This is a genomic window from Amycolatopsis sp. NPDC049253 (assembly GCF_040678995.1).
Classification (GTDB): domain Bacteria; phylum Actinomycetota; class Actinomycetes; order Mycobacteriales; family Pseudonocardiaceae; genus Amycolatopsis.
On record NZ_JBFAQX010000015.1, the window covers coordinates 1 to 57,671 of the forward strand.

The 57,671-nt window shown below is 71.8% G+C and carries 48 protein-coding genes and 1 pseudogene (1 of these 49 running past the window's edge); 28 read left to right on the forward strand and 21 right to left on the reverse strand.

Annotated features, from left to right (window positions below):
• The 3 genes from AB0K15_RS28985 to AB0K15_RS28995 form a co-directional block, all read right to left on the reverse strand.
• The coding region (locus AB0K15_RS28985) for a transposase (protein WP_364057153.1) at positions 1–317 on the reverse strand (317 nt) is incomplete at its 3' end.
• Positions 318–358: 41 nt separating this feature from the next.
• On the reverse strand, positions 359–1,756 hold the full coding sequence (locus AB0K15_RS28990; RefSeq protein WP_364057156.1) for a HAMP domain-containing sensor histidine kinase: 1,398 nt from the start codon (positions 1,754–1,756) through the stop codon (positions 359–361).
• Positions 1,757–1,759: 3 nt separating this feature from the next.
• Positions 1,760–2,428 (reverse strand): response regulator transcription factor, encoded by a 669-nt coding sequence (locus AB0K15_RS28995; protein WP_364057159.1) that lies wholly within the window; start codon positions 2,426–2,428, stop codon positions 1,760–1,762.
• 345 nt (positions 2,429–2,773) lie between these two features.
• On the opposite strand from AB0K15_RS28995, the gene AB0K15_RS29000 reads away from it, so the two are divergent.
• From AB0K15_RS29000 to AB0K15_RS29020, 5 genes are all read left to right on the forward strand, one after another.
• The gene (locus AB0K15_RS29000; protein ID WP_364057632.1) at positions 2,774–3,502 is read left to right on the forward strand and encodes an amino acid ABC transporter ATP-binding protein; all 729 of its coding nucleotides are present in this window, start codon (positions 2,774–2,776) and stop codon (positions 3,500–3,502) included.
• An 80-nt stretch (positions 3,503–3,582) separates the two neighbouring features.
• Positions 3,583–4,497, forward strand: coding sequence for a glutamate ABC transporter substrate-binding protein (locus AB0K15_RS29005; RefSeq protein ID WP_364057162.1), 915 nt, complete (start codon positions 3,583–3,585; stop codon positions 4,495–4,497).
• An 85-nt stretch (positions 4,498–4,582) separates the two neighbouring features.
• On the forward strand, positions 4,583–5,230 hold the full coding sequence (locus tag AB0K15_RS29010) for an amino acid ABC transporter permease (protein ID WP_364057165.1): 648 nt from the start codon (positions 4,583–4,585) through the stop codon (positions 5,228–5,230).
• The gene (locus tag AB0K15_RS29015) at positions 5,227–6,114 is read left to right on the forward strand and encodes an amino acid ABC transporter permease (protein ID WP_364057168.1); all 888 of its coding nucleotides are present in this window, start codon (positions 5,227–5,229) and stop codon (positions 6,112–6,114) included. Before AB0K15_RS29010 ends, AB0K15_RS29015 begins: the two co-directional genes overlap by 4 nt.
• Positions 6,115–6,244: 130 nt before the next feature.
• Entirely contained in the window at positions 6,245–6,916 is a 672-nt protein-coding gene (locus AB0K15_RS29020; RefSeq protein WP_364057171.1) for a class I SAM-dependent methyltransferase, read from the forward strand.
• 15 nt (positions 6,917–6,931) lie between these two features.
• Here the strand turns inward: AB0K15_RS29020 and AB0K15_RS29025 are convergent, their stop codons facing one another.
• The 6 genes from AB0K15_RS29025 to AB0K15_RS29050 form a co-directional block, all read right to left on the reverse strand.
• Positions 6,932–8,311, reverse strand: a complete 1,380-nt coding sequence (locus AB0K15_RS29025) for a DUF4037 domain-containing protein (RefSeq protein WP_364057174.1) — start codon at positions 8,309–8,311, stop codon at positions 6,932–6,934.
• 234 nt (positions 8,312–8,545) lie between these two features.
• The gene (locus tag AB0K15_RS29030; protein ID WP_364057177.1) at positions 8,546–8,893 is read right to left on the reverse strand and encodes a hypothetical protein; all 348 of its coding nucleotides are present in this window, start codon (positions 8,891–8,893) and stop codon (positions 8,546–8,548) included.
• A gap of 270 nt (positions 8,894–9,163) precedes the next feature.
• Entirely contained in the window at positions 9,164–9,910 is a 747-nt protein-coding gene (locus tag AB0K15_RS29035; RefSeq protein ID WP_364057180.1) for a succinate dehydrogenase/fumarate reductase iron-sulfur subunit, read from the reverse strand.
• A complete protein-coding gene (locus AB0K15_RS29040; RefSeq protein WP_364057183.1) occupies positions 9,907–11,826 on the reverse strand; it encodes a fumarate reductase/succinate dehydrogenase flavoprotein subunit in 1,920 nt (639 codons plus the stop codon). The genes AB0K15_RS29035 and AB0K15_RS29040 overlap by 4 nt, the downstream gene beginning before the upstream one ends.
• Before the next feature lie 64 nt (positions 11,827–11,890).
• A complete protein-coding gene (locus AB0K15_RS29045; RefSeq protein ID WP_364057186.1) occupies positions 11,891–12,721 on the reverse strand; it encodes a hypothetical protein in 831 nt (276 codons plus the stop codon).
• Entirely contained in the window at positions 12,718–13,005 is a 288-nt protein-coding gene (locus AB0K15_RS29050; protein ID WP_364057189.1) for a hypothetical protein, read from the reverse strand. Before AB0K15_RS29050 ends, AB0K15_RS29045 begins: the two co-directional genes overlap by 4 nt.
• Before the next feature lie 298 nt (positions 13,006–13,303).
• On the opposite strand from AB0K15_RS29050, the gene AB0K15_RS29055 reads away from it, so the two are divergent.
• The 3 genes from AB0K15_RS29055 to eda all read left to right on the forward strand — a co-directional run bounded on the left by AB0K15_RS29055 (position 13,304) and on the right by eda (position 17,270).
• Positions 13,304–14,530, forward strand: a complete 1,227-nt coding sequence (locus tag AB0K15_RS29055) for a cytochrome P450 (protein ID WP_364057192.1) — start codon at positions 13,304–13,306, stop codon at positions 14,528–14,530.
• 191 nt (positions 14,531–14,721) lie between these two features.
• Positions 14,722–16,647, forward strand: a complete 1,926-nt coding sequence (gene edd / locus AB0K15_RS29060; protein ID WP_364057195.1) for a phosphogluconate dehydratase — start codon at positions 14,722–14,724, stop codon at positions 16,645–16,647.
• The gene (gene eda / locus AB0K15_RS29065; protein WP_364057198.1) at positions 16,644–17,270 is read left to right on the forward strand and encodes a bifunctional 4-hydroxy-2-oxoglutarate aldolase/2-dehydro-3-deoxy-phosphogluconate aldolase; all 627 of its coding nucleotides are present in this window, start codon (positions 16,644–16,646) and stop codon (positions 17,268–17,270) included. Before edd ends, eda begins: the two co-directional genes overlap by 4 nt.
• Before the next feature lie 136 nt (positions 17,271–17,406).
• Here eda and AB0K15_RS29070 read toward each other — a convergent pair whose 3' ends face one another.
• The 4 genes from AB0K15_RS29070 to AB0K15_RS29085 all read right to left on the reverse strand — a co-directional run bounded on the left by AB0K15_RS29070 (position 17,407) and on the right by AB0K15_RS29085 (position 21,678).
• Positions 17,407–17,934, reverse strand: a complete 528-nt coding sequence (locus tag AB0K15_RS29070; RefSeq protein ID WP_364057634.1) for a regulatory protein RecX — start codon at positions 17,932–17,934, stop codon at positions 17,407–17,409.
• 335 nt (positions 17,935–18,269) lie between these two features.
• Positions 18,270–19,319 (reverse strand): recombinase RecA, encoded by a 1,050-nt coding sequence (gene recA / locus AB0K15_RS29075; protein ID WP_364057201.1) that lies wholly within the window; start codon positions 19,317–19,319, stop codon positions 18,270–18,272.
• A gap of 247 nt (positions 19,320–19,566) precedes the next feature.
• Positions 19,567–19,761 (reverse strand): DUF3046 domain-containing protein, encoded by a 195-nt coding sequence (locus AB0K15_RS29080; protein WP_360605301.1) that lies wholly within the window; start codon positions 19,759–19,761, stop codon positions 19,567–19,569.
• 75 nt (positions 19,762–19,836) lie between these two features.
• Positions 19,837–21,678, reverse strand: coding sequence for an Hsp70 family protein (locus AB0K15_RS29085; RefSeq protein ID WP_364057204.1), 1,842 nt, complete (start codon positions 21,676–21,678; stop codon positions 19,837–19,839).
• A gap of 224 nt (positions 21,679–21,902) precedes the next feature.
• Between AB0K15_RS29085 and AB0K15_RS29090 the strand changes: the two genes are divergently transcribed.
• The 7 genes from AB0K15_RS29090 (at position 21,903) to AB0K15_RS29120 (ending at position 36,636) form a co-directional block, all read left to right on the forward strand.
• Positions 21,903–26,579, forward strand: coding sequence for an ATP-dependent helicase (locus AB0K15_RS29090; protein ID WP_364057636.1), 4,677 nt, complete (start codon positions 21,903–21,905; stop codon positions 26,577–26,579).
• Between the two features lie 617 nt (positions 26,580–27,196).
• A complete protein-coding gene (def, locus tag AB0K15_RS29095) occupies positions 27,197–27,697 on the forward strand; it encodes a peptide deformylase (protein WP_360606019.1) in 501 nt (166 codons plus the stop codon).
• Between the two features lie 613 nt (positions 27,698–28,310).
• Positions 28,311–29,276: an ABC transporter ATP-binding protein gene (locus tag AB0K15_RS29100; RefSeq protein WP_364057208.1), complete on the forward strand. Its 966-nt coding sequence runs from the start codon at positions 28,311–28,313 to the stop codon at positions 29,274–29,276.
• Positions 29,273–30,631: an ABC transporter permease gene (locus tag AB0K15_RS29105; RefSeq protein ID WP_364057211.1), complete on the forward strand. Its 1,359-nt coding sequence runs from the start codon at positions 29,273–29,275 to the stop codon at positions 30,629–30,631. The genes AB0K15_RS29100 and AB0K15_RS29105 overlap by 4 nt, the downstream gene beginning before the upstream one ends.
• A gap of 4 nt (positions 30,632–30,635) precedes the next feature.
• The gene (locus AB0K15_RS29110; protein WP_364057214.1) at positions 30,636–33,389 is read left to right on the forward strand and encodes an alkaline phosphatase family protein; all 2,754 of its coding nucleotides are present in this window, start codon (positions 30,636–30,638) and stop codon (positions 33,387–33,389) included.
• 136 nt (positions 33,390–33,525) lie between these two features.
• Complete coding sequence (locus AB0K15_RS29115) at positions 33,526–34,881, forward strand: carboxylesterase family protein (RefSeq protein WP_364057217.1); 1,356 nt, start codon at positions 33,526–33,528, stop codon at positions 34,879–34,881.
• Positions 34,882–34,938: 57 nt separating this feature from the next.
• Positions 34,939–36,636 carry an FAD-dependent oxidoreductase gene (locus AB0K15_RS29120; protein WP_364057220.1) on the forward strand — a complete coding sequence of 566 codons (1,698 nt, stop codon included), beginning with the start codon at positions 34,939–34,941 and terminating at the stop codon, positions 36,634–36,636.
• A gap of 8 nt (positions 36,637–36,644) precedes the next feature.
• On the opposite strand, the gene AB0K15_RS29125 is transcribed toward AB0K15_RS29120, so the two are convergent.
• Genes AB0K15_RS29125 through AB0K15_RS29135 form a run of 3 tightly spaced genes read right to left on the reverse strand, consistent with a single transcriptional unit; the run spans position 36,645 to position 38,626 of the window.
• Positions 36,645–37,349, reverse strand: a complete 705-nt coding sequence (locus AB0K15_RS29125; RefSeq protein WP_364057223.1) for a VOC family protein — start codon at positions 37,347–37,349, stop codon at positions 36,645–36,647.
• A 58-nt stretch (positions 37,350–37,407) separates the two neighbouring features.
• A complete protein-coding gene (locus AB0K15_RS29130; RefSeq protein ID WP_364057226.1) occupies positions 37,408–38,175 on the reverse strand; it encodes a maleylpyruvate isomerase family mycothiol-dependent enzyme in 768 nt (255 codons plus the stop codon).
• A complete protein-coding gene (locus tag AB0K15_RS29135; RefSeq protein WP_364057229.1) occupies positions 38,165–38,626 on the reverse strand; it encodes an SAV_6107 family HEPN domain-containing protein in 462 nt (153 codons plus the stop codon). Before AB0K15_RS29135 ends, AB0K15_RS29130 begins: the two co-directional genes overlap by 11 nt.
• 220 nt (positions 38,627–38,846) lie before the next feature.
• On the opposite strand from AB0K15_RS29135, the gene AB0K15_RS29140 reads away from it, so the two are divergent.
• Together AB0K15_RS29140 and AB0K15_RS29145 are read left to right on the forward strand one after the other, a co-directional pair.
• Positions 38,847–39,371: a YbaK/EbsC family protein gene (locus tag AB0K15_RS29140; protein WP_220238061.1), complete on the forward strand. Its 525-nt coding sequence runs from the start codon at positions 38,847–38,849 to the stop codon at positions 39,369–39,371.
• Entirely contained in the window at positions 39,368–39,940 is a 573-nt protein-coding gene (locus AB0K15_RS29145; protein WP_364057232.1) for a GNAT family N-acetyltransferase, read from the forward strand. Before AB0K15_RS29140 ends, AB0K15_RS29145 begins: the two co-directional genes overlap by 4 nt.
• Here the strand turns inward: AB0K15_RS29145 and AB0K15_RS29150 are convergent.
• On the reverse strand, positions 39,879–40,793 hold the full coding sequence (locus AB0K15_RS29150; protein WP_364057235.1) for an EamA family transporter: 915 nt from the start codon (positions 40,791–40,793) through the stop codon (positions 39,879–39,881). The two genes, AB0K15_RS29145 and AB0K15_RS29150, sit on opposite strands and share 62 nt — an antisense overlap.
• A gap of 209 nt (positions 40,794–41,002) precedes the next feature.
• On the opposite strand from AB0K15_RS29150, the gene AB0K15_RS29155 reads away from it, so the two are divergent.
• A complete protein-coding gene (locus AB0K15_RS29155) occupies positions 41,003–41,302 on the forward strand; it encodes a hypothetical protein (protein WP_364057238.1) in 300 nt (99 codons plus the stop codon).
• 365 nt (positions 41,303–41,667) lie between these two features.
• On the opposite strand, the gene AB0K15_RS29160 is transcribed toward AB0K15_RS29155, so the two are convergent.
• Both AB0K15_RS29160 and AB0K15_RS29165 read right to left on the reverse strand, forming a co-directional pair.
• A complete protein-coding gene (locus tag AB0K15_RS29160; RefSeq protein ID WP_364057241.1) occupies positions 41,668–43,353 on the reverse strand; it encodes a DUF885 domain-containing protein in 1,686 nt (561 codons plus the stop codon).
• Positions 43,354–43,395: 42 nt separating this feature from the next.
• Positions 43,396–44,280, reverse strand: a complete 885-nt coding sequence (locus AB0K15_RS29165; protein WP_364057244.1) for a methylenetetrahydrofolate reductase — start codon at positions 44,278–44,280, stop codon at positions 43,396–43,398.
• Positions 44,281–44,381: 101 nt separating this feature from the next.
• Here AB0K15_RS29165 and merB point away from each other — a divergent pair, with 101 nt between their 5' ends.
• From merB to AB0K15_RS29190, 5 genes are all read left to right on the forward strand, one after another.
• On the forward strand, positions 44,382–45,068 hold the full coding sequence (gene merB / locus AB0K15_RS29170; RefSeq protein ID WP_364057247.1) for an organomercurial lyase: 687 nt from the start codon (positions 44,382–44,384) through the stop codon (positions 45,066–45,068).
• Between the two features lie 369 nt (positions 45,069–45,437).
• Positions 45,438–46,529: a polyprenyl synthetase family protein gene (locus AB0K15_RS29175; protein WP_364057250.1), complete on the forward strand. Its 1,092-nt coding sequence runs from the start codon at positions 45,438–45,440 to the stop codon at positions 46,527–46,529.
• Positions 46,526–48,004 carry a phytoene desaturase family protein gene (crtI, locus tag AB0K15_RS29180; RefSeq protein WP_364057258.1) on the forward strand — a complete coding sequence of 493 codons (1,479 nt, stop codon included), beginning with the start codon at positions 46,526–46,528 and terminating at the stop codon, positions 48,002–48,004. The genes AB0K15_RS29175 and crtI overlap by 4 nt, the downstream gene beginning before the upstream one ends.
• Positions 48,001–48,924: a phytoene/squalene synthase family protein gene (locus tag AB0K15_RS29185; protein WP_364057261.1), complete on the forward strand. Its 924-nt coding sequence runs from the start codon at positions 48,001–48,003 to the stop codon at positions 48,922–48,924. Before crtI ends, AB0K15_RS29185 begins: the two co-directional genes overlap by 4 nt.
• A 3-nt stretch (positions 48,925–48,927) precedes the next feature.
• Complete coding sequence (locus tag AB0K15_RS29190; protein WP_364057264.1) at positions 48,928–49,716, forward strand: LLM class F420-dependent oxidoreductase; 789 nt, start codon at positions 48,928–48,930, stop codon at positions 49,714–49,716.
• Between the two features lie 146 nt (positions 49,717–49,862).
• Here the strand turns inward: AB0K15_RS29190 and AB0K15_RS29195 are convergent, their stop codons facing one another.
• Entirely contained in the window at positions 49,863–50,231 is a 369-nt protein-coding gene (locus AB0K15_RS29195) for an Rv2175c family DNA-binding protein (RefSeq protein ID WP_360605980.1), read from the reverse strand.
• Between the two features lie 103 nt (positions 50,232–50,334).
• On the opposite strand from AB0K15_RS29195, the gene pknB reads away from it, so the two are divergent.
• The 5 genes and pseudogenes from pknB to AB0K15_RS29220 all read left to right on the forward strand — a co-directional run bounded on the left by pknB (position 50,335) and on the right by AB0K15_RS29220 (position 57,486).
• Positions 50,335–52,386, forward strand: coding sequence for a Stk1 family PASTA domain-containing Ser/Thr kinase (gene pknB / locus AB0K15_RS29200; protein WP_364057267.1), 2,052 nt, complete (start codon positions 50,335–50,337; stop codon positions 52,384–52,386).
• The gene (locus AB0K15_RS29205; protein ID WP_220238050.1) at positions 52,383–52,592 is read left to right on the forward strand and encodes a hypothetical protein; all 210 of its coding nucleotides are present in this window, start codon (positions 52,383–52,385) and stop codon (positions 52,590–52,592) included. The genes pknB and AB0K15_RS29205 overlap by 4 nt, the downstream gene beginning before the upstream one ends.
• A gap of 47 nt (positions 52,593–52,639) precedes the next feature.
• On the forward strand, positions 52,640–54,142 hold the full coding sequence (locus AB0K15_RS29210) for an SPFH domain-containing protein (protein ID WP_364057271.1): 1,503 nt from the start codon (positions 52,640–52,642) through the stop codon (positions 54,140–54,142).
• Positions 54,143–54,145: 3 nt separating this feature from the next.
• A pseudogene (locus AB0K15_RS29215) lies at positions 54,146–54,760 on the forward strand (hypothetical protein); the annotation flags it as partial.
• 1,400 nt (positions 54,761–56,160) lie between these two features.
• Positions 56,161–57,486, forward strand: a complete 1,326-nt coding sequence (locus tag AB0K15_RS29220; protein WP_364057274.1) for a wax ester/triacylglycerol synthase family O-acyltransferase — start codon at positions 56,161–56,163, stop codon at positions 57,484–57,486.
• Positions 57,487–57,490: 4 nt separating this feature from the next.
• Here AB0K15_RS29220 and AB0K15_RS29225 read toward each other — a convergent pair whose 3' ends face one another.
• Positions 57,491–57,671 carry the final stretch of a class II 3-deoxy-7-phosphoheptulonate synthase gene (locus AB0K15_RS29225; RefSeq protein ID WP_285969235.1) on the reverse strand. Its footprint extends 1,211 nt past the window's final position, so 181 of the gene's 1,392 nt are visible here — the last part of the coding sequence; its start codon lies beyond the right edge, outside the window; it ends in the stop codon at positions 57,491–57,493.

Here is a 57,671-nt window from a genome sequence, read left to right on the forward strand (position 1 = left end):
GTGCCCTTCTTCAGGAACCCGGTGTCATCCACGATCAGCACCCCGCCCGGTTCACCGAGATGCTCGACCACGTAGTCGCGCACGTCATCGCGGACGCCGTCGATGTCCCAGTCCGCCCGGCGCAGCAGCCGCTGCATCCCGTCCGGCGAGACTTCGCCGGCCTGCTCGGCCAGCGTCCAGCCGTTCTTCCGCTCCAAGCCTGCGACCAGCCCGGACACATACTCCCGCGCACGATTCCGCGGCTCCGACCGCGCGAACCGGCCCCCGATCCGCTCATGCACCCGATCCAGCTGATCCATCACCACATCGACCACCACCAGGATGATCTACCACAACACCACCAACTGCCGTTGCAGTACTAGGGCGCGACCCGCAGGTCCAGCTCGATCCGCAGCCCGCCGCCGTCCGGCAGCGACAGGCGCATGTCGCCGCCGGAGTGGCGGACGATCTCGCGCACGATCGCGAGCCCCAGGCCCGAGCCGGGCACATTCTGGTGCGCGCTGCTGCGCCAGAAGCGGTCCACGGCCCGTTCCAGCTCGTCCTCGCGCAGGCCCGGCCCGCGGTCGCGCACAGCCAGGGTCACCCGATCGCCGCCGTTCACCGCCGACACGTGCACCGAGGTGCCCTGGCCGGTGAACTTGAGCGCGTTGTCGATCAGCGCGTCCAGGATCACCTCGAGCCCCCGCGGCGGCAGCAGCACCCGCGTGCCGTTGACGTCGGCGTCGGTTTCCAGCGCGACGTCACGCGCCGCACCCACGACACTCCAGTCGGCGACCCGGTCGGCCACCACCGCGCCGAGGTCCTCCGCCACGAGCTCACCGCCCGCCGACTCCGCGCGGGCCATCGACAGCAGCTCGTCGAGGATCTGGTTGAGCCGGCCGGCGTCCACGCGGGCGGCGTCGAGGTCGGCGGCCGCGGCGTCGTCGTCCACGTGGCCTTCGAGGTTGCCCAGCCGCAGTTTCAACGCCGTCAGCGGGTTGCGCAGCTGGTGCGACGCATCGGCGACGAACGCCCGTTGCGCAGCCAGCGCCTCCGAGACGCTCGCCGCCATCCGGTCGAAGGAACGGCCGAGTTTCCGCAGCTCAGGCGGCCCGCCGCTCTCCCCCACCGGTTCGGCCTCGCGCCCGCTCACCACGGCGGCCACCAGCGCGCCCGTCGCTTCGTCGAGCCGGCGCACGGGCCGCAGCGTCCAGCGCACCACCGGGATCGCGACCAGCAGCGCGAGCCCGAACGCCACCACCGCACCCGCCGCGAGCACGAGCCACTGCCACAGCAGCCGCGTGCGCACGTGGTCGGTCGAAGACTCCGTGACGACGACACCACGCACCTCGCCGTCGATGAGGATCGGCTCGGCCAGCACCAGCGGGGCCGTCGTCCACGGCATCAGCAGCGGACCGGGCTCCGGGTGGCGGCCGGCGAGCGCCTCGTTGACGGGTGCCGCGATGGCCGAACGGTCGATGCGCGCCGCGTCGGTGCCGCCCAGCGAGCTGAGCACTGCCACGCCGTCCTGGTTCACCACCACGACCTTCACGCCGTAGACCTCGGTGTAGCGGCGTAGCTCCGGCTCCAGCAGCGCGGGCCGGTTGTCGATCAGCGGCCGTTGCGCGAGCGAGGCGAACCGAGCGGTGTCGGTGAGCCGGTCGAGGAACAGGTTCTGCTGAAGACTGCCCGCCATCGTCAGTGCCAGGGGGATACCGAGCCCGAACACGAGCAGCGCGACGAGCGTGACCACGATCCCCTGGAGGCGGACGCGCACGGCTCAGCCCCGCCCGCCGCCGAGGCGGTACCCGACGCCACGGACGGTCTCGATCAGCGCCGGGCGCCCCAGTTTCGTGCGCAGCGTGGCCACGTGGACGTCGAGCGAACGGCTTTCCGCCGCGCCCCGATGACCCCACACCTCGGTGAGCACGTGCTCGCGCGAGCAGACCGAGCCACGCGCGCCCGCGACGAGCGCGAGGACCTGGAACTCCTTGCGGGACAAGGCGATCGCCTGCCCGGCCACCAGCACCTCGTGGCGCGCGAGGTCGATGCTCACGTCGCCGACCTCGATCACCGGCGCGGGCCCGTCGGTGCGCTCGCCACGACGACGTCGCACCGCTTCGACGCGCGCGAGCAGCTCCTCCACGTCATAGGGCTTCACGAGGTAGTCGTCGGCCCCTGCGCGCAGCCCCTGCACCCGGTCGTCCACCTCGCCGCGCGCCGACACCACGATCACGGCGACGTCGCTGACCGCGCGGATGCGCCGGCACAGCACCACGCCGTCGACGTCGGGCAGCCCGAGGTCGAGCAGCACCACGTCCACGTCGTGCACGCGGTCCAGCACGCCGGCGCCCGAGGCCAGCCGTTGCATCTCCAGGCCGCGCCGCGTCAGCGCGGGCACGAGGGCGCCCGCGACCCGGTCGTCGTCCTCCACCAGCAGCACCCGCACCGCTCGCCTCCCCCGGTGATCCAGCCCACGGTAGCGAGGAACTCTAGGGGGCACCCGAGGGCGACCACGACCGGGCACAAAGGATGACCCTCCGTCACCCTTCCGGCCCGCATCGCGTGCTCACCGAGTGTGGTCGTGGCTAGGCTGAGCAGCACGGAAGGCCGCCGACCAGCCCGGACGGCGCCGGAAGTCGATACGTACTTGAAACCCTAAGTATTGCTCAAGCCGCCTTTACAAAGGGTCCGACGGGAGTAGGTTTCCGCCATCGACGGGGGATCCGGTCCCGCAGATGCCGGTGGTGAAGGAGCTCTGGAGGCCAAGATGACCGCGGAGGTGGCGGCGCCGATGATCAAGGCGACCGCCGTGAACAAGTTCTTCGGCGACCTGCACGTGCTGAAGGAGATCAACCTCGAGGTGCCTCGCGGCCAGGTCGTGGTGGTGCTCGGGCCGTCCGGGTCCGGCAAGTCGACGCTGTGCCGGGCCATCAACCGGCTGGAGCCGATCAACGCCGGCGAGATCGCCGTCGACGGCGTGCCCCTGCCGGCCGAGGGCAAGGCGCTCGCGGCGCTGCGCGCGGACGTCGGCATGGTCTTCCAGTCGTTCAACCTGTTCGCGCACAAGACGATCCTCGAGAACGTGATGCTCGCGCCGGTGAAGGTCCGCAAGGCCTCCTCCGCCGACGCGCGCAAGACCGCGATGGAGCTGCTCGAACGAGTCGGCATCGCGAACCAGGCGGACAAGTACCCGGCCCAGCTCTCGGGCGGCCAGCAGCAGCGCGTGGCCATCGCCCGGGCGCTCGCGATGCGCCCCAAGGTGATGCTGTTCGACGAACCCACCTCGGCACTGGACCCGGAAATGGTCCAGGAGGTGCTCGACGTGATGACCGGCCTGGCCAAGGACGGCATGACCATGCTCGTGGTCACCCATGAAATGGGCTTCGCCCGCCGGGCAGCCGATCGGGTGATCTTCATGGCCGACGGCGAGATCGTCGAGGACACCACGCCCGACGAGTTCTTCACCCAGCCGAAGAGCGACCGGGCGAAGGACTTCCTCGGGAAGATCCTCACCCACTGACGACTACCGGATTTTCCCCGGCACCTGCCGTACCCGGTGGCCGCACCGGCCATACCGACGACAGATACAGGAGACATGCAATGAGGATCCGCACCCTCGCGGCAGGGCTGCTCGCCGGCGGCCTGCTGCTGACCGCTTGCGGCAAGGAAGGCACGCCCGCGGCCCCCGGTGGCGACGCCAGTGGCACGAACACCGCCGCGCTGCCGACCTACGCCGTGGCGCAGAACGTCGACCTGCCCGGCTCGGCCACCTTCGCCAAGATCAAGTCGGCCGGCACGGTCACCGTCGGCGTCAAGGACGACCAGCCGGGCCTCGGCCTGAAGGACCCGACCACCGGCAAGTTCGAGGGCTTCGACATCGAGATCGCCCGGATGATCGCCGCCGGCCTGGGCGTCGCCCCGGACAAGATCAAGTTCACCACGGTCGACTCGGCCGCGCGTGAACAGGCCATCTCCAACGGCCAGGTCGACTACTACGTCGGCACCTACACGATCACCGACAAGCGCAAGACCCAGGTTTCGTTCGCCGGCCCGTACTTCCAGGCCGGTCAGGATCTGCTGGTGCGCAAGGACGACACGTCGATCACCGGCCCGGAGACGTTGAAGGGCAAGAAGGTCTGTTCGGTGACCGGGTCGACCCCGATCCAGCGCGTGCGTGACCAGGGCCTGACGGAGCCGGGCAACATCGTCGAGTTCCAGAAGTACTCGCAGTGCGTGGACAAGCTGAGCACCAAGGAGGTCGACGCCGTCACCACCGACGACGCGATCCTCAAGGGCTTCGCCGCCCAGGACCCCGACTCGTTCAAGGTCGTCGGCAAGCCGTTCTCGCAGGAGCCCTACGGCATCGGCCTGAACAAGGACGACAAGGTGCTGCGCACGAAGATGGACGACCTGCTGCAGGCCAGCCTCGACGACGGCACCTGGCAGAAGATCTACGACGCCACCCTCGGCAAGTCCGGCGCGACCGCGACGAAGCCGGCGATCCAGCGCTACTGATCCAGCTCGACGGCCGGTGGACGGGATCTGTCGTCCACCGGCCGCTCCACGTAAACTTCCGTCCCACGGACGCGGGGAAGGCTCCATGGACGTCCTGCTCGACAATCTGGACCTGTTCGGTCCGTTCTTCCTTCGCACGATCGAACTGTTCCTGATCGCCGGCGTCGGCAGCTTGGTGTTCGGCACGATCCTGGCGATGCTGCGGGTGAGCCCGGTCCCGGTGCTGCGGTCGATCGGTACGGTCTACGTCACCGTCGTGCGCAACACACCGCTCACGCTGGTGTTCGCGTTCTTCGTGTTCGCCTACCCGCGGCTCGGCATCGTCGACCTCGACTACTTCACCTACGCGGTGATCGCGCTGACGGTGTACACGTCGGCCTTCATCTGCGAGGTCGTGCGCTCGGGCATCAACACCGTGCCGGTCGGCCAGGCCGAGGCAGCCCGCGCGCTCGGCCTCACCTTCAGCCAGATCCTCGGCCAGATCGTATTGCCGCAGTCGCTGCGCTCGGTCGTCCCGCCGCTGATCAGCACGTTGATCGCGCTGCTCAAGAACAGCACGATCGCCAGCGGGTTCTCGGTCGCCGAGGCGGGCGCGATCCGCCAGTACATCTCCGAGCGCGGCGACAGCCAGCTGATCGCCCTCCTGTGGGTGGCGCTCGGTTTCATCATCCTGGTCGCCGTGCTGTCCCTGGTTCAGCGCAGCCTGGAGAAGCGCTGGAGTGTGGCCCGATGAGCAGCGTCCTGTTCGACCTTCCCGGCCCGAAGTCGCGGGTGCGGCACCGGATCTACGCCGGGATCGGCATCCTCGCGGTCATCGCCCTGATCGCGTTCGTGGTCTACAAGTTCTACGAGAGCGGCCAGTTCACCGCGCAAAAGTGGGAATGGCTGCAGTACTCGCAGGTGCAGGCGGATCTCGCCAACGCCGTGCTGGCCACGCTCGAAGCGTTCGCCCTCGGCGCCGTGTTCGCCCTGATCTTCGGCGCGGTGTTCGCGGCCGGCCGGCTGTCCGAACGCGTGTGGCTCCGCGGGATCTCCACGTTCATCGTGGAGTTCTTCCGCGCGATCCCGCTGCTGATCCTGATGTTCCTCTTCTACTACGGCCTGCCGGCGGTCGGCGTCGACACCTCACCGCTGTTCGCCGTGGTGCTGGGCTTGACGTTGTACAACGGTTCGGTGCTCGCGGAGGTGTTCCGCGCCGGCATCAACTCGCTGCCGAAGGGCCAGTCAGAAGCGGCATATGCGCTGGGCATGCGCAAGTCACAGGTCATGTTCACGGTGCTGCTGCCGCAGGCGATCCGCGCGATGCTGCCGACGATCATCAGCCAGCTCGTGGTGCTGCTGAAGGACACCGCACTCGGGTTCCTGGTCACCTACCCCGAACTGCTCTACTACGCGCGCTACATCGGCTCGCAGGGCGTGTTCGGGCGCCCGATCGTGCCGTCGACCCTCGTGGCGGCCGGCATCTACATCGTGCTGTGCCTGCTGCTCACCGCCCTCGCGACGTGGGTCGAGAAGCGCAACCGGCGGAGCAAGAAGCACATCGAGACCACGGACAACAAGGCGGAGCAGGTCGTGCTCGGCACCGCCGCCGGCGGTGGTGCTGTCGGCGGCCTCTGACGGTCCGGTCGTTCGAAAAGGCCCCCGCACCCGCGGGGGCCTTTTTCGTGCGCTGCTCCGGATGCACCTGTCGGGTCGCCTGGCCGCGGATTAGCGTCGAGAGCACGCCCCGCCAGGCAGGAGCCCGCCCGTGCCGGATCTCCCCGAACACCACGAAGTGGTTCACCACAGCCCCGTCGGCATCGCCGAGACCTCGACCGTCATGGCGGCCGCGGGTCCCCTGGCGGGACGCTGGGTGCTGGTCGTCGGCGCCGGCACGGGCTTTTACCCTCGGCTGTTCCGCGCGGCCGGAGCGTCGCGGGTGGTCGGGGTCGACGCGGACCGCTCGCTGATCGCGTATGCGCAACGGCAGGAGGAACGCGATCCGCTGGGGATCTCCTGCGAGGTGCACTCGCCGCTGAAGCTGCCGGTGATCGGTGACTTCGACGTGGTCGTGGCCTTCGGCGTCGCGGGTCCGCTCGACGTGGTGGTCGCGGGGCTGGCGGCGAACGTCCGGCCGGGTGGGCTGCTCGTCTTCGCGCACCTGACGCCGGCCGCGCTCGCCGGCGCCGTGCCGGGTTTCGCCGTGACACCGGACTTCGAGGAAGCCGAGGGCACGCGGGTGACGGTCCGCGTGGAGGCCGATCCGCCGGTGTCGTTCGAGTCGTTCGTCCGAGCGCCGGGAACGGTCGAGGCGGCCCTCGCCGCCGCGGGTCTGCGCTCGATCGAACAGCAGCCGGTGACGGTGCCTACTGACGACGAGTCCTGGCGGCCACTCGTCGCGAATCCGCCGTTCGCGGTGCTGACCGCGCGGCAACCCTGACTTTCCGTCGGGAACTCACGTGAGGCCGCGGCCGACCGCGCGGGTCCGTTCGTGGCGGCCGAGGACGTCGGTGCTGTCCACCCACTGGTCGATCGCCCCGATCGCGCCCGGGTGAAGCGCGGCGACGAAGCGGTCGGCGCCGAGAACGCGGTAAGGGCGATTGTGGAAGCCGCGGGTGCGCGGGTCGATCGGCTCGGTCAGCCCGAGGCGGTTATGTTGTGCCGCAACGGTTTCGTAGGCAGTGGCCAGGTGCGTTTCCCGCTCGCGCCACGAGGTGGCGGCCAGGGCGCCGGCGAGGTGTGGTGTCAGCTCCGGTGCTAGGGGCAGCCGCGCGAACGCGCTGCCGAGCCACTTCGAGTACGGCGGGTACCGGCGCGCCATCAGCAGGCACAGGCACATGAGGTCCCGCACGAGCCGCGCGGCGACGACGGCGGACCCGAGCTCGTCGCCGACCTCGCCGCAGCGGCCGACGAACGCCTCTTCCTGCGCGATGCGCCGCCATTGCCCGGCGAGGACCTCGCGCCACACGTCGTCGGGGTACCAGGCCAGCGCGGCCCGGAGAGCGCCGAGGCGGCCGAGGCCGTCGTGGAAGACCGCGCCGCCGGTGAGCTCGGCGAGGGTCTGCGCCGGGGTGGTGAGCCAGTCGTGCCGGGACACGGCTTCGCCGGGCAGGAAGCCGAGCCGGGCGGTGAACCACGTCTCGACGTCGGCGATCTCCACGGCGTGGCGGACCGGGCCGTCGGCCGGGGACATGCGCTTCGTCGGGTCGCCTTCGTTGTCGGCGAAGTGCGTGGAGTGGCCCAGGAATTCGCGGGGCAGCTCGTGGGCGAGCAGGTCGTCGAGGTCGCCGGGTTCTCGGACGAACAGTTGCAGGCGCGGACCCCAGTCGTGGTCGGTGGAGCGTTCGGTGTCGAAGCCGAGGACTTCGGAGCCGGGGCCGATCAACGCGGCGGAGTACGTGAGCCCGCGGCGTTCGAGGATCGGGCGCACGACGTCGGCGTGAAAGCGGCGGGCGAGCTCGAGACCGGGCAGGAAGTCCACGCCGGCGAGTGTGTCGCGCCCGGCCGCCGCTCCGCGAGCGGTTTTAGCCGCGCACCCGGTGCCCCGCTTGCCAGACCGCGCGGATGCGACCGGCGAGGTCGGCGACGTCCACGGTGGGCCGTCGAGCAGCACGAGGTCGGCGCGAAGCCCCGGGGCGACGCGGCCGCGGTCGTCGAGGCGCAGGAGCCGGGCCGCGCCGCTCGTGGCGGCGCGCAGGGCGCCCGCGGGACCGAGACCGGCGGCGGCGAGCAGGCGCCGCTCGGTCAGCAAGTCGACCTGCGGCCGCGGCGCGAGGTCCGAGCCGGCGGCGATCGGAAGACCCGCTTCGACGGCGAGGTCGAGGGAGCACAGCACCCAATTTCAGGACCCTCACCTCGGTAGAACGGAATCGGGGCAGCCCCCGGGGAGGGCCGGGGCCTGTCTCGGGGCCGGAGAGGAGCCCGAGAGGGCACAGCGGGAAGTCCGCTGTTCCTACTCCGGTCAAGCGCATGAAATTGTGCCCCCAAGCCGTTGCGTCGGGCACGGGCACCATTGAGAGACCGGCCGGTCGCGAACGTGACCTACTCGATTTGACTGCACCGGAACGGCTCAGGCACCGAGTTCCCTCGCAGCCAACGCGATCGTCTCCTCTGCCAACGGCAAGAGCTCCGCTTCCCGAGCGGCAGCCGCACGGGAGAGCCGCGTGACGTCGTCCACCCACCGCCCCGTGGCGGTGTCCGGTTCGCCGATCCGCGCGAAGCCCCGTTCCAGCAAACCGGTCGCGTCGGCCAGGCGGCCGCGGGCGACGGCCTTGATCGCGCCGAGGGCGTTGGCCAGTGCGCTCGCCGGGCGGGACCACTCGCCGTCGCGGACGTGCGCCGCGGGGTCGCCGGGGCCGGGATCGGGGGCCGCCGAGGTCTCTCGCACCGCCAAGTCCAGGCGCCAGAACAGGGGCACCCGCGCGAAGCGGACGAACAGCAGCCGCCGCTGTGGTGAGTGGAAGAAGTGGGCGAGGTGCGTACCGCGGCGACCGGGCGTACGCGGTCCAGGACCGCCCGGACGTCGGCCAAGCAGGCGGGGACGCGGCCGTCGGGGACGATCCACTCCACGTCGATGTCGCTGAAGGCGTCGGCGGTGCCGCGGCGAGTGAGCCTCGCAGCCGGGCCACCGACGAAGGGCACGCGGCGGCCAGCGCGGTGACGACGGCGCCGGCCAGCTGCGCCCGTCTCACTTGCGGAAGAGCTTGTTGCCCAGCCACACGATCGGGTCGTACTTGCGGTCGGCGACCCGCTCCTTCATCGGGATCAGCGCGTTGTCCGTGATGTGGATGCCTTCCGGGCAGACCTCGCTGCAGCACTTCGTGATGTTGCAGTACCCGAGCCCGTGCTCCTCCTGCGCCGCGTCACGACGGTCGGCCACGTCGAGCGGGTGCATTTCCAGCTCGGCGATGCGCATCAGGTACCGCGGCCCCGCGAACGACTCCTTGTTCTCCTCGTGGTCGCGCACCACGTGGCAGGTGTTCTGGCACAGGAAGCACTCGATGCACTTGCGGAACTCCTGCGAGCGCTCGACGTCCACCTGCTGCATCCGGTACTCCCCCGGCTTCAGATCCGGGGGCGGCGTGAACGAGGGGATCTCGCGGGCCTTGGTGTAGTTGAAGGACACGTCCGTCACGAGGTCGCGGATCACGGGGAACGTGCGCATCGGCGTGACCGTGATGACCTCGTCCTCGGTGAACGTCGACATGCGCGTCATGCACATCAGGCGCGGTTTGCCGTTCACCTCGGCCGAGCAGGAGCCGCACTTGCCCGCCTTGCAGTTCCAGCGCACGGCGAGGTCGGAGGCCTGCGTGGCCTGCAAGCGGTGGATGATGTCGAGGACCACCTCGCCCTCGTTGACCTCCACCTTGAAATCCTGCAGCTCGCCGCCGGTCTCGTCGCCGCGCCACACCCGGAAACTGGCCTTGTAGCTCACGCGTTCCTCCCGGAGTGGTTCTCCAGCTCGGCGTCGGTGAAGTACTTGCCGAGCTCGTCGAGCTCGAACAGCTCGAGCAGGTCCTCCCGGAGCGGGATCTGCTCCTTCTCCACCACGTCGACGTCCGGTACCACAGGATTGTCCCCCGCCTTCGCCGAGCACACCAGCAGCTTGTGCCGCCAATCGGCGTCCATGCTGGGGTAGTCGTCGCGCGTGTGGCCGCCGCGGCTCTCGGTGCGCAGCAGCGCCGCGCGGGCGACACACTCGCTCACCAGCAGCATGTTGCGCAGATCCACGGCGAGGTGCCAGCCGGGGTTGAACTGCCGGTGCCCCTCCACGGTCACCTGCGCCATGCGCTGCCGGATTTCGCCGAGCTTCTCCAGCGCCTGGCGGATCTCGTCGGCCTTGCGGATGATGCCGACGAGGTCGTTCATCGACTGCTGCAGCTCGGTGTGCAGCGTGTACGGGTTTTCGGCCACGCCCTGCGCGGGCGGGTCGAACGGCGCCAGCGCCATCTTCGCGGCGGCGTCCACATCGGACTCCGCCACGGCCGGACGCGAGTCGCCGAGACCGTCCACATAAGACGCGGCGCCGAGGCCCGCGCGGCGGCCGAACACCAGCAGGTCGGACAGCGAGTTGCCGCCGAGCCGGTTGGAGCCGTGCATGCCGCCGGAGCACTCCCCCGCCGCGAACAGGCCGGGCACGCTCGCCGCGCCCGTGTCCGGGTCGACCTCGATGCCGCCCATCACGTAGTGGCAGGTGGGGCCGACCTCCATGGCCTCCTTGGTGATGTCGACGTCGGCCAGTTCCTTGAACTGGTGGTACATCGACGGCAGCCGGCGCCGGATCTCCTCGGCGGGCAGGCGGCTCGCGATGTCGAGGTAGACGCCGCCGTGCTGGGAACCGCGCCCCTCCTTCACCTCGGAGTTGATCGCGCGCGCCACCTCGTCGCGCGGCAGCAGGTCGGGCGTGCGGCGGTTGTTGTCGGCGTCGGCGTACCAGCGGTCGGCCTCGTCCTCGCTGTCCGCGTACTGGCCCTTGAACACGTCGGGCACGTACTCGAACATGAACCGCTTGTCCTCGGAGTTCTTGAGCACGCCGCCGTCACCGCGCACGCCTTCGGTGACGAGGATGCCCTTCACGCTCGGCGGCCAGACCATCCCCGTGGGATGGAACTGCACGAACTCCATGTTGATCAGCTTCGCGCCCGCGCGCAGGGCCAGCGCGTGGCCGTCGCCGGTGTACTCCCACGAGTTCGACGTGACCTTGAACGACTTGCCGATGCCTCCCGTCGCGAGCACCACGGCGGGCGCGTCGAAGAGGATGAACCGCCCGCTCTCGCGCCAGTAGCCGAACGCGCCGGCGATCTTGCCGTCGGACAGGAGCAGCTCGGTGACGGTGCACTCGGCGAAGACCTTGATGCGCGCCTCGTAGTCGCCGTACTTCGCGAAGTCCTCCTGCTGCAGCGAAACGATCTTCTGCTGCATCGTGCGGATCAGCTCGAGCCCGGTGCGGTCACCGACGTGCGCGAGGCGCGGGTAGGTGTGGCCGCCGAAGTTGCGCTGGCTGATGCGCCCGTCGGCCGTGCGGTCGAACAGCGCGCCGTAGGTCTCCAGCTCCCAGACGCGGTCCGGGGCCTCCTTGGCGTGCAGCTCGGCCATGCGCCAGTTGTTGAGGAACTTGCCGCCGCGCATGGTGTCGCGGAAGTGCACCTGCCAGTTGTCGTTCGGGTTCGCGTTGCCCATCGACGCCGCGCAGCCGCCTTCGGCCATCACGGTGTGGGCCTTGCCGAACAGGGACTTGCACACCACGGCGACGCTGAAACCGCGTTCGCGGGCCTCGATCACCGCGCGCAGACCGGCGCCGCCGGCACCGATCACCACCACGTCGTAGCTGTGCCGTTCGACCTCGGTCATGAATAGAGCCACCTCGGAGCTTGGACGCCGTTGTCTTCCTACTGCCGGAGAGAGGGTGCCGACGCTAGCCGACGAAACGCAGATCCGCGATGGCTCCGCTCGACACGAGCATCACGTAGAGGTCGGTCAGCACCAGCGTGCCGAGCGTCGTCCACGCGAGCTGCATGTGCCGGGTGTTGAGCCTCGAGACCTGCGTCCAGACCCAGTACCGGACGGGATGTTTCGAGAAGTGCTTCAGCCTGCCGCCGGTGACGTGCCGGCACGAGTGGCAGGAGAGCGTGTACGCCCAGAGCAGCACCACGTTGGCGACGATGATGATGTTGCCCAGCCCGAAGCCGAACCCGCTGGGGCTCTGGAACGCGACCACGGCGTCGTAGGTGTTGACCAGCGACACGATCACCGCGACGTAGAAGAAGTAGCGGTGCACGTTCTGGATGATCAGCGGCAGCTTCGTCTCGCCGGAGTACTTCCCGTGCGGCTCGGCCACGGCGCACGCGGGCGGCGAGAACCAGACCGAGCGGTAGTACGCCTTGCGGTAGTAGTAGCAGGTCAGGCGGAAGCCGAGCAGGAACGGCAGGACCAGCGCCCCGAGCGGGATCCAGCTCGGGAAGTCGCCGAACCAGTGCCCGAAGTGGCTCGAGCCCTCGACGCAGGAAGTGGACACGCACGGCGAGTAGAACGGCGTCAGGTAGTGGTAGTCGGGCACCCAGTACGCGGTGCGCACGAACGCCCGGACCGTCGCGTAGACGATGAAGGTCGCGAGCCCCAGCACGGTGAGCAGGGGTTGCAGCCACCACCGGTCGGTGCGCAACGTCCGGTCGGCCAGAAGCGCCCGCCCCGGGGAGCGGACGCCGGTGCCGGCCCGGCTGACGTCGTTGTCAGCGGGGGCGCTCACCGCTGGTCGCGCTTGTAGCCGCCAACACCTTCGTCGTCGGCGCCGTGCCAGAGCGCCGGATCGTACGGGGTGTCCGGGACGGGCACGCGGTCCACGGGTTTCGCCTGCGCCGGCACGGCCTGCGGGTGGCCGTCCAGCTCCGCGGTGTCGATGTCGAGGCGCTCGACATCGTTGGCCAGCCGGCGCACCGCCGAGGCGTCGCCGTACCGAGAGCGCAGGGCGCCCACGCACTGCCGCAACTGGCCGATGGTGCGCCGCAGTTCGGCGAGCTCTGTGGTGGACATCGGAAGCCTCCCTGTTCGGTGGGGCTGACAGGAACCGGGTGACGATCACTTCGCCACGTACGACTCTGCCTCGCGTTGTGCTATGTGACAAGTAGCACATTCACTAGCGTATTGCCTCTTGACCTTGGGAGTCGACCCCTCTCGGGGCGTGTCTTGGCGCGCAGGCCGCCGGCACGCTGGTCAGGGGTCGAATCGGCAGCCGGGATCCGGCTGTTTCGCTCGTGTCAGAGCGGTATCAGGGCGGTGTCAGCCGGGCCCGCCACAGTGGTGACCACGACCACCACGAAAGGAAGTCCCCATGAGCCAGACGGTGTCTGTCCCGCAGGGGTTGCCGATGGAGCGCGACGCGGGGCCGTTCGATCCGCCGCGGGAGATCACGCGGTTGCGGGAGGCGCGGCCGGTCAGCCCGATGCTGTTCCCGGACGGGCACGAGGGCTGGCTGGTCACCGGGTACGACGAGGTGCGGCAGCTGCTGGCCGACACGCGGTTCAGCTCGCGGCAGGACCTGGGGGTCATGCACGTGCCCTACGAGACGCCCGGGATGCCGGTCGCCACGGAGCCGTCGCCGCAGGTGCCCGGGTTGTTCATCGCGATGGATCCGCCGGATCACACGCGGCTGCGGCGCAAGCTGACGGGCGCGTTCACCGTCAAGCGGATGAAGCAGCTGGAGGACCACATCGCCGAGGTCGTGGAGCGGCAGCTGGACGCGATGGCGCAGCTGACGCCGACGGTGGACCTCGTCAAGGAGTTCGCGTTGCCGGTGCCGTCGCTGGTGATCTGCGAGCTGCTGGGTGTGCCGTACGAGGACCGGGCCGATTTCCAGGCCAACTCGGCCAAGTTCCTGGTCAAGGAGCAGGAGCTCGAGGCGAAGATGGCGGCGTACGGCGCGCTCACCACCTACCTCGGCAACCTGGTGGCGGGAAAGCGCGCCGAGCCCGGTGAGGACATCCTGTCCGACCTGGCCCGGCAGGAGGACCTCAGCATCGAGGAGCTGACCGGTATCGCGTTCCTGCTGCTGCTCGCGGGCCACGAGACCACCGCGAACATGCTGGCGCTCGGCACGTTCGCGCTGCTGGAGCACCCCGAGCAGCTCGCCGAGCTGCGCGCCGACCCGGAGCTGCTGCCCGGGGCCGTCGAGGAGCTCATGCGGTACCTGTCGGTGGTCGACATCAACTTCCGCTACGCCACGGAAGACCTCGAGCTCGGCGGAGAGACGATCCCGGCCGGCTCGACCGTCGTCGTCTCGACGCTGGCCGCCAACCGCGACCCGCGGCGCTTCGAGAACCCCGACACGCTGGACCTCCGCCGCAACTCGCGCGGCCAGCTGGCCTTCGGCCACGGCGTGCACCAGTGCCTCGGCCAGCAGCTGGCCCGCATCGAGATGCGCGCCGGGTTCGCGGCGCTGCTGCGGCGCTTTCCGACGCTGCGGCTCGCCATCCCCGCCGACCAGGTGAAACTCCGGACGGACATGAACATCTACGGCGTCCACGAGCTGCCCGTCACCTGGACGACCACGGCCCCGTGAACCCGGAAACAAGCGTGCCGCGCCCGACACACCGGCGCGGCACGCTGTTCTTCCGGGGTTTACTGAATCGATTTTGATAACCCGGCCCACACCGGCTACCGTGGTGGCCGTCACGTTCCTGAGACGCCAGTGCTGCCGTCCCGCGGACCCACCACACAGGACCCCACCACAGAGTGAGCCGGGAGCCGGACATGAGCAGCACACCCGACACGACGGTGCATCCCGTCGTCGCCGAGGTCACCGCCCGCATCGTCGAACGCAGCACGCAAACGCGCGCCGCCCACCTCGCGCGCAGCGCCGCAGCCCACGAAGAAGGCCCGGTGCGCCGCGGTCTCGCGTGCAGCAACCTCGCGCACGGGTTCGCCGCGATGGACGGCGTGGACAAGGCGGCGCTGCGCGAGCTGCGTGCGCCGGGTGTCGCGATCGTGTCGTCCTACAACGATCTGCTGTCGGCGCACCAGCCGATGCAGGAGTACCCCGCATGGCTGAAGAAGTCGGTGCGCGCGGCGGGCGGCGTGGCGCAGTTCGCGGGCGGCGTGCCCGCGATGTGCGACGGGGTGACGCAGGGGCGGCCGGGCATGGAGCTGTCGCTGTTCAGCCGCGAGGTGATCGCGATGGCGACGGCGATCGCGCTGTCCCACGACCTGTTCGACGCGTCGCTGCTGCTGGGCGTGTGCGACAAGATCGTGCCCGGGCTGCTGATCGGCGCGCTGTCGTTCGGCCACCTGCCGGCGATCCTGGTGCCGGCCGGGCCGATGAACTCCGGCTTGCCCAACAAGGAAAAAGCCCGCGTCCGGCAGCTGTACGCCGAGGGTCTCGCGACGCGCGAGGACCTGCTCGACGCGGAGGCGGCGTCGTACCACTCGGCCGGCACGTGCACCTTCTACGGCACCGCCAACTCGAACCAGATGGTCGTCGAGGTGATGGGGCTGCACCTGCCGGGCGCGAGCTTCGTGCCGCCCGGCACGCCGCTGCGCCAGGCCCTCACGGAAGAGGCCGGCCGGCGCGTGGTCGAGCTGTCGCGCGGCGAGGCCTACACGCCGGTTTCCCTGGTGCTGGACGAAAAAGCGTTCGTCAACGGCATCGTCGCACTACTCGCCACGGGTGGTTCGACCAACCACACGATGCACCTCGTCGCGATCGCCGCGGCGGCGGGCATCCAGCTGACGTGGGACGACTTCTCGGACCTCTCGGCCGTCGTGCCGCTGCTGGCGCGCGTGTATCCGAACGGCAGCGCGGACATCAACCACTTCCACGCGGCCGGCGGTATCCAGTTCCTGGTCGGCACGCTGCTCGACGCCGGGTTCCTGCACGAGGACGTGCACACCGTCGCCGGGTTCGGGCTGCGCCGCTACACGCAGGAGCCGATCCTGTCCGACGGCGAGCTCGTGTGGCGCGACGTGCCCACCCGCAGCCTCGACGAGGACGTGCTGCGCCCGGTGTGGCGGCCGTTCGCGCCGGACGGCGGGCTGCGCATGGTCGCCGGCAACCTGGGCCGGGCCGTGACGAAGGTGTCGGCGGTGGCGCCGGAGCACCGCGTGGTGCAGGCGCCGGCGCGGGTGTTCACGTCGCAGGAGGCGTTCGCGATCGCGTTCGAGGCCGGCGAGCTGGGCCGCGACGTCGTGGTGGTGCTGCGCCAGCAGGGACCGCAGGCCAACGGCATGCCGGAGCTGCACGGCCTCACGCCCGCGCTGGGCGTGCTGATGGACCGCGGTTTCCAGGTCGCGCTGCTCACCGACGGGCGGATGTCGGGTGCGTCGGGCAAGATCCCGGCGGCCATCCAGGTCACGCCGGAGGCCGCGGTGGGCGGGCCGATCGCCCGGATCGCCGACGGTGACGTCGTGCGCTTCGACGCTCGCTCCGGCACGCTCGACGTGCTGGTCGACGCCGACGAGTTCGCGCGCCGTGATCTTCTGGACGCACCGCCGGCGTTCGTGGAAGGCACCGGGCGGGAGCTGTTCGGCGCGCTGCGCCGAGCGGTGGGTCCCGCCGATCAGGGTGCGAGCGTTTTCGGCCCGCTGACGGCGGAGCTGGACCTGCTCCGCGACGCGCCCGGCGGGCGGGGCACACTCGGACTGCCATTGCACACCTTGGAAACCCAGGAGGTCGGTCAGTGACCACCGGTTCGGACCTGCTCGCCCTTTCGCCCGTGATGCCCGTGGTCGTGATCGACGACGTCGACGACGCCGTGCCCACCGCGCGCGCGTTGCTCGCCGGCGGGATCGGGGTGATCGAGCTGACCCTGCGCACGCCCGTGGCGCTCGCCGCGATCGAGCGGGTGGCCGCGGAAGTGCCGGACATCGTCGTGGGTGCGGGCACCGTGACGTCGCCGGCGCAGGCCGCGCAGGCCGCCGACGCGGGCGCGAAGTTCCTCGTGACACCCGGCTGCACCGACGCCGTGCTCGACGCCTGCTTCGCCACGAGCCTGCCGTTCCTGCCGGGCGCCGCGACGGTGTCCGAGGCGATGCGGCTGGCAGAGCGCGGCCTGACCGCGTTGAAGTTCTTCCCGGCGGAGGCCAGCGGCGGCGTGGCCTACCTGAAGTCGCTGACGGGTCCGTTGCCGGACTTGCGCTTCTGCCCGACCGGCGGGATCACCGTGGACTCGGCGCCTTCGTACCTGGCGCTGCCGAACGTCGGCTGCATCGGCGGCTCGTGGCTGACGCCGGCGAAGCTGCTGGCGGCCAAGGACTTCGGGACGGTCGAGAAGCTGGCCGCGGAGGCTGCTGCGCTGCGCAGCTGAGTACCGGGCAGCTGAGTACTGGGCAGCTGAGTACTGGGCGGCTGAGTACCGAGCGGCTGAGTCTCGCTCTGCCGTTCCCGCCGGGGGGTGGGAACGGCAGGGCTGCGCTCGTCGGACCAGGTGGCGCCAGGGCTGATCAGTCGAGGGTGGCGTCGTCCAGCAGGCTGGATTCGGCACCGAACTCGCGCAGCTCGTCGCGGATGACGGTGTAGGCGAGGCCCTGCGGGTAGCCCTTGCGGCCGAGGAAGCCGAGGAGGCGGCGGATGGCCGTCTGTTCGTCGACGTTGCCGAGGGAGCCCAGGCGTTTGCGGACGAGCTCGCGGGCCCGCTGTTCCTCCGCCTCGCGGTCGACCTCGCCGGCGGCCTGCGTGGCGATCTCGTCGTCGACGCCCTTGCGGCGCAGCTCGGCGACGAGCGCCGTGCGGGACAGGCCCTGGCCGGCGTGCCGGGCCTTGACCCACATCTCGGCGAACTCGGCGTCGTTGACGAGGCCGGCGCGGTCGAGCTTGCCGAGCAGCGTTTCGATGGTGTCGTCGTCGAAACCCTTGCGCCGCAACGTCTGCCGCAGTTCGTCTACGGTTCGCGCACGCGTCGCCAGGAGATCGAAGCAGATCTCCTTGGCTTTCTTGGCCCGCTCCTCCGGCGGCAGCTCCGCCGGCTCCACCTTCGGCGCCCTCGCCACTACGCCTTTCCTCCCTCGCACACTTCCGCCCCGCCGAGCCCTCTCCGCCCGACGACGCGCCACCACTCCCCCACCCCACGGGCCGGCCCACCCCACGGCAAGCCGCCCCACCGTCACACCTGCAAACGCAGCGCAAGCACACCGCGCTGCTTCACTACCCGGCCATCTCACCGGGCCAGGTCACCTCGCGAACGCAACCCCGCCGGGGGTCCAGGGGGCTTGCCCCCTGGCGGGGGGTGTGAGGATTCGACTCCCCACAAGACACACTTCTGATTCCGTCCGGCGAGCGCTCTTCGCGAGCAGACGCTCCCCGGGAATCAGAAGTCGACGGGAGCCGGAACCGCAGCTTCGGCGACCTCGGCGTCGACCTGCGGGCCGATACCCAGCTTCTCCTTGATGCGCTTCTCGATCTCGTTGGCGATGTCCGGGTTGTCGCGCAGGAACTTCCGCGCGTTTTCCTTGCCCTGGCCGAGCTGGTCGCCCTCGTAGGTGTACCAGGCGCCGGACTTGCGCAGGATGCCCTGGTCGACGCCCATGTCGATGAGCGAGCCCTCACGGGAGACGCCCACGCCGTAGAGGATGTCGAACTCGGCCTGCTTGAAGGGCGGGGCCATCTTGTTCTTCACGACCTTGACGCGGGTGCGGTTGCCGACCGGCTCGCCGCCGTCCTTGAGCGTCTCGATGCGGCGCACGTCGAGGCGGATCGAGGCGTAGAACTTCAGCGCCTTACCACCGGTCGTGGTCTCCGGGGACCCGAACATGACGCCGATCTTCTCGCGCAGCTGGTTGATGAAGATCGCGGTGGTGCCGGAGTTGTTCATCGCACCGGTCATCTTGCGCAGCGCCTGGCTCATCAGGCGGGCCTGGAGGCCGACGTGCGAGTCGCCCATCTCGCCCTCGATCTCGGCGCGCGGCACGAGCGCGGCCACGGAGTCGATGACCAGGATGTCGAGCGCGCCGGAACGGATCAGCATGTCCGCGATCTCCAGCGCCTGCTCACCGGTGTCCGGCTGGGAGACGAGCAGCGCGTCGGTGTCCACGCCGAGCTTCTTGGCGTACTCCGGGTCCAGCGCGTGCTCCGCGTCGATGAACGCCGCGATGCCGCCGTTCTTCTGCGCGTTGGCCACCGCGTGCAGGGCGACCGTGGTCTTACCGGAGGACTCCGGGCCGTACACCTCGATGACGCGGCCGCGGGGCAGCCCGCCGATGCCGAGCGCGACGTCGAGGGCGATCGCGCCGGTGGGGATCACGGCGATGGGCGCGCGGCCCTCTTCGCCGAGGCGCATCACCGAGCCCTTGCCGTACTGCTTGTCGATCTGCGCAAGGGCAAGCTCGAGCGCCTTGTCCTTGTCGGGTGCTGCTGGCATTGGGGTCCACCTCGCTGGTTGGCCTGTGTGGCTTGTTCGGTTGTCCAGATCAAGCTCTGTCCGGTCCGACGCTACGGGGAGGGACCGACAATTCCCGGCACGGCGACCGATCTGTGGATCGCCGGCCCCCGGTGTGCACAACACTGTAGACGAACAGGTGTTCGAGGGTTGTGCCGACACGCCCGTCCGCTAGGATTTTTCGCCCTTCCGAGCTCCCCTTCCCCGGGACGAACCGATGAACCGCAGGTCAGCGCCGTTCCGGCGGGATGTCGAAGGCTTCGCACACCTCACGCCAGATCTGCTTCGCCGGGATCCCCGCTGCCAGAGCCTGGTCGACGGTCCTCCCGCCGAGCCCGCTGAGCACGTGGTCCTGGGCCAGGACCTCGGCCCGCCCGGGGCCGAACTCGTCCGCCATGAGCCGCCGGAACACCGTGATACGCATCGGCCGAATGCTAGCTCGCGGCCTCCCCCGCGGCGCGAACGGCCCGTTCGCGCCGCGGCAGCGAACGAAAACTTCTCACTCGCCGGGCTGCACGCTCTGCTCGAAGTAGTCCGCCAGCGTCCCCGGGGTCGGCGCGGCGCCCTGACCTGCGGAATTGACCTGGTAGATGAACCCGACGAGCGGCCGGTCGGACACCGTGAACACCAGCACCGCCGCGTTCTGCCCGGCCGCCGACGAGTAGTGGCCCTCCAGTCCGTTGCCCTTCCACGCGGCCTCCACGCGGTCGCCGCCGGCGGAGGCGAGCAGCCCGTCCGTGTACTGCTTCAGCACGGCGGCCGACGTGCCCTGCACGTACGTCACCTGCGAGCCCGCGCGGCCCGGTGCCGCGCACGTCGAGGTGGCGCCGAGGCTCTGCGCGGGCGCGGCGGGGCCGTTGCCCATGCCGGGGTGGCAGCCGCCGGTGTCGGCGATCTTCCCGGCGAGCTGACGCAGGCACCCGGTGAGGCCCTGGGCGTCGGCCTGGCCGGGCGTGCGGCACTGGTCCGCGGTGTAGGTCTGCACCGAAGCGGACGACGTCAGGAAAACCGTGAGCCCCGCGGCGAGGACCACGACCACCGCCACCGCGACGCCGATCCACAGCTTTGTCCGGCTCTTTTTCGCCGGCGCGGCGGCGGCGGGGGCCGGCGAGTACGTCGGGAAGTTCGACGGCGCCGGCCCCGCCGGGAACGACGGCTGCGCGTACCCGGCCGGCGGCTGCTGCGGGGGCGGCGGGGGGTATCCACCCGGCGCGTACGCGGGCGCACCCGCCGCGACCTGGCCTTCCACGTTCTGCGTCCGCATCGACAGCCCGTCGCGCGCCACGTGCTGCGCGCCCAGCGCCACGGCCGTCTCAGGCTGGTCGAGACTCGCGGGCACGACACCGAGCTTCTCCGCGATCATCGAGCCGACCAGCGGCAGCCGGCTCGAGCCGCCGACCAGGTAGATGCCGGCGAGGCGGTCCGGCGTCAGCCCGGCCGTCCGCAGCGTGCGCGCGAGCAGCTCCACGCTGCGCAGCATCGCCGGGCGCACCAGGCCTTCGAGCTCGCCGCGCGTGACCAGCACGTCCTTGAACGGCTCGGGCATCGGCACCTCGGTCTGCGGGTGCCGCGACAGCGCCTCCTTGGCCGCCTTCACGTCCTCCTGCAACGCCCGCCGCGTGCGCCGGTCCGCGGTGGACTCCGGCCGCAGGAGGCGTTGCCAGCGCTGGGGATCCGAGTGCGAGACCTCACGCCCGACGTGCACCATCAGCGCCTGGTCGACGTCGAGGCCGCCGAGGTCGGGCAGGCCGTCCTCGGCGAGCACGACGTAGCCGTTCTGCGTCGCGCCGACGACCGCGACGTCGAAGGTGCCCGCGCCCAGGTCGTACACCGCGAGCGCCTGCCCGGGCGCGAGCCCCTTGCCCGGGAACGACGCGAAGTGCGCGGCCGCGGCGACGGGTTCGGGCACCAGGACGACACTCGCGCCGATGCCCGCGAGCCGGGCCGAGGACAGCAGGACGTTGCGGCGCACCGGTCCCCACTGCGCGGGGTGCGTGAGGCGGACCTCGTCGGGCTGCTCGCCGCCGAGCTGGCGCGTGGTCTCCTCGAGCACGCGGCGCAGGATCGCGGCGAGGGCTTCGTTGACGGGCACGACGTCGGTGCCCAGCAGCAGCGTCTGCTCGTCGATGCGGCGTTTCGGGTTGGGCTCGAAACGGGTGGGGTCCAGGCGCGCGCGGCGTTCGGCGTCGCGGCCCACCATGATCGTGCCGTCCTCGCCGGCGAAGATCGCCGAAGGCATGTTGGCCGACCCGTCCACCTCGACGACCCGCGGCGGCCGGCCGTACGCGGAGAGCACGGCGACCGTGTTGGACGTCCCCAGGTCCACCGACAGGATCCGCACTTCCAGTCCCCCTTGCCGTAGCTGCGCTGGCGGTGATGCTCCCACGCGGAGAGCCGTCGCGCGGGCGGACCCGCGGAACTGGTGGGGTGTGCGGCGCCGGACGTGACGCAGTGCACCTCCGCATCGCCCGGTCGGGTGGTCGAGGAGACCGTGACCTGGGCGTTCGCCGCGAAGGGACCGTTCGCGACAGCGGGAATCGGAAACTGTCGGGGGTGCCGCGCATCATGGAGGACGTGGCAGCAGACGTCCTCGACCTCTTCTCCCCCGCGACCCGCACGTGGTTCGAGGGGGCGTTCGCCGCGCCGACCGCGGCGCAGGAAGGGGCCTGGCGGGCCGCGCACGCCGGGCAGCACGCCCTGGTGGTGGCGCCCACCGGGTCCGGCAAGACGCTGTCCGCGTTCCTGTGGGCACTCGACCGGCTGTCGGTGGAGCCACCGCCGGCGGAGCCGCGCAAGCGCTGCCGCATCCTCTACGTCTCGCCGCTGAAGGCGCTGGCGGTCGACGTGCAGCGCAACCTGCGCGCGCCGCTGGCCGGGATCTCGCAGGCGTCGCGGCGGCTGGGGCTGCCGGTGCCGGAGATCGAGGTCGGCATGCGCACCGGCGACACCACAGCGGCCGAGCGCCGGTCGTTCGGCAAGACGCCGCCCGACGTGCTGGTGACCACGCCGGAGTCGCTGTTCCTCATCCTCACGTCGTCGGCGCGCGAGTCGCTGGCGGGCGTGGAGACGGTGATCGTCGACGAGGTCCACGCCGTGGCGGGCGGCAAACGGGGCGCGCACCTGGCGGTGTCGCTGGAGCGGCTCGACGCGCTGCTGCCGAAGCCCGCGCAGCGGATCGGGTTGTCGGCCACCGTGCGGCCGGTCGACGAGGTGAGCTCCTTCCTCGCCGGCGGGCGGCCGGTCACGGTGGTGCAGCCGAAGCTCGCGAAGACCATCGAGGTCCGCGTCGAGGTGCCGGTGGAGGACATGGCGAACCTCGACGGGCCGGCCCCGTCGCCGATGGAGCGGCTGGAGAACCTCACGTCGTTGTCGCAGCTGCCGTCCGAAGGCGGCATCGGCACGCAGGAGGAGATCGCGGGCGCCGAGGTGAAGCGGCCGTCGATCTGGCCCGCGGTCGAGGAGCGGGTGCTGGAGCTGATCCAGGCACACCGGTCGACGATCGTGTTCGCCAACTCGCGGCGGCTCACCGAGCGGCTCACGGCGCGGCTCAACGAGCTGGCGGCCGAGCAGACGGAGCTGCGGGCCGTCGACGCGTTCCCGGCCGAGGCGATCGGGCAGTCCGGGCTCACCACGGGCGCGGCGCCGACGATCGCGCGGGCGCACCACGGATCGATGTCGCGGGAGCAGCGCACCCACGTGGAGGAGGAGCTCAAGTCAGGGCGGCTGCCGTGCGTGGTGGCGACGTCGTCGCTGGAGCTGGGCATCGACATGGGCGCGGTCGACCTCGTCGTCCAGATCGAGGCACCGCCCACGGTCGCGTCGGGGCTGCAGCGCGTCGGGCGCGCCGGGCACCAGGTGGGGGCCGTGTCGTCCGGGGTGATGTTCCCGAAGTTCCGCGGTGACCTCGTGTCGTGCGCGGTGGTCGCGGAGCGGATGGCCGCCGGCGCGATCGAGGCCGTGCGATACCCGCGCAACCCGCTTGACGTGCTGGCGCAGCACGTGGTGGCGATGGTGGCGCTCGAATCGTGGACGGTGCCGGAGGTCGCGGCGCTGGTGCGCCGGGCGGCGCCGTTCTCCGCGTTGCCCGACGACGCGTTGCACGCGGTGCTCGACATGCTGGCGGGGCGGTACCCGAGCGAGGAGTTCGGCGAGCTGCGGGCGCGGATCACGTGGGACCGCGTGACCGGCGAGCTGCACGGGCGGCCGGGTTCGCAGCGGCTCGCGGTCACGTCGGGCGGCACGATCCCCGACCGCGGGCTGTTCACGGTGATGACGCCGGGAGCCGACGACAAACCGGGCTCGCGCGTCGGCGAGTTCGACGAGGAGATGGTGTACGAGTCGCGCGTCGGCGACACCATCCTGCTAGGCACGTCGTCGTGGCGGATCACGGACATCACTCACGACCGCGTGATCGTGGTGCCGGCACCGGGCGAGCCCGCGCGGATGCCGTTCTGGAAGGGCGACGCGGCGGGCCGGCCGCTGGAGCTGGGGCGGGCGCTGGGCGCGTTCGTGCGGGAGCTGTCCACTTCGGACAGCGTGGCGGCGCGGGACCGGGCCGCGGCAGCGGGGCTCGACCAGCGGGCGTGTGACAACCTGCTGGCATACCTGGAGGAGCAGAAGTCGGCGACGCGGCACGTGCCGAACGACCGGACGATCCTGCTGGAGCGCTACCGCGACGAGCTGGGCGACTGGCGGATCGTGGTGCACTCGCCGTTCGGAGCGCAGGTCAACGCGCCGTGGGCGCTGGCGATCGCCGCGCGGCTGCGGGAGAACCGGGGTGTCGACGCGCAGGTGGCGCACTCCGACGACGGCATCGTGCTGCGGCTGCCCGACGCGCTCGACGCCGAGGGCGGCGAGGTCACCATCGGCGCCGACGACGTGCTGCTGGACCCGGAGGAGGTCGAGCAGCTGATCGTGGCGGAGGTCGGCGGGTCGGCGGTGTTCGCCGCGCGGTTCCGCGAGTGCGCGGCGAGGTCGCTACTGCTGCCGCGGCGTGACCCGCGGCGCCGGACGCCGTTGTGGCAGCAGCGGCAGCGGGCGTCGCAACTGCTGTCGGTGGCGGCGAAGTACGAGCGGTTCCCGGTGGTGCTGGAGGCGATGCGGGAGGTCCTGCAGGACGTCTACGACGTGGGCGGGCTGCGGGAGCTGATGGCCGACGTCCGGGCGCGCCGGGTGCGGCTGGTGGAGGTGGAGACGCCGGCGGCGTCGCCGTTCGCGCGGAGCCTGCTGTTCGGTTACGTCGGGATGTTCCTGTACGAGACCGACGCGCCGCTGGCCGAGCGGCGGGCGGCCGCGTTGTCGCTGGATTCCGGGCTGCTGGCCGAACTGCTCGGCACGGAGGCGATCCGGGAGCTGCTGGATCCCGACGCCGTGCGCGAGGTGGAGCGGTCGCTGCAGCGGCTGGATCCCGATCGGCACGCGCGTTCGGCGGAGGACGCGGCCGACCTGTTGCGGTTCCTGGGTGATCTGTCCACCGCGGAGGCCTCGGAGCGGGGGATCCGGCCCGAGTGGCTGGAGGAACTGGAAGCCGCGCGGCGGGCGATCCGGGTGCGGATCGCCGGCGAGGAGCGGTTCCTGGCGATCGAGGACGCCGGGCGGGTGCGCGACGCGCTGGGGGTCGCGTTGCCGGTGGGGGTGCCCGAGGCGTTCACGGAACCGGTGGAGGATCCACTGGGCGACCTGCTCGGGCGGTACGCGCGGATCCGCGGGCCGTTCCCGGCTTCGGCGGCGGCCGCGCGGTTCGGGCTCGGGCCGGCCGTGGTCACGGGTGTGCTGGAGCGGATGACCGGGCAGGGGCGGCTGGTCCGCGGTGAGCTGAGCCCGGTCGGGCACCCGGACACCCACGGCGTGGGGCTCGAATACTGCGACGCGGGGGTGCTGCGGCGGCTGCGGCGGGCCTCGCTGGCGAAGCTGCGGGCGGAGGTCGAGCCCGTGGAGCCCGCGGCGCTGGGCCGGTTCCTGCCGTCGTGGCACGGGATCGGCGCGCGGGTGCGCTCGGCGCCGACGGCCGACGACGTGCTGTCGGTGGTCGAGCAGCTGGCCGGCGCGCCGTTGCCGGCGAGTGCCGTGGAGTCGCTGATCCTGCCGAGCCGCTTGCCGGGCTACTCCCCCGCGCTGCTCGACGAGCTGACCACGGCCGGCGAGGTCACGTGGGCGGGCTGCGGCGCGCTGTCCGGTGGGGACGGGTGGCTGGCGCTGGCACCGACGGACGTGGCCGACCTGCTGCTGCCGGAGGTCGAGGAGAACGCGCCGTCGAGCCCGGTGCACGAGGCTCTGCTGTCCACTTTGGAGGGTGGTGCGCTGTTCTTCCGGCAGCTGGTGGACCGGGTTTCGCCGCAACTGGAGTCGCCACCGAACGACGGTGACATCGCGGGCGCGCTGTGGGATCTGGTGTGGGCCGGGCTGGTCACGGGCGACACGCTCGCGCCGCTGCGCGCGCAGGTCGCGGGCCACGGCGCGCACAAACCGCGGCGGCAGGCGCCGCGCGGCCGGTACGCGCGGCTGCGGGCGGGGCGCCCGGCGATGCCGTCGCGCACGGGACCACCGACGGTCGCCGGCCGCTGGGCTCTCACGCCGGCGCGCGAGACCGATCCGACGCGTCGCGCCCACGCGCGCACCGAGGCGTTCCTCGAACGGCACGGCGTGCTCACCCGCGGCGCGCTGGACACCGAGCGGGTCACGGGCGGGTTTTCGGGGATCTACAAGGTGTTGCGCGGCATGGAGGACTCGGGCCAGGTCGTGCGCGGCTACGTGGTGGAGGGCCTCGGCGCGGCACAGTTCGCGGCGAAGGGCGCGGTCGACCGGCTGCGCGCCTTGTCGGGTCCCCCGCCCGGCACGGAGGGCTGGTCCGGCTCCCCCGCGCGGGCGGGTGGCGACCGCGCGGTCGTGCTGGCCGCCGCCGACCCGGCCCAGCCCTACGGCGCGGCCCTGCCCTGGCCGGCCGCCACCGGCGACACGAAACACCGTCCGGCGCGCAAGGCGGGCGCGCTCGCGGTGCTCGTCGACGGTGTCCCCGCCCTCTACGTGGAACGCGGCGGCCGCTCCCTGCTGAGCTTCACCGAGGACCGCGCCCCCCTCCAAGCCGCCGCGGCGGGCCTCTCCACCGCCGTCCGCGAGGGCTGGCTGGGCCAACTGGCCGTCCAACGCGCCGACGGCGAACAAGCCCTCACCTCCGAACTCGCCGACATCCTCCGCGAGGCCGGCTTCCGCGCAACCCCGAAGGGACTGCGGTTGCGCGCCTGAGCGCCCACGGGTCCGGGAGGACGCCGGCGCCGCGGCAAACGCACCTGGCGGCCGTGGGCGAGAAGTCGCGATGCTAGAGGCCTGCAGCCGCGCATCCGTGTTCCGCGGGGAATGGCGAAGCCGAAGGCCTCGCGAGCGCGAGCCCGGACAGGCGCGGTTCGATCAGCGCCGAAGAGCCTGCGGCACCGGCCCGCCCACCGCGAGCATCCGCTCACGCCGGAGAGGTCGCGACTACCCGGCAGAGTCCAGCAGGGCGGGCCAGCGCTGAAGCGGCCGCGGCTACCAGCCTGACCGCCGCGCAGGCGTCGGCCGGCGCCGGAGCAACTGCGGCAGGGCCGACACGCGCGGCGCGGGCCCTCCCCCGCACCGAGGAGCCCCGAACGCCAGCCGGAGCGCCGCGAGTGACGGCACACGCGGGAGCAGCTGTGGCCCGCCGGCCGCGTGGCGCGAGCGCTGGCCGGCGCGGAAGAGTCCCGAATGCCGGCCGTGCCGCCGCGGGCGGTGGCCGGCGGCGAGGGGCGTGCGTTGCCGGGCTGACCAGCGCGGGTGGCGCGTGGGGTGGAGCCGGTGGTCATTAGACTTCGTGCGGATACTCGGCGGGAAAAGGACGTTCGATCATGGCGATGCGCGCTCTGCGCTACTTTGGGGACCCGGTGCTCAAGACGATCTGCGATCCCGTGACGACGTTCGACAAGAAGGTCGAGGCGCTGGTCACGGATCTGATGGACTCGGTGAAGCCGGACGGGCGCGCGGGGCTGGCGGCGCCGCAGATCGGGGTCGGGCTGAGGGTGTTCAGTTACGACGTGGGTGGCCTGACGGGTTACGTGATCAACCCCGAGATCGTCTCGTTGTCGGAGGAGACGCACGAGATCGACGAGGGCTGCCTGTCGGTGCCGGAGCTGTGGTTCCCGACCGTGCGGGCCAAGCACGCGGTGGTGCGGGGCGTCGACCTGCGCAATGAGCCGATCGAGGTCGAGGGGGTCGACGTGCTGGCGCAGTGCCTGCAGCACGAGACCGACCACCTGGACGGCATGCTCTACCTGGACCGGCTGACGCCCGAACGCAAGAAGCAGGCGCTCAAGCAGGCGCGGGGCAAGGACTGGTTCTGGAACCGCTGAGCACCGTCGGCGAAAGCATTCATGCCCGCGGAAAACGTTCTCCGTAAACAGCGATATCGGGATTTGCTCACACCCTGAATACCGTAAGCGGAATGTTCCAATCAACGGCGAGAAAGGGCCTCGTCGGAAGCCCGTCGGCCGCTCGGAAATTCCTTCGGGCGCCTGAGGTTCGGAAGCGAGCCTGGAGCACCGCCCGCGTCTGATCACGCGGAGAGGCGATCATCGGCACCGGCCCGGATCCCCCGCCGTCATCGGTGCTCGACTGCGCCAGCGCGGCGAGTGTCGAGCCCGAGCCCGGTGACGCCGTGGGGAACGGGACCGCGAAAGGTCCACTCGTACGGCCGAGCCCGCGCCGGCCTACGGGAGCTGGTCGTGCCCCGAAGCCGGCAACCGCCTGATCGCGGCGCCGCAAGATCGACAGGGACAACGCGCGCGCCGCTAATGCAAGGCGACGGTTAACTCACGGCAATATCACGATTTAACTCGGACAATCCACGAGTATGACTTGTTTCGTCCGGGCCCCGTTTCCCGATCGTTCACCCGGCACCGGTTCGAGATTAATTTACCGTCCCTAAGTTCCTGACGCACGTTTCACGACGAAAGCAAAGGGACCATGGACACACCTCTGGCAGTCCGGGCTCGGGGAATCACCAAAAGTTTCGGCGAGGTCGTCGCGCTCGACGAAATCGATCTCGACGTCGCGCAGGGGCAGATCCACGGAGTGGCCGGGCCGAACGGCGCGGGCAAAACCACGCTGCTGGGTCTGCTGCTGGGCCTCGCCGTCGCGGACGTGGGCCGCCTGGAGATCCTGGACTCGCCCGTCGGGCGGACCCTGGACGCTCCCGGCGGCGTCGCCGGGTTCGTCGACGGCCCCGGCCTCTACCCCTCGCTCACGGCGCGCAAGAACCTGGCCGCGCTGGCCGCACTGCGTGGCGGCGACACCCGCGCGGCCGACATCGACGACGCGCTCGCACAGGTCGGGCTGACCGACGTGGCCGACGACCGCGTGCGCGGCTTCTCCCTCGGCATGCGCCAACGGCTCGGCCTCGCCGCCGCCCTGCTCACCCGCCCGCGGCTGCTCGTGCTCGACGAGCCCGCCAACGGCCTCGACCCCGCCGGCAAGAAGCACGTGCACGGGGTCCTGAAACGGCTCGCGGCCGAAGGCGCCACCGTCGTGCTGTCCAGCCACCGCATGGACGACCTCGAAGCGCTGTGCTCGGAGGTCACGATCATCGCGACCGGCCGCGTCGTCTTCACCGGCCCGCTGGCCAAGCTCTCGTCGGAGAACCAGGAGCTCGACTACCGGCTCGTGACCTCCGATCGCGAGGCCGCGCGGAAGCTCGCGGCCGAGACCCCCGGCATCCGGCTCGGCGACGAGTCCGGAAAGGACAGTGGCGTCCTCGTGGTGCGCACGCTCGTGCCCGCCCTCGACGACCTCGTGGTGCGCCTCGTCCGCGACGGCGTGGCCATCCGCGAGCTCGCGCCCGTGGTGTCCCCGTTGGAAGCCGCGTTCCTCGCCCTGACCGAAACCGAGGCCGAGCCCGAATCCGGGGCCCGGCAGCAGGAGTCCGCCCGATGACCGCGACCCTCACCGAACCCGAGGCAGCCCCCGTCCGCCCCGCCTCCGTGGCCCGCGGCTACCGCTTCGAGCTCGTCAAGCTCGTCTCCCAGTGGCGGGTCCGCCTGCTGGTGCTCGCCTGCTGGATCGCCCCGGCCCTGTTCGTCGCCGCGGTGAGCCAGCAGAGCGACCTGCCGGTGGACACCGTCTTCGGCCGCTGGATGAACGCCACCGGCTGGGCCGGTTCGCTCGTGATGCTCGGCTTCGCCGGCAGCTACGCGCTCCCGCTGCTCACATCGGTGGTCGCCGGCGACGTCTTCGCCTCCGAGGACCGGCTCGGCACCTGGCGCCACCTGCTGGTGGCCGTCCGGTCGTACCGGCGGATCTTCGCGGCGAAGGTGCTGGCCAGCCTCACCGTGATCTTCGTGCTCGTGGCCGGGCTGGCCGTGTCCAGCGCGGTCGGCGGGGTCGTGGCGGTCGGCAGCCGCCAGCTCGTCGGCCTCGACGGGCACCTGCTCTCGCCCGGCGCCGCCGCCGGCCAGGTCCTGCTCGCGTGGGTGTGCGCCCTGGCGCCGACGCTCGCGCTGGCCGCGGTCGGGCTGCTCGGCTCCGTCGCGTTGGGACGGTCGCCGATGGGCCTGCTGCTGCCCGCCGTCGTCGCGCTCGCGATGGCGGTGGCCCAGCTGCTGCCGCTGCCCGTGGCCGTGCGCCTCGCGCTGCCGACCTACGCGTTCATCGCGTGGGAAGGCCTGTTCACGAGCCCCGCCCAGGCCGGGCCGCTCCTGGTCAGCATCCTCGTCTGTCTCGTGTGGACGGTCGTGGCGACCGCGCTGGCCTACTTCCTGTTCCTGCGCCGCGATTTCACCAACCTGAGCTACGACGGTTCGGCCCGCCGCACGATCACCGCCGGCGCGCTGCCGCTGGTCGGGCTGATCGTGGTCGCCTTCGCGGTGATCGCCGTGGCCACGCCCTCGCTCGGCTCCGGCGTGACGCAGGACAAGGTGCAGCAGTCGCTTTCGACCACGTTCGCGCACCTCTACCGCCTGCAGACCGACGAACTCCACCGCCCCGCCGTGACCGAAGCCCAGCTCGACGTCACGTCGGCGTGCCAGAAGGGCGGCGGCCTCGTCGCCCAGGAAGGGCCGGGCAACGACTGGCGGTGCGTCGTCTCGTGGCACCTCCCCGGCGTCGAAGCGACTGGTCAGGCCATCTACCAGCTCGACGTCACCTCGGACGGGCGGTTCGTCGCCGATGGCGACGGGCCGAAGGAAGTGAACGGTTACTTCCAGGTGCGGACCCCGATCGGGGACCAACCCAACCCGCTGTGGCAGTTCGACGCTGCCGTCGAACTGCTGTCCTCCACCCCGAAGGGATAACCCCATGCAGGTAACACGCCGCCGCAGGCGTGGTGGGAGAGCCGGTTCCGGCTCTCCTGGTGCCGGCAGAGCGCGGAAGATCCGCCTCGCCACCGCCGGCACCGCCACTCTCGCTCTGGTCGTGACGGGCTCCGGCATCGGCTCCGCGTCGACGCAGGAGTTCGGCAAGCAGCAGGTCGGCCAGAACACCAAGGACGGGATGGTCATCTCCAGCGACCAGTACCTGGACCCGATCGGCGACCGGCTGGTCGTGAACGACGGCAAGATCATGGCGTCGAAGATCAGCCCGGACGGCACGCACCTCGCCGCCCTGACCACCGACGGCGACGCCGCGCTGACGATCGTGGACCTGAAGACCTACAAGGTCCAGCAGCTGATCGGCACCTCGGCGAACGTGAACCTCAAGATCGCCGGCAACGACGTCGGGCAGGAAGGCCCGTCGTACTCCCCCGACGGCAAGTTCCTGTGGCTCGCCCAGACCGACGGCTACACCAAGTTCACGGTGAACGCCGACGGCACGCTCGCCAACCCCGTCTCGATCAAGATCCCCGCCGACGGACCCAAGCACGCCCTGGTCGCCCAGGCGGTGTTCTCGCCCGACGGCGCCGTCGCGTACGCCGCGGTGAACGGGCAGAACCGCGTGGTCGCCATCAACGCGGCGACCGGCGCCGTCCAGCAGAGCTGGAACACCGGCATCGCGCCGCGCGACCTCGTGCTCGTGGGCAAGAAGCTCTACGTCAGCAACGAGGGCGGCCGCCTGCCGCGCCCCGGTGAGACGACGATCAACTCCTACAACACCCAGGTGCCGGCCGACCCCGTCACCGGTGCCACCACCACCGGCACGGTCAGCGTCATCGACACGGGCAAGCCGGCCGCCGCGGTGAAGAGCATCGACGTCGGGCTGCACCCGACCGCGGTGTACGCGAGCAAGGGCACGGTGTTCGTCGCGAACACGTCCAGCAACAACGTGTCCGTGATCGACTCGGGCAAGGACAAGGTCATCCAGACCATCGCGACCCAGCCGTGGCCCGAGGCCACTGTCGGGTACGAGCCCGACGGCATCACGCTCACCCCGGACGGGCACCTGCTGGTGACGCTCGGCCGCGCCAACGCGATCGCCGTCTACCGCTACTCCAGCCCGAAGGAGCCGGCCAGCTACATCGGCCTGCTGCCGACGGACTACTTCCCGACGGCGATCGCCACCGTGGGCAAGGACATCGTCGTGTCCAACACCCGCGGCATCGACGCCCAGCGCCCGACCACGGCCGCCGGGCACGGCACGCACGACACGACCTCCAGCGTGCAGCGCTTCCAGCTGCCCGACGACCGGACGATCAAGTCGTACACGCCGAAGGTGTTCAAGCAGAACGGCTGGACGGACAACTCCGTCCTGGTGTCGAACGGCAAGAACAAGAAGCCCGTGCCGGTGCCGGCTCGCCTCGGCGACCCGTCCCCGATCAAGCACGTGTTCCTGCTGGTCAAGGAGAACCGGACCTACGACCAGCTCTTCGGGGACATGTCGCAGGGCAACGGCGACGCGGCGCTCGCGCAGTTCGGCGAGAACGTGACGCCGAACCAGCACGCGCTGGCGCAGCAGTTCGGGTTGTACGACAACACGTACGACATCGGCACGAACTCCGCCGAGGGCCACAACTGGCTCATGCAGGCCGACGACCCGGAGTACACCGAGTCCTCGGCCGGCGAGTACCTGCGCAGCTACGACACCGAGGACGACTCCCTGGGCCACCAGGCCTCCGGGACCCTGTGGTCCGGTGCGGAGGCCGCGGGCAACACCGTCCGCGACTTCGGCGAGTTCCAGCAGTTCCTGACCAAGCCGGCGGGCGCGTCCTGGCAGAACCTGTACTGCGACTCGAAGAACATGGCCGCGACGGGTGAGCCCAGCGCCTACCCGCTCGTGTCGTCGTCGCCGATCCCGTCGCTCAACGACGTGTCGGTGCACGGCTTCCCGAAGTTCGACACCAGCGTCCCGGACGTGTACCGGGAGCAGATCTGGCAGCAGGACTTCGAGAAGAACGGTCCGGCGAACCTCAACATGTTCTGGCTGTCGAGCGACCACACCGGTGGTCCCGCGAACGCCGCCGCCCAGGTCGCGGACAACGACCTCGCCGTGGGCAAGATCGTCGACACGATCTCGCACAGCCAGTACTGGAAGGACTCCGCGATCTTCGTGGTCGAGGACGACTCCCAGGCCGGACTGGACCACGTCGACGGGCACCGGGCGCCGGTCCAGATCATCAGCCCGTACGCCCAGCACGGCGCGGTGGACAGCCGGTACTACTCGCAGATCACGATGATCCGCACGATCGAGCAGATCCTCGGGATCTCCCCGATGAACCAGAAGGACAGCGCGGCCACGCCGATGACCGGTGCCTTCACGGCCAAGCCGGACTTCACGCCGTTCAACGCGGTGGCGAACCGCACGTCGCTCACGGGCGGCCTCGCGACGCAGCCGTCGTGCGGTCCGGACGTGGTGGCTCCGCAGTTCGCGTCCGTCCAGCCCGACACCGCGGTGCCGGCGGACAAGCAGCAGGTCGCTTCGCAGTGGTCGGCTTGGCAGAAGAACCAGCGCCTGACCGGTCCGAACGCGACGGCGGACTACGCGAACCCCGCGCAGATGAACCACTTCACGTGGTACCAGACGCACGGGTTCAAGACCCCGTACCCCGGTGAGAGCAAGGTGTTCTCGCCGGACCAGGTGCCGGGCGCGTACATCCCGTCGGCCGAGTCGGACGGCTGAGTTCCTGATCGAGCTGTGACACGGGCCCCTGGCCGGCTTCCCGCCGGCCGGGGGTTTCGTGCGTTCGGGACAGGAATCCCTGGCGATTCGGGCAGCCGTGCCCCGGTGCGGGCCCGGCGCTGGTAACGATGGGGGGATGACCGATCCCGTCGTCACCACCCCGTACGGCCGGGTGCGGGGCAGCGTGCGCGAAGGCGTCACGCGGTTCCTCGGCATCCCTTACGCCGCCGCGCCGTCCGGCGAGGCGCGGTTCCGGGCACCGCGCCCGCCCGAGGCGTGGGACGGCGTGCGCGACGCGCTCGAGTTCGGGCCGACCGCGCCTTCGGTGCCGCTCCCGGGTTCGTTCCTGGCGGAGCCGGTGGTCGAGGGGCCGGGCTGCCTCAACCTCAACGTGTGGACGCCCGACCCGCACGCGGCGGGGCTGCCGGTGCTGGTGTGGCTGCACGGCGGCTCGAACGTCACCGGTTCGTCGGCGATGCCGATCTACGACGGCGCGGCCTTCGCGCGGCGCGGGGTCGTGTTCGTGTCGGTCAACTACCGGCTCGGCGCGGAAGGGTTCGCGCTGCTGCCGGACGCGGTCGCGAACCGCGCGCTGCTCGACCAGGTCGCGGCGCTCGAGTGGGTGCGCTCCGGGATCGCGGCGTTCGGCGGAGATCCGGACGCGGTGACGTTGTTCGGCACGTCGGCGGGCGCGGGCGCGACGCTGGCGCACGTGGCGATGGACCGCGGCCTGTTCCGGCGGGCGATCGTGCAGAGCGCCAACGCACGAGCCGCGCTGTCCGCGTCCGACGCGCTGCTGGTCACCGGGGAGATCGCACGCGCGGCCGGCGTGGAGCCCACGGCGGCGGGGTTCGCGCGCGTCGCGCCGGAGAAGCTCGCCGCGCTGTCGACGGCGGCCGTCACGGACCTCACGGCCGACCTCGACCCCGCGCGCTGGGGTGCGACGACCGTGACCGCCGCGCAACCGTTCCTGCCGGTGGTGGACGGGGAGGTGCTGGCCGAACCGCCGTTCGACGTGGTCGTGCGCGGCGGCGGGGTGGATCTCTTGATCGGCACCAACGCCGACGAGCTGCTGGCGCTGGCCGGCGCGTCGCTGCCCGACGGCGTCTCGCATTCCGACGTGCGGGATTTGCTGGGGCGCCTGGGTCTCGCGGTGGAAGCGGCTCCTGAAGGGACCACGCCGGTCGAGCTCTACGCCGACGTGCTGACCGACGCCCTGTTCCGCCGTCCGGTCGTGGAGATCGCCCGGGCGCGGTCGGCTTTCGTGTACGAGTTCGCGTGGCCCTCGCCGTTGCCCGGGGTGGGTGCGGCGCACGGGCTGGAGCTGGGGTTCGTGTTCGGCAACCTGGGGCTGTCGGCGCTCGAGGGGCCGGAGCCGCCGCGTGAGCTGGCGGATCGGGTGCAGGCGGCGTGGGTCGCGTTCGCGGCGACCGGCGACCCGGGGTGGCCGCGTCACGGCGAAAACGGTGGGGTGTTCGTGTTCCGGGCCTGACGGGTGCTGAAAAACCATGCGTTCGCGCGGGTGTGGATCGCGGTTACTGTCGGGTGCATGTCCGGCGCCGTGCTTCTCGCCGTCGACGAGAACGCGGATGCACTGCGTGACGTCGAACGGGAACTGCGCGAGCGCTACGCGCGCCACTACCGCGTCGTGAGCCTTTCTTCGGCGCAGGAAGCGTTGGCGCTGCTCGAAGAACTCGCCGTGGATGGGGAAGACGTCGCGCTCGTGCTGGCCGGTCAATGGCTTTCCGGCACGACCGGTGGCGAATTGCTGGCCCAGGCGCGCCGGCTGCACCCGCACGCGAAACGCGGGCTGCTGATCGCCTGGGGCGAGTGGGGCAACCGCGCGACGGGCGAGGCGATCTTCGACTCGATCGCGCGCGGGCACATCGACCACTACGTGCTCAGGCCGCTGGCCGCGCCGGACGAGGTCTTCCACCACGCGATCTCGAACCTGCTGCTCGAATGGACCGAGCTGCGGCGCACCTCGCCCTACACGATCCACGTGGTCGGCGACTCCTGGTCCGGCCGGGCGTACCGGCTGCGGGAGGTCCTCGGGCGGTGCGCGATCCCGCACTCGTTCTCCCTGGCCGACTCGAGCGAAGGACGCGCCCGCATCGCCGAGGCCGGGCCGGGCGAGCTCCCGATCGTCGTCTTCCCCGACGGCACGGTCCTGCGCAACCCCACCGACGCCGACATCGCCGTGGCCTCGGGCGCGCCGGTCAACCCGGACCGCATGGAGTTCGACCTGGTGATCGTCGGAGCCGGCCCGTCCGGGTTGTCGGCGGCCATGTACGGCGCGTCGGAAGGGTTCGGCACGCTGGTCGTCGACGAGGGCGGGCTCGGGGGCCAGGCGACGTCCAGCTCGCTGATCCGCAACTACCTCGGCTTCCCCCGGGGCGTCAGCGGCCGCCGGCTGGCGCAGCAGGCGTACGACCAGTCGTGGGTGTTCGGGGCGAAGTTCGTGTTCATGCAGCGGGCCGCCGAGCTGCGGCGCGACGACGAGCTGTCGATCACGCTGTCCAACGGCACGCGGGTGCGGTCCCGCGCGGTGCTGCTCGCGCTGGGCGCCACCTACCACCGGCTGGGCGTGCCGGCCCTCGAAGCGTTGAACGGGGCCGGCGTCTACTACGGCGGGCCGGCTTCCGAGGCGCCCGGTGTCGCCGACCGTGAGGTCTACGTCGTCGGCGGCGGGAACTCGGCCGGCCAGGCCGCGTTGTACCTGGCGCGGTACGCCAAGCAGGTCACGCTCCTGGTCCGCGGCCGGTCGCTCGATGCGGGCATGTCGCACTACCTGGCCCGGGAGATCGAGGCCACCCCACGGCTGCGGGTGCGGGTCGCCACCGAGATCGTCGGAGGCGGGGGCAACGGGTGGCTGGAGCACCTCGTGCTTCGCGACCGGCCGACCGAACGCGAAGAGACCGTGGCCGCCGACGGGCTGTTCGTCATGATCGGAGCGCACCCGCACACCGGCTGGCTGCCCCCGGAGGTCGAGCGCGACGACCGCGGTTTCATCATGACGGGGTCCGATCTCCGCGCCTGGCCGCTCTCGCGCGACCCGTTGCCCCTGGAGACGAGCCTGCCCGGCGTGTTCGCGGCGGGCGACGTCCGGCACGGTTCGGTGAAGCGGGTGGCGTCGGCGGTGGGTGAGGGTTCGGTCGCGATCCAGCTGCTGCACCGGATGTTCGCGGCCGAGGCGCTGCGGCCGCGGGGGCGTCCGCAGGAACCGGCGGAGACCGTCGGGCGGTGAGGGCTCTTTCAGGGCTGTCCGCGCTGCGTTCGGAGGGAGAACTCGTTGCCCTCGGGATCCCGCTTGGGGGACAACGGTTCAGCACCGGCGTCTGCAGCCAGTTCGAAGCGTAGGCGGTTCCTGCCTTGCTTGGCGTCGGTGGAACGCAGGAACTCGATCGTCGGGCCACGGCCGGACAGGCTGCGCAGGCCGACGATCTGCGGACCCTGATCGGCTGTGATCGGCCAGCCGATGAGCTCCGACCAGAACCCGGCCAGCCGCGCGGGCTCGTCCGTGTCCACGACCAGCGCGGCGAGCGCGCCCGACCCGGCGTACTCCGGGCGCGGTTCGAGGACGCAGAACTCGTTGCCCTGGGGGTCGGCGAGCACCACCCAGGGGACGTCGCTCTGGCCCAGGTCCAGGTACCGTGCGCCCAACGACAGGGCGCGCTCCACCACCTCGCGCTGGTGCTCCGGCGTGCGGCTCGCGAGATCGAGGTGCAGACGGTTCTTGTGCCGCTTGGGTTCCGTCTCGGCGACGAAGACGAGGTCGAACTCGCACCCGTCTTCGGCGGGTGGCCGCACGATCGGCGCGGCGAGGCCCTGCGACCCCAGACCGGCGGCACCCTCGGCGGCCGGCTCGGTGAGGTACCAGCCGAGCAGCGCGGCCCAGAAGCGGGCCAGCTCCTGGGGCCGCGCGGCGTCGATGGTGAGGGCGGACGGCGGCGTCGTCATGGGCCGAAGGTAGCGGGGGCCACCGACAGGAACCGGGGAAGCTTCCCCACTTTCCGGTTCAGCGGGTGGCCAGCCGCAGCAAGGCCCAGAGCTGGGCGGCCAGGTCGTGGCCGCCGGAGGAGACGACGGCGGTCGGGGCGGCGCGGCCCCACAGCCAGAGGTAGACGTTGGCCGGGTCGCCGCTGACGCGTTCGTCGGCGGACTCGGCCTCCTCGGGTGAGCAGCGCCACGCGTCCATGGTTTCGGGGCCGGCGCGGGCGATCCAGCTGTGGCCGCCGGTCCGGATGCCGACGGTGCCGTGGCGGGTGCCGGTGAGGCCGAGCAGGGCGAGCTTGTGGCCGAAGTACAGGGTGAGGGCCTCGTCGACGCCGTCGGTGGCGAGGTCGGCGGGCACGGCCGGGTGGTCGACGCCGGCGGCTCGCTCGGCGTCGACGCGGTGGACGAGCGTCTCGTGGAGCGTGCGGCGGCGCCAGAAGCCGTAGGTGGAATCGGCGGACCACCAGGTGGCCGCGTGGTCGGCCGGGTCGTGGGCGGCCAGTTCGGCGATCAGCGCGTCGCGGCCCGAGACGTAGTACTCCGCGACCGTTTCGTCCTGGCGCGGGATGCGCTGCCACTGCGTGGGCTTGCGGCCCTCACGCAGCCAGCCGAGGGTGGCGCGGTGGACGCTGCCGACGTGGCGCAGCAGCTCTCCCAACGTCCAGCCGGGGGCCGTGGGCACCGGCGCCTCCGCCGACGCCGCGTGCGCCACCTCCCCCAGCACTCGCGCCTCGATCTCCAGCGCTTCGAGCAACCGGCCGTGGTCGACCGGACCGAGCTCACGCGACATGGGCTTCGCCGGAAATGGGCAGGCCGTGGACGAGCCGGCGGACCAGCTCGAGGAACAGACCGGTGGCGCGCAGCAGGCCCGCGGCCGACTCGGCCGTGACCTTTCCGGTGATACCGGCTTCGGCGGCCGCGCGCGTGGCCGAGTTGGCCGCGAAGAAGGCAGACCACTCCTGCAGCTCCGGCGCCACGGCGTCGAGCAGCACCCAGCCGCTGACCGGACGGCCGCGGCCCCGGCGCGGCCGCCCGCGCACGGCGAGCACCGCCGCCGCGCCGCGCAGGGCCGAGAGGTAGGCGCCGATGAACCGCTCGGCGGGATCACGTTCGTTTTCGGCATCGGCCAGACCGCGCTTGGCCTGGGCGAGCAGGGTGGCCGCCGCCGGGGGTGCCGGCGGGCGCAGCGACAGGGGCAGCTGGGGCTGCCCGGGGTCAGGGGACACGACCGAGACGGACATGACGACCCTCCTCCCGCTCGGGCGAGTCCGGCAGGTGCCCGGCTGCGGGGCGCTTCCCCCGCCCCTCGCCGGGCACCTGCCGGTGAACACTCACCGGATGTCGAACGTCTGTTCGAACGATTTCCAGAGTAACCCCCGGTGCCGCGTTCTCTCAACCCCGCCGGTGGAATCCGGGGACGTGGTGCGGGACACGGTGCCGTCGGCGTGGTCTCATAACCGCATGAGCTCCCTCGACCATCCCGCCGTCGCCAAGGTCACAGCCGCTCTGAGCGAAGCAGGCCAGCAGGCCGCCGCCGAGGGTGTGCGCGTGTTGCCGGCCGAGGTCCGCACCGCGGCCCAGGCCGCCGAAGCGCTCGGGGTGGAGGTCGGCGCGATCGCCAACAGCCTCGTGTTCCGCGCCCGCACGGCCGGCGGCGAGGAGACGGCCCTGCTCGCCCTCACCTCCGGCGCGCACCGCGCCGACCCGGCCCGCCTGGCCGCGCTCGCCGGCCTCGCCGAGGTGGGCAAGGCCGACGCGGACTTCGTGCGCGAGCACACCGGCCAGCCCATCGGCGGCGTCGCCCCCGTCGGGCACCCCCGGCGGCTGGTGACGCTCGTGGACACGGCCCTGCGCGCGTACGACGAGGTGTGGGCCGCGGCCGGGCACCCGAAGTCGGTTTTCCCGACGACGTTCGACGGGCTCGTCGAGCTGACCGGGGGCACCCCGGGCGCGCTCGCGGCGGGAGTGGAGGATGGACAGCCGTGACCGCCATGTCCTCCGGGTGTTCCCGATACGTGCAGTTGTCCGCGGACGAGTTCCGCACACGCCTGCCCGAAGCGCTGGCCATCTACGTGAAGGCCATGCAGTACCCCGAAGGCACGGCCGAGCAGCGTGCGCCGATGTGGCTCACCCACGCGTTGCGCGAGGGCTGGCGCTGCATGGCCGCCCTCGACGCCGACGACGTGCTGCTCGGCCTCGCCTACGGGTACAAGGGCCGCGCCGGGCAGTGGTGGCACGAGCAGGTGCGCCACGGCCTCACCCGCCGCTCCGGCCCCGAGGAGGCCGAGCGGTGGATGAGCGACTACTTCGAGCTCACCGAGATCCACGTGCGCCCCGAGAACCAGGGCAAGCAGATCGGCGAGGACCTGCTGCGCCGGCTGCTCGACGGGGTCCCGAACGCCCACGTGCTGCTGTCCACCCCCGAAGGCACCAGCCGGGCGTGGAAGCTCTACCGGCGCACCGGGTTCGTCGACGTGCTGCGCGACTACCAGTTCACGGGCGACCCGCGGCCGTTCGCGATCCTCGGCCGTCCGCTGCCGCTCGACCCGAAGTAGGTTCCGGGCGCCAGTAGCCGACGGCCAGCGCCGCGGTCAGGAGAGCCGCGCCGCCCCAGGCCTGCGGGCTCAGGTGCTCGTGAAGGAAGGCGACGGACAGGATCGTCGCCGTGAGCGGTTCGAGCAGCGCCGAGAGCGCACCGAGCACGGGGTGGGCCGTGGTGAGGCCCTTGAAGTACGCGGCGTACGCGAGCGCCGTCGGCACGACGCCGAAGTAGACGGCGACGAGCAGCACGCCGGGCCGGGCGGGCAGCGCCATGCCCAGGGTGAGGGCGGCCGGGGTGAGCAGGAGGCCGCCGGTGAGGCAGCCGTACGCGGTGGTGGCCAGGGGGTCGCCGACCGGGCGGGTGGTGAGGATCGCGAACCCGGCGGCCGCGGCGAGGGCCAGCACGACGGCGGTCGGGGACGTTTCGGCGTGCGGCGCCCAGGACAGCAGAACCAGGCCGATCAGCGAGCCGACGACCGACAGCAGGGTCCAGGACCGCGGCGCCCGGCGCTTCCGGATCGCCGTGGCGACGGTGAGCATCACGGGCGCGGCGCCGATGGTGGTCATGGTCGCCGTGGCGACGGACCCGAGCGCGACGGCGGCGAAGTAGGTCGTCTGGAAGAACGCGAACAACGCGCCGACGACGAGCACGCGCTTGATCTCGGCGCGCGCTCGCGGAATCCCCTTGCCGGACACCGCGATCGCCGCCGCACCTCCCAGCAGCAACCGATACGCGGCGACGGCCAGCGGGTGCAACCCGGCCAGCTGCCCGAGCAACGACCCGGCCAACCCCCCGGTCCCCCACAACACCCCGGCGACAACCAGCGCGACCGCCCCGCGGGCGCGCTCGGACAGGACAACAGACATGGACAACGCTCCAGCGTCGAAGGATTTCGGACATCGACGACGCGGGGCGGCTTTTCGCTTTCGTGCAGCACTGATCAGCCGCGGGGTCCTCAGGCGGACTCACACGCGGCGGACACCACCCCGCTCAGAGCGCGGGGGGTGGGGTGACGAGGAAGATCCGGTGCACGGGCGGGAGTTTAGGGGGTGGGGCGGTGGTGGGGCCATGGGTTTTGGCGTGGAGGAAGGGCGCGGGGGTTCCCTATGAGGGAACGGGCAACGCGCCCCTGCGGCGGCCGGCAAGCCTGGCCGAGCACGCCGTGCACGGCGCGGTGCTCGTGCCGGGGACGGCGCTGCTGGAGCTGGTCGTCCGCGCCGGCGACGAGGTCGGCTGCGCGGTCGTCGAGGAGCTCACGCTCGCGCGCCGCATGGGCCGCTTCAGGACGCAGGCCACCGGATGCCGAACCATGGATCCTGCACGCAGCAAGAGCTCACGCAGGTCAGCCACCCCTGGCCCGAATCAACTTCGATGACCAGAGCCTGAGGGGGGGCGTCCCATGTCCATTCTCCCGGCCCCACCGACAGAACCCGGCGTCGAGCCGAGCCGGGGCCGGGTTGTCCACAACTCGGGGGAGCTGTGGAGAACTCCGAGATCCGGGGCGGTGCAGGCAAATCCGGCTCCACACGACGAGCCGAAGCATCGAGACAACCAGGCAAAGCAACGACGGGACCGTTCGTTTCGCTTCAGCAGATCCGCAGGCCAACAGCCGCCCGAACACGGCAAAAGCCCTCCACGGCACCAAAATCCGGGGAGGGCTTCACCAAGCCAAAGCCAGAGCCAAGTCGAACAAAAGCCGGGCAAAGGCGCAACACCAGTCAGAACCGACGTCGGACCAACTCAGCCCAACAGAGCCAACTGCTCCCTCAACGTATCCAGCCCCATCCCGCCCATCTCCAACGCCCGGGTGTGGAACTGCTTGATGTCAAAAGCATCCCCCAGCCGCCGGCGGGCGTCGTCGCGGGCGGCGAGCCAGAGGCGTTCGCCGAGTTTGTAGGCGGGGGCCTGGCCGGGCCAGCCGAGGTAGCGGTCGATCTCGTCGCGGACGTGGGCCTGGTCGGTGATGGTGCGGGTGAGCATGAACTCCAGGCCGAGGTCCGGGGTCCAGCGCGAGCCCTCGTGGAAGCCCGTGCCGCGCGGAATCTCCAGTTCCAGGTGCATGCCGAGGTCGACGACCACGCGGGCGGCGCGGAACAGCTGCTCCGAGAGCATCCCCAGCAGGTTGCCGTCGTCCGACAGGTAGCCGAGTTCCTGCATGAGGCGCTCGGAATACAGCGCCCAGCCTTCGCCGTGGGCTGAAATGAAGGTCATGAGCCGCTGGTACTTGTTGAGCGACGCGGCCTGGTTGACGGCCGTCGCGATCTGCAGGTGGTGGCCCGGCACGCCCTCGTGGTACACAGTGGACACTTCGCGCCACGTGGTGAACTCGTCCTTGTCCGCCGGCAGCGACCACCACATCCGCCCGGGGCGGGTGAAGTCCTCGCTCGGCCCGGTGTAGTACGCGCCGACGCCGCCGCCCGGCGGGGCGATGCGGCACTCCAGCGCCATGAGCCGGTCGGGGATGTCGAAGTGCTTGCCGCGCAAGGACTTCAGGGCCTCGTCGGACAGCGACTGCATCCAGGCCTCGAACTGCGGACGACCCTGCACGCGGTAGCGCGGGTCGGCGTCGAGCACCTCGGCGGCTTCCGCGACGGAAGCGCCCGGGCGGATCCGGTCGGCGACCGCGCGCATCTCGGTGTCGATGCGGGCGAACTCGTGCCAGCCCCACTCGTACGCCTCGCGCAGGTCCAGCTCCGCGCCGATGAAGTAGCGCGACCACAGCCGGTAGACGTCCTCGCCCACGGCGTCCTTGGCCGGGGCCTTCGGGGCGAGCTCGGCGCGCAGGAAACCGGCGAACTCCGCGAACGCCTCGTCCGCCGCGCGAGCGCCCGCCTGCAGGTCGTTCGCCAGCGACGAACCCACCTCGCCCGCGCTGCCCACGAGGCCGCTGAAGAAGCTCGGTCCCTCACCGAGGCCGGCGTAGGTGTCGCACTGCTCGGCGACCTTGCCCACCTGCCGCAGCGCCGACACGCGCCCCGCGTCGGCCGCGGCCAGCAGCGACGCGCGCACCCCCGCGAGCGCGTCGGGCACCTTCTTCAGGCGGGCCGCGATGTCGGCCCACTGCTCGGGCGTGTCCATCGGCATCAGGTCGAACACCATGCGCAGGTCCTGCACCGGGCTCGCGATCACGTTCAACGCGGCGACGTCGAGGCCGGCGTCGTGGATCTCCAGGTCCAGGCCCACGCGCTCGGTGAACACCGCCTTCGCGACCCGCTCCCCCGCGTCGGCGGGCTCGGCGGCGGTGACGTCCGCGAGCGCCTTCGCCGCGAGGGCGGCCCGGGCCGCGTGGCCGGCGGGCGAGTAGTCGGTGAGCTGGTCGTCGTACCCCGCGACGCCGAGCATGGTGGCCGCGACCGGGTCCACGGCCGCGTAGTCGTCGACGTACCGGTCGGAAATCCCGTGCACGCTGTGTTCGGTGGAAGCCATGGGCCGAACCGTACCGGCCTGGGCCCCGCCGGGGGTACGGACTTACGCGCGCGCCGGCACGAGCCCGAGGCGCGTCACCACCTCGCGCGTGGCCTTGGACCGGTTGAACGTGTAGAAGTGCAGATCCGGCACGCCTTCGGCGAGCAGTTTCTCACCCAATTCGGTGACAGCGTCGATCCCGGCCGCGCGGAACGCCTTCGGGTCGTCCGAAAGTGGTTCCAGCCGGTCGAGCAGCCGCTGCGACGCGGGCGCGCCGGACAGCTTGATCGTGGTGTGCAGGGTGCGCAGCGTGGTCAGCGGCATGATGCCGGGCAGCACCAGCGCGTCGCAGCCCGCGGCGGCCACGCGGTCGCGCAGCCGCAGGAAGTCCTCGGCCTCGAAGAACAGCTGCGCGATGGCGAAATCGGCCCCGGCGCGGAACTTCCGCACGAGGTACTTGGTGTCCGACTCCAGGTCCGGCGAACGCGGGTGGCCGTAGGGGAACGCCGACACCCCGACGCAGAAGTCGCCCAGCGAGCGGATGAGCTCCACCAGCTCCTCGGCGTACGTCAGGCCTTCGGGGTGCGGCACCCAGTCGCCGTAGACCTCGCCGGCCGGGTCGCCGCGCAGCGCGAGGATGTTGCGCACGCCGACGGCCGCGTACCAGCCGATCACGTTGCGCAGCTCCGACACCGAGTGGTCGACCGCGGTCAGGTGCGCCATCGGGCAGAGCGTGGTCTCGGTGGCGACACGGGCGATGCTGCGGATCGTGCCGTCGCGGCTCGAACCGCCCGCGCCGTAGGTGATCGACATGTACGCCGGGTCGAACGGCTCGAGCTCCCGGATGGAGCGCCAGAGCACGGCCTCGTCGGCCTCGTCGCGGGGCGGGAAGAACTCGACGGAGAACCGGGGCCCGTCCCCCTGCAACCGCTCGATCACGGACGTCATGAAGGAACATGTTAGTGGGCGAAACCGGGCGCTGGGAGCCCCGGCGCGTGGCCTTGGCCACGGGTACCGTCGGACTCGCACCCTCCGGCGAGGAGCCACCCATGAGCCGCGAAGACGACACCGCCTGGGACGAAGACGTGCGAGTGGCCGTGTACCGGGCCTTCGCCACCCACGGACGCGCGCCGACGGCGCCGGAGCTGGCCGACGCGGCGCACGGCTCGCTGGCGGTGGCCAAACAGGCGCTGCACCGCCTCGCCGACGCTCGGCACCTGGTCCTCGACGAGTGCGAGCACGTGGTGCTGGCCCACCCGTTCGCGGCGATCCCGTTGGGGTTCTCCGTGATGGGCGAGCGCACGCTGTGGTGGGGCGGCTGCGCGTGGGACTCGTTCGCGATCCCGCACCTGGTGCCCGCCGAGCCCGAAGTGCTCGTCGCGACGCGCTGCCCGTGCTGCACCGAGCCCACGGCCCTGGTCGTGAGCCGGGAAGCACCGCCGGAAGGACCGCAGGTCGCCCATTTCCCCGTGCCGACGGCCCGGATGTGGGACGACGTGCGCCACACGTGTTCCGTGCAGCGCCTGTTCTGCGGCGAGTCCTGTGTGGACGAATGGACCGAGCGCACGGGGATGGCGAAGGGCACCGTGCTCGACCTCCCGGCCCTGTGGCGCCTGGCCGAGGGCTGGTACGCCGGGCGGCTGGAGCACGGCTACCGGCGCCGGGAACCGGCCGAAGCCGCCGCGTACTTCACCGCCGCCGGGCTGCCCGGCGAGTTCTGGACCGGGCGGTCCTGAGGCCGGTCGGGCAGGCCGAAGCCCGCGCGGCGGTTCGCATCCGATGACCCAGGCCCGCCCGGAAGACGGCCTGGGCTCGGCCCATCCGGTCGTGGGCCAGGCCGGCTGAGCCGGCAAGCAGCCCGCCAGGCCGGCCAGGGCAACCACCTGCCGAGCGGTGGCGGGCTCTGCCAGGCTGGCCGAAGTCCGCGCGGCGGTTCGCGTCCGCTGAGCCGGCACCGGCCCGGGAGACGACCGGGGCTCGGCTGCGAGCACCGGCCGCGGCGCGAACCCACGACCGGCCGGGCACACCCGGCAGCAGACGTCTCGTGCGCCACATCGGGGGCACCCGGCGCGACCGGCCGGGCCCGCGCCCCGGATGATGGCGGTATGGACGCGCCCGGTTTCGACGACGATCTGCCTGCCCACGTCGAGCGTGCGCTGACCGCGTTCCTCTGCCGCGCGGGCGACGAGATCGTGCGCACGGAGCCGACTGTCGCGGCGGGCATCGATGTGCTGTCGGGCTTCGTGCTGTGCGGCGGCAAGCGCATCCGGCCGACGTTCGCGTGGTGGGGCTGGCGCGGAGCCGGCGGGGCGGCCTCCGGGGAAGCCGCCGAGGGTGCGCTGCAGGTCGTGGCGAGCCTCGAGCTGATCCAGGCGTGCGCGCTGATCCACGACGACCTCATCGACTCCTCCGACTCGCGCCGCGGCAACCCGACCGTGCACGTCGCGTCGGCCAAGGTGCACGCCGACCACGGCTGGCTGGGTTCGCCCGCGACCTTCGGGCTGGCCACGGCGGTGCTCGTCGGCGACCTCGCGCTCGCGTGGGCCGACGACATGTTCGCCGAGGCCCCGCTGCCCGCCCAGACGCTGGCGAAGGCCCGCCCGGCCTGGCGCGCCATGCGCACGGAGGTGCTCGCCGGGCAGTACCTCGACGTCCGCACCCAGGCCGTCGGCGACGCGTCGCCCGAGGCCGCGCTGCGCATCGACCGGCTGAAGACCGCCGCGTACACCGTGCAGCGCCCGCTGCACCTGGGCGCCGCGCTCGCCGGGGCCGACGACCGGCTCGTGGACACACTGCTCGAGTTCGGCGGCGACGTCGGCGTGGCGTTCCAGCTGCGCGACGACCTGCTCGGCGTGTTCGGCGACCCGTCGGTGACCGGCAAGCCCGCGGGCGACGACCTGCGCGAGGGCAAGCGCACCCTGCTCGTGGCCCTGGGCCTGCAGCTGGCCGACGAACGCGGCGACCGCACCGCCGCCAAGGTGATCGCCGACGCCATCGGCAAGGCCGATCTGTCCGACACGGCCGTGGACGCCGTGCGCGAAGCCCTGACCGGCGTCGGTGCCGTCGACGCCGTGGAGCACCGCATCGACGACCTCACCGCCTCGGCGATGGCCGCCCTCGAGCGCGCCCACCTGGCCGAGCCGGCTCCGGCCGCGCTGGCCGACCTCGTCGGCAAGGCGACGCGGCGGACCTCGTGACCAAGACCGTCTCCGGGCCCACCGACCACGTGGTGGTGGTCGGGGCGGGACTGGCCGGCCTGTCGGCGACGCTGCACCTGCTCGGCGCGGGCCGCCGCGTGACGCTGCTGGAACAGGACAAGGTGCCGGGCGGGCGCGCCGGGCAGCAGGACTTCGGCGCCAACGCCGTGGACACCGGCGCCAGCGTGCTGACCATGCCGGAGCTGGTGGACGAGGCCCTGCACGCCGTCGGCGAATCGCTGGCGGACATGCTGCCGCTCACCCGGCTCGACCCCGCCTACCAGGCCCGCTTCGCCGACGGCAGCACGCTCGCGCTGCGCACCGACGGCGACGCGATGGAGGCCGAGATCCGCGCGTTCGCCGGTCCCGCCGAGGCCGCCGGTTACCGCGCGCTGCGGCGCTGGCTGACCGAGCTGTACGCGGCGCAGAAGGACCACTTCATCGGCGCCAACTTCGATTCGCCGCTCGACCTGGTGCGCCCGGAGCTGGTGAAGCTCGCCGCGCTGGGCGGGTTCGGCCGGCTCGGCCCGAAAGTCGCGCGGTTCCTGCGCGACGAACGCGTGCGGCGGCTGTTCTCCTTCCAGGCGTTGTACGCGGGGCTGGACCCGGCGCGGGCGCTCGGCGCGTACGGCGTGATCGCGTACATGGACACCGTCGGCGGCGTCTACTACCCGCGCGGCGGCATGGGCGCGGTCGCACGCGCGATGGCCGCGGCCGCCGCGAAAGCCGGCGCCGACCTGCGTTTCGGCACCGAGGCCGCGTGGCTGGAGCGGGTGTCGTCGCGGGTGCGGGCCGTGCGCACCCGCTCGGGCGAGCGGCTCGAGTGCGACGCGGTGGTGCTCGCCACCGAGCTCGGCACCGCGTACCGGCTGCTGGGCGCCCGGCCCGGCCGCGTGCTTCCGTTGCGCTACTCGCCTTCGGCCGTGGTCCTGCATGGGCGCGCGAAGCGGTCGTGGCCGCAGCTTGGGCACCACACGATCTTCTTCGGCCACGCCTGGGACCGGACGTTCGCCGAGATCGTGCGCGAAGGCAGGCTGATGAGCGATCCGTCGCTGCTCGTCACGCGCCCGACCGCGACGGAACCGGGGCTGGCGGGCGACGGCGGCGAGATCGTGTCGGTGCTCGCGCCCGCGCCGAACCTGCGCCGCGGCCGCGTCGACTGGCCGCGCGTCGGCCCCGCCTACCGCGCGGAACTGCTGCGCACACTGGAATCCCGCGGGCTCACGGGGTTCGCCGACGAGTTCACCGTCGACGAGGTCGTGACGCCCGCCGACTGGGCCGCGCGCGGGCTGTCCGCGGGCACGCCGTTCTCGCTGGCCCACACGTTCACCCAGACCGGCCCGTTCCGGCCCGCCAACCTCGTGCGGGCCGCGGGCAACGTGGTGCTCGCAGGGTGCGGCACGACCCCCGGCGTCGGCATCCCGCCGGTGCTCATCTCCGGACGTCTCGCCGCGGAAAGGATCACCGGCCGGTGACAGAACTGGACGCCGCCGGCATCTCGGACCCCGCCCTGCGTGCCGCGTACACCGAATGCCGCCGCATCAACGCCCACCACGGCCGCACGTTCTTCCTCGCCACCCGGCTCCTGCCGGCACGGGCCCGGCCGGCCGCGCACGCGCTGTACGGCTTCGCGCGCATGGCCGACGAGCTCGTGGACAACCCCGAACCCGGCACCGATCCCAAGGCCGCGCTGGACAACGTGGCCGGAATGGTCGACGAGGTCTACGAAGGCGGCGCGCCCGCCGATCCCGTGCTGGCCGCGCTCGCCGACACCGTGCGCCGCTACGGCATCCGGCGCGAGCTCGTGGACGCGTTCCTGCACTCGATGCGGATGGACCTCACCGTCACCGAGTACGCCACGTACGCGGATCTGGCGGAGTACGTCCACGGTTCGGCGTGCGTGATCGGGCTGCAGATGCTGCCGGTGTTCGGCACCGTCGTTCCCTTGGCGGAAGCCGAACCCAGCGCCGCGGCGCTCGGGGAAGCGTTCCAGCTGACGAACTTCCTCCGTGACATCGGCGAGGACCTCGACCGCGGCCGGCTTTACCTGCCCGGTGAAGAACTTTCAGCCTTCGGTGTGAACCGTGAGCTGTTGGTGGAGGCACGCCGGCGCGGGCTGCCGGACCCGCGCGTGCGGCGCGCGCTCGCCGTCGCGGTGTCGCGCGCCCGCGCGGTGTACCGGCGGGCCGAAGCGGGAATTCCCTTGCTGCGTCCCGAATCCCGGCCCTGTGTGCGCACGGCGATCACGCTGTACGAAGGCATCCTCGACGAGATCGAGGCGCTGGACTACGACGTGCTCAACCGGCGCGCGGTCGTCGGCAAGGGCCGCCGCCTGGCCGTGGCTCTGCCGCAGCTGCTGAGTGTGTGGGCCCGCGGCCACGTGCGTAGGCTCTGAGGCATGACTTCCGCTTCGAACCGGCGGCTGCGGGTCGGGCTCCAGCTCCAGCCCCAGCACGCCGACTACGACACCATCCGCCGCACCGCCTCGGCGGCCGAGGACATCGGCGCCGACATCATCTTCAACTGGGACCACTTCTACCCGCTCTACGGCGATCCCGACGGCCTGCACTTCGAGTGCTGGACCATGCTCGGCGCCTGGGCGGAGTCGACGTCCCGGGTCGAGATCGGCGCGCTGGTGACGTGCAACAGCTACCGCAACCCGGAACTGCTCGCGGACATGGCCCGCACCGTCGACCACATCTCGGGCGGCCGGCTCATCCTCGGCATCGGCTCGGGCTGGTTCGAGAAGGACTACGACGAGTACGGCTACGAGTTCGGCACCGCCGGCGGGCGCCTCGACAACCTCGCCGAGTCGCTGCCACGCATCGAATCCCGCCTTGGCAAGCTGAACCCGGCGCCGACGCGCAAGATCCCCGTGCTCATCGGCGGTGGCGGCGAGAAGAAGACCCTCAAGCTCGTGGCCAAGCACGCCGACATCTGGCACGGCTTCGGCGACCCGGAGGTCGTCGAGCGCAAGGTGAAGATCCTCGACCAGCACTGCGCCGACCTCGGCCGCGACCCGAGCGAGATCGAGCGCTCGTGTGGCGTGCAGGGCGACCCGGACGAGCTCGGCCCGAAGCTCGTCGAGCTGGGCGTGAGCACCTTCACCGTGGGCGTCGGCGGTCCCGACTACGACCTCACGGCCCTCAAGAACTGGGTGGCCTGGCGCGACAAGCAGAACGGCTGACGCACGAAGTTCGCCGAAGGCCTCCTCGCGTGAGCGGGGAGGCCTTCGGGCGGTTCGGACAGAGCTTTCGGACAGGGGACACGGCGGCAGGCCGTGATCGACGACCCCACGTGGCCGGACCGGCGCGGAGCGAATCGGGCGAAAGCCTAGAAAGCCATGGCCTGGGCGCGCCGCTTCACCTCGGTGCCGTGGCTCGTCCGCAGCGCGTTGACGGGGGTCACGCCCGGCAGCGTGTCGTCCTCCGCGAAGAGCCAGCGCAGCATCTCGGTGCGGCTGAACCCCGAGTCCGCGAGCACCGTGATGGTGCCCGCCAGGCCCTTGACCACTCCGTCTTTGACGAAGAAGTCGCTGGGCACGCACAGCTCGCCTTTGCGGCGCACGGCGATCAGATGACCGTCGCGCAGCATCTGGCGCACCTTGTTGGACGAGATCCCGAGCACGGCCGCCACCTGGTTCAGGGGAAGGACGGTGACAGCGGAGTCGAGGACGTCATCGGCGACAGGAATCCCACTCACACGTGACACTGTGCCACATTCGACCGGTTTCCCGACTGGTACGCACGGGTGACCCGCCGCCTCACCTCACCCGCGTGGGCGTGGTTCCGTACGATAACCAGCCGTGACACGCACGCACCCCAGCCTCGTCGGCACGCTGCTCGAACGCCGCTACCGCGTGGACAGGCTGCTCGCCCGGGGCGGGATGTCGTCGGTCTACCGGGGGATGGACACCCGGCTGGACCGCGCGGTCGCGATCAAGATCATGGATCCCCGCTTCGCCGACGACCGCTCGTTCGTGGACCGTTTCGTGCGCGAAGCGCGTTCGGCCGCCCAGCTGCACCACCCGAACGTGGTGGCCGTGCACGACCAGGGCTTCGACGTCCCGCCCGGCGAGGACGCGGGGCTCGCGTTCCTCGTGATGGAGCTCGTGGACGGCGGCACGCTGCGCGACCTGCTCTCCGAGCAGGGCAAGCTCGACGTCGCCCTCGCGCTGAGCATCGCCGAGCCCGTGCTGTCGGCCCTGGCCGCCGCGCACGCCGCCGGGCTGGTGCACCGCGACGTGAAGCCCGAGAACGTGCTCATCGGCCGCAGCAGCGGCGCCCTGTCGGGCGGCGTGGTGAAGGTCGGCGACTTCGGCCTGGTGCGCGCGGTCGCCAGCGCGGGCACCACGAGCTCGAGCGTCATCCTCGGCACCGTCGCCTACCTGTCGCCCGAGCAGGTCACCACGGGCGTCACGGGGGCCCGCGGCGATGTGTACTCCGCCGGGATCCTGCTGTACGAGATGCTCACCGGCCAGACGCCCTACACCGGCGACACGGCCCTGTCGGTCGCCTACCGGCACGTGAACGACGACGTGCCGCGCCCCAGCGAGCTGCGGCCGGACCTGCCGCCCGCGCTCGACGACCTCATCCTGCGCGCCACCCGCCGCGACCCGGAGCTGCGCCCGGCCGACGCCGGCGTGTTCCTGGCCGAGCTGCAGGCCGTGCGCGCGGAGCTGGGCCTGCCCGTCGTGCCAGTGCCCGTGCCCCCGCCGCCGGACGGCGACCGCATGTCCGACACCGAGCGCACCATGCCGCGCATCCCGGTGACCGAGCAGACGATGCCGGTCTCCGGTCCGCAGGGCACGCGGGCGCTGACCCGGGCCGTCCCGGTCGGGCCGCCGCCGTCGCCGCCCGCGGGCCAGCCGATGCCGACGCAGCAGGTCGCGGCGATCCCGCCCACCCCGCCACCACCGCGGCGCCCGCGTCCGCCGGCCGACGAGCCGAAACCGCGGGACCGACGGAAGATGTTCGCCCTGATCGCGGTGGGCGTGCTGGTGCTGGGCGGGCTGATCGGCGCGTTCGCGTTCATCCTCAGCGAGTCGGCGCCCACCACGTCGGCCGTGCCGAAGCTCGTGGGCCTGACGCAGGCCGAGGCCGGCGACAAACTGCGCGCGGCGAACCTGACGCCGCAGTACAGCCAGGAGTTCAGCAACACCGTGCCGGCCAACACCGTGATCAAGGTGACCCCGGCCGAGGGCACGCAGCTGGAGAAGGACGCGAACGTCTCCGTCGTCGTGTCCAAGGGCAAGCCGGTGGTGCCGAACATCCAGGTCGGCGCTTCGCTGGCCGACGCGACGAAGGCCATCCAGGGCCAGCAGCTCACCGTCGTGCAGGGCACACCGGCGTTCAGCGACACCGCACCCCAGGGCACCGTCGTGAGCGTGAGCCCCGCGGCCGGTACGCCGGTGGACATCGGCGGCCAGGTCACCGTGGTCCTGTCGAAAGGCCCGGAACCGCTCCCGCCGGTGCCCGACGTCACGGGCCGGCCGAAGGACGAGGCGTTCCAGCTGCTGCAGCAGGCGGGCTTCCAGCCGGTGGACGGCGGCGAGGAGTTCTCGCAGACGATCCCGGCCGGCGGCGTCACCCGCACGGACCCGCCGGCGAACTCGCCGGGCAGCAAGCAGGTGAGGGTCTTCGTCTCCAACGCCGTGCAGGTGCCCGACGTGCGGTTCAAGCAGTTCGACGAGGCCGAGCAGATCCTCAAGCAGGCCGGGCTCGACGTCGACAAGCAGGGCGGCGGCGGCAAGGGCCGCGGTGGCGGCGGCTTCAACTTCGTCTTCCAGCAGGACCCGCAGCCCGGTTCGCTGGTGCCGAAGGGCACGAAGGTGAAAATCCGGGGCTTCGGCGGATGATCGGCAACCGAGGCCGCGTCACGGGCGCCGTCGGCCCCGGCCTGATCGGTGAGGTGCTGCTCAGCGTCCGCGGCGGCACCGAGGCCTTCTACGCCTACGCGGCCGACCCGGAAGTCAGCTTCCCGACCGGCACTCAGGTCCTTGTGGTGGATTTCGAACCCCCGCGGACGGTTTACGTTGAACGGTGGCAACCGCTGAAGCCTTAGCGGCGTCGAAGAGCTACCAACAACCGAAAATCGGGCTGCGAGGGGTTATGGAAATCTGGCTCATCGTCGTGATCGCGGTGGTAGCCGTGATCGTGCTGTTCGGGCTGCTGCGAATCCTGTACAAGGTCGCGGAGCCGAACGAAGCGCTCATCATCTCCGGGTGGGGGATCCGGGTGGAGCGCACCGAGACCGCCGACAGCCTCGGGTTCAAGATCGTGACCGGCCGGGGTGTCAACGTGATCCCCGGCTTCCAGACCGCGCGACGGCTTTCGCTGGACACTCGCGGCGTCAACCTGCAGGTGTCCTGCGTGACCAAGCAGGGCCTGCCCGTGACCGTGCGCGCGGTGGTGATCTACAAGGTGGGCGACGACTACGCCTCCATCGCCAACGCCGCTCGCCGCTTCCTCGACCAGCAGAAGGGCATGAACGACACCATCCACGAGCTGTTCTCGGGCCACCTGCGCTCGATCGTGGGCGGGCTGACCATCGAGGAGATGATCCACAACCGCGACGCGCTGACCGGCGAGGTCCGCCAGTCGTCGGCGACGGAGATGATCAAGCTGGGCCTGATCGTCGACTCGCTGCAGATCCAGGAGATCGACGACGAATCGGGCTACATCCTCAACCTGGGCAAGCCGCACGCCGCGGCCATCGCGTCGGCCGCGCGCATCGCCGAAGCGCAGCGTGACCAGGAGGCCACGCAGGCGGAGCAGGTGGCCGCCGCGCAGAAGGCGGGCGCGATGCGGGAGAGCCAGATCAAGCAGGCCGGTTACCAGGCCGAGGTCGACCAGGCGAAGGCGAAGGCCAGCCAGTCGGGCCCGCTGGCCGAGGCGACGGCGCGGCAGGAGGTCGTGGTCCAGGAGACGCGGGCGGCCGAGCTGGAGGCCGCGCTCGCCGAGCAGCGGCTGCAGTCGCAGGTCCGCAAGCCGGCCGACGCGAAGGCGTACGAGACCCGCACGACGGCCGACGCCGACCGCGATGCCCAGATCGCCCGCGCGCAGGCCGAGGCCAAGGAGACCGAGCTGCGCGCCGCGGCCGACGCGACGCGCGTGAAGACGGCCGCCGAGGCGGAGGCGCAGGCCACGAAGGCCCGGGCCGAGGCGTCGGCCGGGGCCACGCGCGCCACCGGTGAGGCCGAGGCGGCGGCCGCGCAGGCTCGTGGTCTGGCGGAGGCTGAGGCCGCGAAGGCCCGGGGTCTGGCGGAGGCCGAATCGGCCCGGGCGAAGGGTTTGGCCGAGGCGGAGTCGATCAAGGCCCGAGCGGCGGCACTGGCGGAGAACCAGGAAGCTGTGGTAGCACAGCAGCTGGCCGAACGTTGGCCGGAAATCGTCGAGGCCGGCGCGCAGGCGTTCGGTAACGTCGACCACATGGTGGTCCTGAACGGCGCGGACGGGATGTCGGACATGTTCACCAAGGCGTTGTCGCTCGGCGGAACGGGCCTCGGCCTGGCCCGCCAGCTGATGGACGCCATGGGCAGCCCCTCGAAGCCGTCGGCGGCCCCTGGCTCGGAGCAGGCGCTGTCGAACGGCGACCTGTCCCCGCGCGAGTAGCCCATGAGCTTCTTCACGGACGGTCCTCGTGAACGCCCCCTGTTCCCCGTGCGGGAGCTGGAGCTGTTCGGCTACGAGGGCCGTCCGTGGATGGGCCCGCCGAACGACCACATCGTCCCGGCGCTGCTGCCGTGGGCCCGGCCGCTCGGCCGTTCGGAACGCACGATCGTCGCCCTGCGCGGCATCGAGGTCTGGCCGGAGGCCCTGACGCTGCGGCTCGCGGTGTACTCGCGCGACAGCCTGCAGGAGGGCCGCAGCGGCTCTCTCATCGACCACCGGCGGATTCCGGACTACAACGCGCTGCTCGTCGGCGTGCTGTACCCGGACGGGCGCCGGGCCAGCTCGGAGTCGATCTCGGTGCCGTCCGCTTCGGAGCCCGACTCGCCCGTGCTGCGCGCTGTCGGTGGAGGCGGGACGCAGTTCCACCTGGACCACCAGATCTTCGTGTGGCCGCTGCCGGGGGACGGCCCGTTCACGCTCGTGGTGCAGTGGCTCGACCGGGACATCAAGGAAACGCACACCGAGCTCGACGGCGCGGCCATCCGGGCGGCGGCGGTGGAGGCCGGGGAGCTGTGGCCCGGGCTGCCTAAGCGGCCGGGTAACGGCGTGGGGCTGCGACACGCGGGGGCCACGGGCTCCGGCGCGGCTTCGGCCTCCGTCGGCTCGCGTCCGGAGCGAGCCCCGGAAGCCTCCGGCCCACTCCCCCGCCGCAACGCGACCGACGCCCCGCCCGAACCGCTCCCCCACCGCGGCGCGGCCGACAGCGCATCCGGCGATCCTTTTCCCTACCGCGTCGCGTTCGGAGCCGCGGAAGCCGGTGCGGCGGAACCGCGCGGCAACCCCGGTGGTGCTGCGCCTCCGCCTGGCTCTGGCTCCGGCGCTGGCTCTGGCTCCGGCTCCGGCTCCGGCTCCGGCTCCGGCTCCGGCTCCGGCTCCGGCTCCGGCTCTGGCTCTGGCTCTGGCTCTGGCGACGCTGCGCCTGCCTCGGGCCCCAACGCCTCCAGCGCTGCACCCGGCCCCGGCCCTGCCGGCGCTGCGCCTCTCCCCGGCTCCGGCGCGGCCGACGCCACGGAGAACCGCGGCGTCGAGAGCACCCCTCAGCCGGTGACCGCACCCGGTGAACCCCTGCCGCAGCGGTCTCCCTCGGTGCTGCTCCCGCGCCTCGCCGGCGAAGGCTCGCTACTCCCCCGCCGCAACGTCGCCCTCGGCCCCGACCGCCCTGTCCCGCGCCCGCCCGGCACGGCTTCCCCACTCCCCCGGCGCACCCCCACCCGCGCAGGTGGCCCGCCCACCGCACGTCCCTCGACCGGCCCGGCCGAGCCACTGCCGCACCCCGCGCAGCCGTCGCCTCTGGGCTCGCCCGCCGAGCCACTGCCGCTCCCCCACCGCAACGCCACCACCGGCGACAGCCCGACGATCGCGCTGCCCACACCCTCCGCAGCAGACCCACTCCCGCAGCCCGCCCGGCCCGCGACGCCCCAGTCGGCCCGCGAAGCATCGCCACGACCCCAGCACAACGCCGACACCGACACCCCCGCACCGCTCCCCGAGCCAGCCCAGCCGACGCCGCCGCAGTCCGCCGGCGCAGCATCGCCGCAGACCCGGCGCAACACCGACACCGGCGACAGCCCGACGATCGCGCTGCCCACACCCTCCGCAGCAGACCCGCTCCCCCAGCCAGCCCAGCCGACGCCGCCGCAGTCCGCCGGCGAAACACCGCCGCCGGCCCAGCACGGCGCCGCCACCCACACCCCCGTGCCGCTGCCCCAGCCGTCCCGGCCGGCGGCGGAAGGGATCGCCGGGGCGCAGCTGCCGGCGTTGCCGCAGCCGTCGAGGTCGGCGAAGGGGGAGAGGGCGACTCGGGGTGCGTGGGCGCGGTGGCGGGGTGCGCGTGACCCGGGTGAGTGAAACCGCGGGTCGTTAGCGCCCGCGAAACACGGTGACCACCCTCCCGTCATGTCAAGGTGGTGTCGTGGGGCGCATCCCACCCCTGCCCCCGCCGCAAGAGGACGGTCGCGATGGTTCGCACCCCGCTCAGCCCGCTCGACGTCGCGTTCCTGTGCCTGGAAAGCGAAACCGCGCCGATGCACATGGGTGCGGTACTGGTGTTCACCTCTCGCGGGCGAGCCGATGGCGCGGAGCTCGCCGCGCTGCTCGCGTCGCGCGCGGAGAAAATGCCGCAGCTGCGCCGAAAAACCCGGGCCGAGCTGTTTCCGCCCGGTTCCGCGACTTGGTCGGATGACCCGGATTTCGTTGCGGCGCAACACATTCATCACCACGAGCTGAGCACGCTGTACGACCCCGACCCGCTCACGGACTTCGCCGCGCGGTGGATCGCCGAGCCGCTCGACACGAGCCGTCCGTTGTGGGACGTGACCGTGGTGACCGGGCTGCCCCAGGGTGGTTTCGCCGTGCTGCTCAAGCTGCACCACGCCCTCACCGACGGCGAAGGCGCGTACGCGGTGACCGTCGGCCTGCTCGACGGCCTGGCCGTCGCGGACCGCACCCTCGCCCGCGCGTCCGGGCCGGCGCCGATCCCGCGGCCGCGCTCGGCGCTGCACAGCGTGAAAAACAGCGTGAAGGTCAGCCTCGCGCACGCCGGCGAGACGGCCGGGATCGCGACGTCACTCGTCCGCGCGGCGCGGCCACCGCTGTCGCCGGTGTCGGCGCCCGCGTCGGCCGAGCGGCGCCTGGGGTTCGTGCGGCTGCCCACGGCCGACATCCGCCGCATCCGCCGCGCCCACGGCGGCACCGGCAACGACGTCGTGCTCGCCGTGCTGGCCGGCGCGCTGCGCGAATGGCTGGTCAACCGCGGCAAACGCGCCGACGGCCGCACGCTGCGGGCCCTGATCCCGGTGAGCGTGCGCGGCCGTTCACACAGCCAGGTCGGCGGCAACAAGCTGTCCGGCTACCTGTGCGACCTGCCGGTCGGCGAGGACGACCCGGTGGAGCGCCTGCACGTGGTCCGCCGCGTGATGACGCGCAACAAGGCCGCCGGCCCGGCCCGCGGCGCCGGCGCGTTCCCGCTGCTGGCCGACCGCGTGCCCACGGTGCTGCACCGCCTCGGCACGAAAACGGCCGGGCTGGCCGCCCCGCTGTTGTTCGACCTGGTCGTGACCACCGTGCCGCTGCCGGCCGCGCGCCTCACGCTGGCGGGCGCCCCGCTGGCGCAGGTGTACCCGTTGGTGCCGCTGGCCCCGCGCCACGCCGTGGGAATCGCCGTCGCCACCTACCGCGACGGCGTCCACATCGGACTCCAGGCGAACGCCGAGGCCGTCCCCGACCTCGGCGGCCTGCGCGACGCGGTCCTCAAATCCACTGCGGCGCTGCTGAACACCGTGTAGGGCCTCAGCCCCGCAGCATCTCCGCCACGAGGAACGCCAGCTCGAGCGACTGCTGCGTGTTCAGGCGCGGGTCGCAGGCGGTTTCGTAGCGGCCGGAGAGGTCGACGTCGGAGATTTCCTGGGCGCCGCCGAGGCATTCGGTGACGTCTTCGCCCGTGAGCTCCACGTGGATGCCGCCCGGGTAG

What these genes read in the sequence shown, in the direction of transcription:
- AB0K15_RS29000 (WP_364057632.1), top strand. Translation starts at nt 2,774, where the DNA reads ATGATCAAGGCGACCGCCGTGAACAAGTTCTTCGGCGACCTGCACGTG.
- AB0K15_RS29005 (WP_364057162.1), top strand. Translation starts at nt 3,583, where the DNA reads ATGAGGATCCGCACCCTCGCGGCAGGGCTGCTCGCCGGCGGCCTGCTG.
- AB0K15_RS29010 (WP_364057165.1), top strand. Translation starts at nt 4,583, where the DNA reads ATGGACGTCCTGCTCGACAATCTGGACCTGTTCGGTCCGTTCTTCCTT.
- AB0K15_RS29015 (WP_364057168.1), top strand. Translation starts at nt 5,227, where the DNA reads ATGAGCAGCGTCCTGTTCGACCTTCCCGGCCCGAAGTCGCGGGTGCGG.
- AB0K15_RS29040 (WP_364057183.1), bottom strand. Translation starts at nt 11,826, where the DNA reads ATGACCGAGGTCGAACGGCACAGCTACGACGTGGTGGTGATCGGTGCC.
- AB0K15_RS29050 (WP_364057189.1), bottom strand. Translation starts at nt 13,005, where the DNA reads ATGTCCACCACAGAGCTCGCCGAACTGCGGCGCACCATCGGCCAGTTG.
- AB0K15_RS29055 (WP_364057192.1), top strand. Translation starts at nt 13,304, where the DNA reads ATGAGCCAGACGGTGTCTGTCCCGCAGGGGTTGCCGATGGAGCGCGAC.
- edd (WP_364057195.1), top strand. Translation starts at nt 14,722, where the DNA reads ATGAGCAGCACACCCGACACGACGGTGCATCCCGTCGTCGCCGAGGTC.
- recA (WP_364057201.1), bottom strand. Translation starts at nt 19,319, where the DNA reads ATGCCAGCAGCACCCGACAAGGACAAGGCGCTCGAGCTTGCCCTTGCG.
- AB0K15_RS29080 (WP_360605301.1), bottom strand. Translation starts at nt 19,761, where the DNA reads ATGCGTATCACGGTGTTCCGGCGGCTCATGGCGGACGAGTTCGGCCCC.
- AB0K15_RS29090 (WP_364057636.1), top strand. Translation starts at nt 21,903, where the DNA reads ATGGAGGACGTGGCAGCAGACGTCCTCGACCTCTTCTCCCCCGCGACC.
- def (WP_360606019.1), top strand. Translation starts at nt 27,197, where the DNA reads ATGGCGATGCGCGCTCTGCGCTACTTTGGGGACCCGGTGCTCAAGACG.
- AB0K15_RS29100 (WP_364057208.1), top strand. Translation starts at nt 28,311, where the DNA reads ATGGACACACCTCTGGCAGTCCGGGCTCGGGGAATCACCAAAAGTTTC.
- AB0K15_RS29105 (WP_364057211.1), top strand. Translation starts at nt 29,273, where the DNA reads ATGACCGCGACCCTCACCGAACCCGAGGCAGCCCCCGTCCGCCCCGCC.
- AB0K15_RS29110 (WP_364057214.1), top strand. Translation starts at nt 30,636, where the DNA reads ATGCAGGTAACACGCCGCCGCAGGCGTGGTGGGAGAGCCGGTTCCGGC.
- AB0K15_RS29115 (WP_364057217.1), top strand. Translation starts at nt 33,526, where the DNA reads ATGACCGATCCCGTCGTCACCACCCCGTACGGCCGGGTGCGGGGCAGC.
- AB0K15_RS29120 (WP_364057220.1), top strand. Translation starts at nt 34,939, where the DNA reads ATGTCCGGCGCCGTGCTTCTCGCCGTCGACGAGAACGCGGATGCACTG.
- AB0K15_RS29125 (WP_364057223.1), bottom strand. Translation starts at nt 37,349, where the DNA reads ATGACGACGCCGCCGTCCGCCCTCACCATCGACGCCGCGCGGCCCCAG.
- AB0K15_RS29130 (WP_364057226.1), bottom strand. Translation starts at nt 38,175, where the DNA reads ATGTCGCGTGAGCTCGGTCCGGTCGACCACGGCCGGTTGCTCGAAGCG.
- AB0K15_RS29135 (WP_364057229.1), bottom strand. Translation starts at nt 38,626, where the DNA reads ATGTCCGTCTCGGTCGTGTCCCCTGACCCCGGGCAGCCCCAGCTGCCC.
- AB0K15_RS29140 (WP_220238061.1), top strand. Translation starts at nt 38,847, where the DNA reads ATGAGCTCCCTCGACCATCCCGCCGTCGCCAAGGTCACAGCCGCTCTG.
- AB0K15_RS29150 (WP_364057235.1), bottom strand. Translation starts at nt 40,793, where the DNA reads ATGTCTGTTGTCCTGTCCGAGCGCGCCCGCGGGGCGGTCGCGCTGGTT.
- AB0K15_RS29160 (WP_364057241.1), bottom strand. Translation starts at nt 43,353, where the DNA reads ATGGCTTCCACCGAACACAGCGTGCACGGGATTTCCGACCGGTACGTC.
- AB0K15_RS29165 (WP_364057244.1), bottom strand. Translation starts at nt 44,280, where the DNA reads ATGACGTCCGTGATCGAGCGGTTGCAGGGGGACGGGCCCCGGTTCTCC.
- merB (WP_364057247.1), top strand. Translation starts at nt 44,382, where the DNA reads ATGAGCCGCGAAGACGACACCGCCTGGGACGAAGACGTGCGAGTGGCC.
- AB0K15_RS29175 (WP_364057250.1), top strand. Translation starts at nt 45,438, where the DNA reads ATGGACGCGCCCGGTTTCGACGACGATCTGCCTGCCCACGTCGAGCGT.
- AB0K15_RS29190 (WP_364057264.1), top strand. Translation starts at nt 48,928, where the DNA reads ATGACTTCCGCTTCGAACCGGCGGCTGCGGGTCGGGCTCCAGCTCCAG.
- AB0K15_RS29205 (WP_220238050.1), top strand. Translation starts at nt 52,383, where the DNA reads ATGATCGGCAACCGAGGCCGCGTCACGGGCGCCGTCGGCCCCGGCCTG.
- AB0K15_RS29210 (WP_364057271.1), top strand. Translation starts at nt 52,640, where the DNA reads ATGGAAATCTGGCTCATCGTCGTGATCGCGGTGGTAGCCGTGATCGTG.
- AB0K15_RS29220 (WP_364057274.1), top strand. Translation starts at nt 56,161, where the DNA reads ATGGTTCGCACCCCGCTCAGCCCGCTCGACGTCGCGTTCCTGTGCCTG.